Below are 45432 nucleotides of genomic sequence, written 5' to 3' on the forward strand. Positions count from 1 at the left end.
CACTTACCCCCTATATATACCGTAAAAATAAATACTATTTTTAAAAAGCAAAATTTCAAAGAACTTTTTATTATATTTTTCTTATTTTTACACAGTTATGATTAATCCTTAACTAAACGACATTGAAACGACATTGATAAATGTATTGAAATTTTGCTTGTATGTGAGATTTATTATGTTTGAAATGTATAGTTTATTTGTGCTTAGTTTTTCTGCAATTTTATTTACGGTAATATCATTGTTAAGAAATATTTTATCTTCTTCCATTAATTTTAACAGTCCTGTTGAAAGCGTGTGTCTTTGTTCAATTGTAATTAAAGAACTTTCAGATTTTAATTTTTGTTCGGTTTCATTTGTTTTAGAAATATTATCAATTATTGCTTCATGTTCAAACATTGTATCGGTTAACTTTTGCTCGGTCTCCATTAAAGCTAAGTTTTTGTGTACCAAGACTTTATATGCCTGGTTTTGTTTTTGTTTTTGAATAAAAATAATAATTAAAAATAAAAAGATTATAAAAAATCCTCCGCTTAGAATGTAAAGAAGATTTCTTTGTTTTGATATTCTTACCTTATTCAACCTTATTTTCTTATCTTTTTTTTCAGTTTCATAATTAATTTTCAACTGATTAATCATTCTTGTATTTTCTGTGTTGTAAATACTGTCTTTTAGTTCAGTATATTTTTTATAATAAAGAAGTGCATTTTTATGAATTCCTCTTTTTTCATATAATTCTGAAATTTTAAGAAAATCATCTTGTATATGGTCTAAAGAACCGACTTTTTTTGCATGTTTTATACTTTTAAAGAAATAAATTATTGATTTATCGTAATCAGACATTTTTTCAAATATTTCTCCAAGATTATTATAAACCTCAGCTAAGCCGAAATTATCACCGGATTTTATAAATATTTTTTCCGCGGCAAACAAATATAATGAAGCTTCTTTTGTGTTGCCCGTCAATAAATAAGTTTCTCCTATATTACTTTTACAATAAGCTGTTCCCGATTCATATTTAAGCTCTTCAAAATTATTTAAAGATTTAAAATAGTGATTAAAAGCATCTTCAAACTTTTTTTGTTTTTTATAAATGTCGCCTATATTATTTTGAAGTATTGCTATTCCTGTTTTATTTCCTGTTTTTTCATACAAATGCAGAGCATTTTGATAATATTCCAACGCATTTTCATATTCTTTTTCATTGGAATAAATTATGGCAATATTGTTTGCACTTGTTGCTTGTGCTTCAACATATCCTATTTTTTCAGCCAACATAAGCTCTTTTGTAAAGCATTCATGAGCTTTTGGGTAGTTAGATTGTTTGAAATATATCATTCCTAACTTCTCTGTTGTTTTTACAATTTCTAAAGTGTCATTAATTTCTTCAAAAATATTTAAAGATGAGTCCAGTAACGTTATTGCTTCCGAGAAATTTTCTTTAAAATAGTATATATATCCGAGAGAATAAAGGGACTTTGCCGTAAAAAAGTTGTTCTTTATCTTTTTTGAATATTTTAATGCACTTTGCGAATATTTTTTTGCAGAATCATTTTGAAAAGATGTATATGCTTCGGCAATTTTTATCAATGTATTTATATAAGCAGTATCATTTTTGTTTATTAATGATTGCTTTAAACTGTCAATATTATTGTTTTCTTGTGAGTAGGAAAACGTATAAATAACTGTAAATAATATGACTGTAGCTTTTTTCATAAAAAAGTCGGAAAAATAAACTGAACTTTAAAATTATGAAAAAACTGCAAGAAAACATAAAAACTACTTACTTTTTATAAATTTCTTTATAAATTTTCCGTATTCGGTATCAATAAGTAAAAAATAAGTGCCGGCAGGTATATTGTTGATATTAACGTGTATTCTGTTTTTGCCGGTATATATTTTTATATCAGTGAACCGATTAATAAGCCGTCCTTCAACTGAGTAAATCGAATAAGTAATGTTTGAAGTGTTTTTTGCCTGAATAAGAAAGTTTAATTCATTCCTTACCGGGTTGGGAAAAATATTTTTTATTGAAATCTTATCTGTTACAGGAGAAAGTTCGTTAATCTCGGTTGCTTCTCCGAAAGGTAAAATATTGAAATAAATTTCGGTATCTTCTCCGTCAAAATAAGGATAAAAAGCAATTACATTGTTTTTTGTTGCAATTATCTGAAAATATTCTCCTATTCCTACTGAAGATTCAAAGTTGCCGTCGTTATAATTAAATGCATCGTGGGAAACTTTATATTCCTCAAAAGTATTACCTCCGTCATAAGATAAAGCATAATAATAATCATTCATATAAACATCCGGAATTTCATAACCCCTGTTATCATGCCAGCCCATAACAAGAATTCCGTCAGGATTCACATATATTGTAGGTCGATGATGAAATCCGTAATCTCTCGGCAAATCAGTATTTACAATTTCGGGTGTTGACCATGTAGTGCCGTTATCATCGGAATAAGATAAAAGGACATCAACTTTTTTTATGTAATTTGCATCATTTGAGTTCCAACATACATAAATTCTATTTTCATAAGGGCTTGTGCTTGATGTATCTATTGCAATATATGAACTCGGATATAGCCTGTCATACATTCCGGTACTTGTTGGGTTGTCTTGTCCTACACCTTGAAAACGCGTAACATCAATGTCAGAAATAAAATGAGGTGTTGAATATGTTATACCGTTATCAACAGAAACAGAGTGCATCAGTTTTTCAAGAGGCGGTTCGGGAAAAGCCGGATAATAAGGATAAACAGCATGGGTGTTTCCTGTTTTATCAATTGCTAATGCCCCGAGTTGTGCCCAAACAGTTCCGGCAGGCGGAACTAAAACTTTATCTTCAAATAAAGTTGCACCGGAGGTTTTTTTTCTGATACCCCAAGTCTCAATGCCTGTATTGTAATTATCTGTTGTGTTAAATTCTGCAAGTGAACAATAAAGGTCGTTTGTTATCGGGTTTATTGCCATCCACTGTTTATCCGGAAAGTTTCCGGTGTTAATTCCTGTAATTCCCCCTGTAAGTTCATAGTTTAAAACACCGCTTGAAATAAAGTCATCTCCGTTTTCGGGTCTTATCCATGTTGCTCCTTTATCGGTTGACTTTGCATATGTTAAATAAACATCAACATATATTTCATCTGCCGAAATTACTCTTACAATTGTGTATATCCACGATATATAAATGTTGCCGAGGTTATCAAAAACAATAAAAGGATCTCCGCCTCCGCTTAATGCTTCATTAGCCTGAATGTTTCGCGGAATAAAATCAATATTTGCTTCATTCCATGTTTCTCCGAAATCAATTGTATAGAAAAGTTTGAAAATTAAAGGCATTGAAGAATTACCTGCATCAAGGTTCATCCAAGAAATTATAATATTACTTGTATCAACAGGATTTATTGCTGAATGAAGTTCTATGTCGGCAATATTATCATTGGTTAATTGTGTTGAATTTCCTTTAATTGAATTTGTTTGCTTCGCATAAATTAATTCCTTATTATTTAAAATATTATCAATTGTTTTTTGAGAAATATAAATCTTTTTATCAACAATATTATTAATATTCTTTTGAGACCGAACATTATTAAAAAAGAATAATTGAATTATCAGTAATAAACTAATTTTATGCTTCATAGTTTGCTTTATAAAACAAAACCTCCGACAGGATTTTAAATCTCTGCCGGGGTTTATTTATTTAATTATTAACAGTTATTAATATTTATTTCAAAATAATTTTTTCCGTTAAAACTTTGTTATTTTTAATAATATTAATAAAGTATAAACCTTTACTGTTGTTTGACAAATCAATTTCAAATAATCTATTTGGCTGTTTTGACGCATATATTTGTTTCCCTGAAATATCAAATATTGTTATTAACAAAGGTTCGTCAGAATTAACATTTAAAATCCCTGTTGTGGGGTTGGGGTATAGTTTGATGTTATTTTCAGTTAAATTCTCAATTCCTACGGTCATTGCAACATTAACCGGTAAGTTTGCCCCTGCAACCGTAAAAGATCCGGCATAATCAGAATATCCTGTTGCCGTAATATTATAATTATAGTTTCCGTCATATAAATTAATAGTTGCAATACCGCTTGCATTTGTGGTTATCGGAGATTCTCCCGTTACGGTAATTTCAGCACTGCTGACGGGGTTACTTCCTTCAGTAACCGTAAATGTAACAGTATAAGCAGAAAGCTCTGTCATTGTAACATCAACAGGCAGGTTTGCTCCGCTGACGTTGAATGAACTTGAATAATCGGCATAACCTGTTGCCGTAACATCAAAACTATAATTTCCGTCGTATAAATCAATAGTTGCAACACCGCTTGAATTTGTTGTTACGGGAGAATAGCCCGAAACTGTTACCTGTGCTCCGTTTATAGGATTTGTTCCGTCTGTAACGGTAAATGTAACAGTATATGCATTTCCGCAACCACCGCCGGCATTAATATAATTTATTTTTGTAACCGTAACCGGACTGTTACTGAAACTATTATTAGTTGCAATCATTTGTATTGAATAACAACCTGCCTGATAAAAAGTTATTTGAGGATCTTCGTCCGTATTGCTTGTAAAGTTTGTAAAGCCCCAATGAGTGCCGTTAACTCCGGGAGAAACAGCCCAAGTGTATGTTGTTCCGCCGGAGGCATCGGGAACAGTTGAATTTGTGAAGTTTACTGCTCCGCTTAAGTTTGGATTTGTATTATCAGCAGTAAAATCAGCAACTAATTGAGGAGCAGCAGAAATGTCCATATAATCTGTTTTTGTTGCAGATGCTGAATTAGGTGCAAAATTATTATTATTAGTTGTTAAAGTTACCGTATATAAGCCGGGAGTATTAAAGCTAACCTGCGGGTGTGCGGATGTAGCATCAGTTCCGCCTTCAAATGTTACTGTATTAGGCGAAAATTCCCATAAAAAAGTTGACCCTTGATTTAACGGCTCGGATAAATTTGTATATTGAAAAATATCATCGGTATTGCCGGTTTGTGAATTTACGGTAAAATCTGTTGTAATTTGGGTAAGGTTTTCTCTGTACCATTTTGCGTTATAAGATTGATCAGAATTTGTTGTATTATGTATGAAAGTCATAACAGGACCTTTAACACCTTCAACAAACCAAAAATACGAACTTTCATTAATAATTGTTTCGTCAAAGAGCATTCCGAAAGCATAAGTTTTTATAGAAAAACTCTCAGTTAAATGTACCCTTAGAGCATTAGCATAAACTTTATGAGGTAAAAATAATTTTCCGTAACCATCGCATTCAAAGTGATAATTTCCGTTGTCAACACTCAGGCTGTCAACACCGCTACCTTCAGTTGCATTACCGGAAGCAAAGTAAGATAAAGTCATGTTATCCAGGTAAGTAAAAGGATATGGATATTGGCTAAAAGATTGTGGTATCCAATTGTCAACTTCTTTATATATTAACCACATATCAATACTATTATTAGTATCATAAACATACCAACCTGAACGATTCCATTCTGTTCCGCCGTTATTATCAAAATAAAAGTATCCGTTTGTTTGACTATTTAGACGTTCTGCTAAATCTACACTCGGCATTTCTGTTGCATGTGGTAAACCCGCAGGGTCAATATACTCATAAGTTTCTGTTGTCCCGTCTTCTGTAAGTGCTGAGAAATCCCAAGTAATATTTTCTCCTGCCGATCCTACATCAAAAGTTTGATCAACGTCAAATAATTTTTGATATGTGATATTGTCTCCTAAAATATAAACATTATTATCTGTTATCGTAATTTGCGAATTTGCAACTACAACAAATAAACTTGCAAAAAAAAGTAAAGAAAGTTTTTTCATAATTAAATGATTTATTTTGTTAAAATTTGAAAAGTAAAGATAATTGCTTGTACGGTTAAAAGCAATATTTTGTTGTGTAAATTTCGAAATTTACACATGTAAGGGTTTGTATTATTCGGATAGTCAGGATTTTGTCGGTAGCGGTTAAATAAAACATTATCAAAAATGAATAATATAAAACCTTTTTGAAGTTGCAATTTTATTTTGTATCTTTGTAGAGTGTGTAGTCTTTATTAACTGAAATTTCAGATGTATGAAAAAATATATAATAATTGTACTTATATTAATTGCCGGAATTTCTTCTGAAAGTCAGGTTTTGTCGGTTTCAGACGGTGTTTCATTTAGTGTTCAGGGGTCTGTTACATTGACTCTTTCGGACGGAACTGATTTTATTAACGATTCACAAAACACAAGTTTAAACGGTAATATAGAATTTATAGGTTCGGGAGAGCAAATTATTTCGGGAACAGTTCCTTTAAATATTTCTAATATGTATATTGATAACAGTGGTTTGCTGTTAGAAAATGATGTTTTTGTTTCCTCTGAACTTAATATGCAAAACGGAATAATTAACTTACAGTCAAATAACTTAACCGTAGGGAATAGTGCCGTAATTTCAGGGAACTATTCCGATAATTGTATGGTTGTAAGTGATGCTTCCGGAGTTTTTATAAGAAATGTTTCCGGAAACGGGACTTATTTGTTTCCTGTCGGAGATATTTTCGGAACACCGGATTATAGTCCTGCTGAAGTTGATATGTTAAGCGGTAATTATACCGATGCGGATATAAGAGTTTCGGTTTTTAATGAAAAACATTCTCAAAACAACAGTACCGTAAATTATTTGAACAGATATTGGCAAGTTTCGGCAACCGGAATTACAAACCCCGATTTTGACATTACTTTAGATTATGTGCCGGGAGATGTTGCAGGTAATGAAGCCGAAATTTTCGGAGCACTTTACACAACCGACTGGTTATTGTTAAATCAAGTGTCAAACAGTCAAATAACTGCAAATATTAATAAATTTGGTGATTTTACGGGAGGAGAACAGTATGCCTTTTCGGGAATTAACGAACTTTTAAATAATGAAATTACTGTTGTCGGATTAGAAGACGGCTTCAGAATAAATTTAAAACACGGTATTGAAATTTTACAGATGAATGTTTTTAATGTTCTCGGACAAGAAGTTTATCAACAAAAAGAGGTTTCAACAAATATTGTCAGTTTTAACAGAGCAGTAAAAACCGGAATTTACTTTATAAGGCTGTTAACAAATAAGGGGATTGTATCTAAAAAGGTTTTGATTCATTAGAGGTAAGAAATAATATACTTTAGTCGCAGGCAGCTTTTTAGTTGCCCGCTTTTTGCATCATTAATTCTTCAATTTCATTCGGTTCAATCGGCTCGTTTGCAAGCAAATCAACCGGTTCATTGTCCGTAATTAAAATGTCGTTTTCTAAGCGAATTCCGAAACCTTCTTCTTCAATATAAATTCCGGGTTCGCAACTTAAAACCATTCCCGGTTTAAAAATTGTATCTTTTGAGCCGACATCGTGAACGTCTAATCCCATAAAATGAGAAGTTCCGTGCATGAAATATTTCATTCTTACGGTATCTTTCTTATCTTTATTTTTAATGTCTTTTTCGTTTGCTAAATTCAGACTAACTAACTCTTCTTCAATATATTTATTTACAATTTCATTTAGTTTGTTAATTGTTGTTCCTTGAACCATAAGTTTTGTTGCTTTTCTCATTACTCGTAACACAGCCTCATAAACTTCTTGTTGGCGTTTGCTGAATTTTCCGTTAACGGGAACCGTTCTGGTTGTATCAGCCGAATAGTTCGCATATTCAGCACCGAAGTCCATTAAAATCAAATCACCGTCTTTACAAATTTTATCATTTGAAACATAGTGTAAAACACAATTGTTTTTTCCGGAAGCAATTATCGGTTCATAAGCATGCCCGTTTGCACCTTTTTTAATAAATTCTTTTGTAATTTCTGCCTCAATTTCATATTCTTTGATTCCGGGTTTAATCATTTTTAACACTTTAAGAAATGCATTTGAAGTAATATCACATGCCTTTTGCATTAACTCAATTTCTTCGGGTTCTTTTTGAAGTCTTAGTCGGGTTAAAACAGGAGCAAGCCGTTTAAATGAATGTAAGGGGTATTTACTTTTTAATTCTTTTATAAAACGAATATCTTTATACGGTACGGGTGTGTCAAATTTCGAATATTCATTATTATTAAGAAAAATTACATTTATACCGAGCAATAAATCTTTAAGGAAATCTTCAAATTCTGAAATGAATCTCACATTTTTAATTCCTGAAATTTTACCTGCTTCTTTTTTTGTCAATTTATGCCCTTCCCAAATTTCAAGATTCTTACTTGCTTTAATTATAAACAGAACTTCTTTATCTCCTTTCTTTTTTGCGAAAGGATTAATTATTAAAATAGATTTTTCTTGTTCAATACCGGTTAAATAAAAAAAATCGGAATTTTGTCTGTACTTAAAAAACTGGTCTCCGTTTCGAGGCATTTGGTCATTCGAATTAATAATTACAATTCCTTCATCTGTAATTTTATCAATAAGTTTTTTCCTGTTTTTAATAAAAAGCTTATTTGGAATTTGAGAGTATCGCATAATTTAGAATGAATATGAATAATAAAACTAATGTTTTGAAACATAAACAGAAGATGAAAACATCTGTATTTTTGTATGTTTTTACAAAAGTATTCAAATTAAATTTATAAATTATTATTCTATGAGCAATTTTATAAAATCTTCCGTAGGGAAGAAACTAATTTTAAGCTTATCAGGACTGTTTTTAATTATGTTCCTGTTGGTACATTTAACTGCAAATTTATTTTTGCTCGGAGGTTCCGAACCTTTTAATGCCGTTACACATTTTATGGACACAAATCCGATAATTCAAATTATGCAACCTGTACTTGCTCTCGGATTTTTTATTCATATTTTATACAGTGTGATTATACAAATCCAAAACTGGAAAGCAACACCTGTTAAATATAACAAAGTGAATCAAAAAGAAAGCAGCAAATGGTCTTCAAGAAATATGATTTGGTTGGGCTTATTTATTTTTGCTTTTTTGACAATTCATATTTGGAATTACTTTTATGTAATGAAATTTGAGGCAGAAACAATGGCTGTAACTTCAGAAGGAATTCATAATGCATATCAGCTGGTTGCAAATTTATTTACCGATGCTTCTTACGGTTATATTTATTCCGGCATTTATATTATCGGGTTTATTGCTTTAGGACTACATCTGAACCATGCATTTTGGTCAGCTTTTCAAACAATAGGTTGGAGTAATGATATTTGGAGAAAACGGTTAAGTTTTATCGGAAGTTTATATTCGGTATTAATTGCCGTAGGTTTTTCAATAATACCGTTATATTTTCTTTTTATAAAATAATTTTATTCAATACAGAATATTAAATTATCATTATTATGACAAAATTAAATTCAAAAATTCCGGAAGGAAAACTCAAAGATAAATGGAGCAATTATAAAGCTCATCAAAATTTAGTAAATCCTGCAAATAAACGTAATCTTGATATTATTGTCGTAGGAACAGGGCTTGCAGGCGGAGCAGCAGCAGCAAGTTTGGCAGAACTTGGCTTTAAAGTTAAAAATTTCTGTTATCAGGACAGTCCGAGACGTGCACACAGCATTGCAGCACAAGGCGGAATAAATGCGGCAAAAAACTATCCGAATGACGGAGATACAGTTTACAGACTTTTTTACGATACAATTAAAGGCGGTGATTACAGAGCCAGAGAAGCAAATGTATATCGTTTGGCAGAGGTCAGTAACGCAATTATTGACCAAGGTGTAGCACAAGGAATTCCTTTTGCAAGAGAATACGGCGGTCTGTTAGATAACCGTTCTTTCGGAGGGGCATTAGTTTCCAGAACCTTTTATGCAAGAGGGCAAACCGGACAACAATTATTGCTCGGTGCTTACAGTGCATTAAGTCGCCAAATAGGTTTGGGAAATGTTACAATGTACAACAGAACCGAACTTATGGACATTGTTATTGTTGACGGAAAAGCAAGAGGAATTGTAACAAGAAATTTAATAACAGGAAAGATTGAAAGTCACTTCGGACATGCTGTTGTTTTAGCAACAGGAGGATATGGAAATGCTTTCTTTTTATCAACAAATGCGATGGGGTCAAACGGAAGTGCTGTATGGAAAGCATATAAAAAAGGTGCATTCTTTGCAAATGCTTCATTTGTTCAAATTCATCCTACTGCAATTCCGCAACACGGAGACTTTCAATCAAAATTAACATTGATGAGTGAAAGTTTAAGAAATGACGGAAGAATTTGGGTTCCTAAAAAGAAAGAAGATGCAGAAGCAATTCGAGAAGGAAGATTAAAAGCAGAAAATTTACCTGAGGAAGACAGGGATTTCTTTTTGGAAAGACGTTATCCTGCATTCGGAAACTTAGTTCCGCGTGATGTTGCGGCAAGAGCTGCAAAAGAGCGAACAGATAAAGGTTTCGGGATTGAAAATAATACAACAAAAGAAGGTGTTTTCTTGGATTTCAAATATGCAATAAAACGCTTAGGAAAAGACCTTATAGAAGAAAGATACGGAAACTTATTCCAAATGTATGAAAAAATAACGGCAGATAATCCGTACAAAACTCCTATGAAAATATTTCCTGCAATTCACTATACAATGGGCGGTATTTGGGTTGATTATGAACTTCAAACAACTGTTCCCGGATTATTTGTTGCAGGAGAAGCAAACTTCTCGGATCACGGAGCAAACAGACTCGGAGCATCAGCATTAATGCAAGGTTTAGCTGACGGTTATTTTGTTCTTCCCTATACAATACAAAATTATTTGGCTTATGAAATCGGAACAGAAAGAATGGTTCCTTCAGAACATGATGAGTTTAAAAAAGCTGAAAAAGATGTTGAAACATTAATTGACAAATTAATGGATATCAAAGGAACAAAATCTGTTGATTATTTCCATAAAAAACTCGGAAAAGTGATGTGGAATAATGTAGGAATGGAGAGAAACGAAAAAGACTTAAAAGATGCAATCAATAAAATTAAAGAAATTAAAAAAGAATTTTGGTCTGATTTAAAAATTCCGGGAGAGAAAAATGCTTTAAACGTTGAACTTGAAAAAGCAAACAGAGTTGCCGATTTTCTTGAAATAGGAGAATTAATGGCTCGCGATGCTTTAAATCGTGATGAATCAAGCGGCGGTCATTTCCGTTCCGAACATATCACCGAAGACGGTGAAGCAAAAAGAAACGATAAAGATTTTATGTATGTTGCAGCATGGGAGTACAAGGGGGACGATGTTGATCCTGAATTACATAAAGAACCTTTGCATTATGAAGAAATTGAAGTAAAAACGCGTAATTATAAAACTGCATAAATCAGACAATTAAAAATAAAAATTATGGCTTCAAAAAATATAAATATAAACTTAAAAGTTTGGCGTCAAAAAGATGCTAAATCAAAGGGCGGTTTTGAAAAGTACCGACTTGAAAATATATCTGTTGACAGTTCATTTCTTGAAATGATAGATGTTCTTAATGAGAAACTGGTTAATGAGGATAAAGAACCGGTTGCATTTGATCACGATTGCAGAGAGGGAATTTGCGGAATGTGCAGCCTGTTTATTAACGGAAGAGCTCACGGACCGGACAGTTTAATTACAACATGTCAACTTCATATGAGAACCTTTAAAGATAATGAAACAATAATTATTGAACCGTGGAGATCCGGCGGCTTTCCTGTAATCAAAGATTTGATGGTTGACAGAACTGCATTTGAAAAAATAATGCAAGCCGGCGGTTTTATTTCAGTTAATACCGGCGGTGTTCCTGATGCAAATGCAATACCCATTGCTAAAGCTGCCGCAGAAGAAGCAATGGATGCGGCTTCATGTGTAGGTTGCGGAGCATGTGTTGCAACTTGTAAAAATTCGTCTGCAATGCTATTTGTTTCTGCTAAAGTTTCTCAATTAGCATTATTACCGCAAGGCAAAATAGAAGCATCCAAAAGAGCAAAAAATATGGTTGCCGTTATGGATGAAATGGGTTTCGGAAATTGCTCAAATACAGGTGCTTGCGAAATGGAATGTCCGAAAGGAATATCATTGGCACATATTGCAAGATTAAACAGAGAATTTCTTATTGCAAATATTAAAAGTTGATAGGTTATAATTAAAAAAGTTAAGCAGTCATATTTTTTGACTGCTTTTTTGTATCTTTATATTTCATAAAAACTACAAGAAATGAAGAATGTATTTTTTTTAGCAGTTGTTTTGTGCTTGTTCTCATGTTCTGATACATATCGAGATTTTCAATCAATAAAAGATATGAAATGGTACAGAGCAGATAAAAAAACATTTGAAGTTGACATAAAAGAAACCGGAAATTATGATTTATTTTTCGCGATGAGGTATTCAACCGGCTATCCGTTTAAACAAATTAAAATTAAAGTAACACAAAAATCTCCAAACGGAGAAGAGTTTTATAAAAATGCAGAAATTGCCGTTGCAAATGATAAAGATGAGTATATCGGTGATATTACCGGTCAACTGTGGGATATTGAAAAACTAATTTCAAAGAAAACTTTATTAGAAAAAGGGAAATATGTATTTGAAATCAGTCATACAATGAACAGCAATCCCGTAGTTTTAGTAATTGACATAGGACTTATTGTAAGACAAACTAAATGAAAGCATCAAGAAGTACTGTGATATTTCTTCCTGAGGTGTCTGTCAACCTTTTGAAGAAGTTCTTCTTGGGTGTAAGGTTTTGTAATATAGTCATCCATGCCGCAAAAGTAAAAAGTTTTTAATTCGCATAGCATTGCAGTTGCAGTTTGTGCAATAATAGGAACATTTTTCCGAAAATATCTTATTTCTTTGGTTGCGTCTATGCCGCCTTTTCCGGGTAATTTAATATCCATTAAAATTAAATCAATATCAGAATTGTTTTTTGCATAATTAACAGCTTCAAACCCGTTTTTTGCAAATAATATTTTTGCTCCGGTTAACGAAAGATATTCAGACAATAATTTAGAACTGAAAACATCGTCTTCAACAATTAATATTGTTTTATTTCGAAACCGGTCTTTAAACATGGAAATTAAAGAGATTAATATAGTTAAATGCCCTCTAACAATAAATGCAGGTCTATATCAAGACCTTGTGCAATTACAGCAAGAGAAGATATTTTAAAGTCATACTCTCCTCTTTCTGTTCTGCCGATTTTTCCGGGGTCAACATTTAACTTGAATGCTAAATCAGCTTGGGTCATATTTTTTGATTTTCGAACCTTTCTGATGTTTTCTCCGATAGATTTTAATAATTCTTTTTTGCTGCTATCATTTAAACTCATGAATATATTTAGGTTAGAGCTATTATGAATAAAATGAAATAAGTCGCTTCTTTTCTTTATTACAAATATATGTAATTCGAAGGAATAAAAAAAGGGCATGTATGCCTTATATTATTTAGAAGACAGGGAAATACAGTTAGTTGTGAGAAATTTGATATAAAGTATTTGTTTGAAAAATATATGTATTTTTGAATTTATATTTGTTATTTTATTGTTGCTCAACAAATAAATTTTAAATCTTATATTTTAATTCTTTCAAAAGTTAGTCTTATTTATTGTTAAAAGAAGAAAAATAAATTAAATATAAAAAACACTTTTTTTAAAAAAGAAGGCGAATGTCCGACATATTATTGAAATATTATTAAATTTACTGCTAAAAATAATAAAATATGATTAAGGTCTTAATAATAGATGATCACCCTATAACTGTTGACGGAACTAAAATTATATTAACCGGTCATTTCAAAAGTTCAATAACAATAAAAACTGCGGAAACAAAAAGTTCAACCCTAAGTATGCTTAACGAGAAATTTGATTTAGTTATTTCAGATGTAATGATTCCGAATAATGAATTTGAAAAAGCTTATGAGTTTAACGGAATTGATTTAGCATCATATATTAAAAGGACACATCCTGATACTAAGCTTATTATGTTAACAATGCTGAAAGATGAAAGAATGTTGAAAAAACTTATTGATATAGGCGTAAACTCAATAGTTTTAAAATCAATGGATGAAGATATTTTGATTAAAGCAGTTAAGAGTGTTATGAACGGGAATAATTTTTTTGAAAAGCAGCTCCAAAGCTTATTGGTTTCAAAAAAAGCTGAAAAGAAAAATGTACCGCATAATATTATCTTATCTCCTTATGAAGAACAAGTTTTAAAATATACTGCGCATGGTTTAAAAGAAAAAGAAATTGCGTTAAAAATTGGAAAAAGTACACGAACGGTTGAACGGCACATTAAAACTTTAAAGTTGAAATTTGAAGCGAGTAACAAGGAGAACTTGGTGTTTAAAGCTACAAAAATAGGATTATTATAAAGTAGTACTATGATACAAAAGAATAAAATAATTATTTATTTGTTGTGTATATTGTTACTCACTTGTGCTGTATCTTTCGGACAAAATAATATCTCATTTGAAGATGATTATAAATTAAATGTCAAAAAAAAGATTAAGGTTGACGATTTTCAAGCACTTAATGATTATACCTCTGATTTTAAAAATAGGCTTGATAATTTTAATGAACTAAAAAAATATAATGCCTTGTTTTTAGCTCTTTCACAAGTAAATTTGAATCAAATAAATTATGCCGAAAAATCTCTTGATTCTTTATTGCAAGTAACTAATAATGAAAAATATAATAATTTGATTAAAGGTATTTACGGCATTTCAAAATATAGGCAAGGAGATTTTGAAAGTTGTTTAGAATATTTAGGAAAGCCAATTGATTATCTGAGTGTTATTAAAGACAAAAATGATTTTGATAATTACTTTCTTGCTTTATTTTTGAGGTTTTTAGGCAGAACATATTCTGAAACAGGTATTTCCCTGCAGGCTATTTCAATGTTGCAAAAATCAAATCAAATATTTGAAAACTTGGGCTTTATTGAAAATACATATATTAACTACAAGTTCATCGGCAGAGCATATATACAAAGCGATATAAATAACGACAGTTTAAAAGTTTTTGCACTATACAACTATAACTTTGCTTTACAAGGATTTAAGAAATATAATATGAGAGATGAAATCCCATGGATTTACACAATAATAGCCGACTACTATTTGGCGGAAAAAAATTATAAGCAAGCAAAACTTTATCAAGATTCGGCATATAATATGTTAAAAGAAGATGAAATATTGTTGAGAGGCTTATCTCATAATAATTTCGGCAAGATATATGAAATTAAGAATGATTTTGTTAACGCAAAGAAGTATTATTTAAAAGCAATAAAAGATTACGAATTAATTAACAACAACACAAACAGAGCAGTTACATATTATAATTTATCCGGCCTTTTTTTAAAGAAAAAATTATTTAATCAAGCTTCTGCTTATGCAGACTCATCTATACTGTACTCTGTTAAATCTCAAAACCTTGATAAAACCGGCAAGGTATATTTATTAATTTCGGATATCTATAAAGAAAAACTTGATTATAAAAATGCGTATTATTATTTTTATAAATCACATCAATTATCTCATCAACTTTCAGAACAACAAAGCAAGGATATCGCGTTTTCTTACAGAGCAATTTATAAAACAAAGCAAAAGGAAAAAGAAAACTTAAAACTGAAAAGCGAATCAGAATTAAAAGATTTAAAAATGTACAGTTATAGGGTTTATGCTTTAATTTTTATTGCTTTTTTAACACTTTTGTTCGTGTCAATTTTTTTCAGAATAAAGAGAACGAAACAAATAAATGCTGCTATATTCAGGCTAAAGGGACAAGAAGATGAAAAACAAAGGTTATCGCGAGAATTACATGACGGAATAGGCAGCAACTTAAAAGGTATTGCATTAAAGATTAACCATTTGGCTGAAAATAATAATCTAGAAAACAATGTTTCGGAAGTAGTAAAAAATATTACTGACGTAAATGATGAGTTAAGAAGAATTTCGCATGACTTGGCTTTACCGTTCAAACAATCTCTTGATGAAAATATTCGAAGATTGATTAAAAGAATAACAGCACATAATGAAATTTCTGTTTTTTACAACTCGTTTCCTGCAAGCGGCTGGGAAACTGTAGATTACAAAATTTCATTTGAGTTATACAGAATTGTTCAGGAAGCAATAAATAACATTATTGAACATTCTGATTCTGAAAGTGCCGAAATTCAGTTGACAAGAAGCAAAGATGAAATTTTGTTGACAATTTCTGACAACGGAAAAGGTTTTGACATTGAGAAAAAACAAGTTTCAGGAATCGGTATGATTAATATACACTCAAGAGTTAAAGTGTTGAACGGAAAAATTTCAATTACATCTGAACCTGACGGCGGAACTTTTATTGAAATATCAATTCCGAGATAAAAACGAGAGAACTTATTTTTTCTTTTGTGTTTTCTTCTTCTTTGTTACGTTTTTTTTCGGCAATGCCTTAGCCGGTTTTTGGCTTCCGGCTATAGCCAAATACTCTTTTTTTGTTTTTTCAATTGCAGCAAAAATAGGTTTTGCCTTTTCAATCATTACGGGTTTGTTCAACTCTTTGTATAAGTTCTGAATTTTTTCTTCGTATTCCTTAATTTTGCTTAAGATTCTCTTCGGCTCTACGGGAATAATTTGTTCGTATGCCTCTTCAACTCTTATTTGAAAATCACTTAATACATTCATGTAATTAATAAATGCGTCATAAGGCGAACTGAACGGATTGAAATAATCATGCACAATTCCGTCGGAAAGAATTTTTGTACTCATATAGTAAAAGTGGTCACTTGCCTGCAAATATCTCCATGCTTTTTTCAATTCGGGTTTTTTAATAAGCTTCATTTTCTCTGAAAGTGAGTACAATTTGTCAAATGCTTCTTTTTGCATTTCGTTTCCGAGCCATGCGGTTAAATCTCTTTCTTCGTCAGCCCACGAAATTGCATGAGGAACATTCATTGATGCAACCGGTTCATGTTTTTTTACAATTTCTGACGGTGTTGCAAACTTAAATTTTGTTTGTTTAAATATTTCTTGCGGAAAAGTTTGTAAAAAACCGAAAATTCCTGTGTGAGATTTTTGATGTTCTCCGAAAGTTTCATAATCCATAAATAAATTTACAACCTCTTGCTTGTTGTCTAAATCTGCAATCCAAGAAGCATATTTTTCAGCAGTTAAAGGATATTCGTCCCATGATTTATTTGAAAACCTGAAAGCAATATCGTCACTTAATTTATAATTTTTTAATATTAATTTCAATTCGGGTTTAATAACATTATAATACAAAACATTGGGGCTTTTCCAACCTAAAATGTGTTTTGCTCCTTCTGTAATCATTGCCTCAAACCCCATTTCAGAAATTGTTTCGCCTATTAAATTATCGTAGATTAGTTCTGTATTTCTGAATATTTTCGGCATTTGTCCGAAATGCTTTTTAATTGTCTGAATGTGTTCTGTTACTTGCGATTTAAATTCTTCTTTATCAAACATTGAAATTAAAGAATGTGAATATGTTTCTGCCAAAAACTCAACCTGCTTTGTTCTTGCAAGTTCTTTAAAACTTTCTAAAACTTCGGGTGCATATTCTTGAAACTGCTCTAATGCAAGTCCCGTAATCGAAAAACTGACTTTAAATTTGTTTTTATATTTTCTAATTAAATCTAATAGTATCTTGTTGGTATACAGGTAACTGTCATAAGCAATTCTTTGCATATGCGTTTTGTTTTCAAAATCATCAAAATAATGACGGTCTTCTCCGATATTAAAAAAACGGTATCTTTTTAATCTGTATGGTTGGTGAACCTGAAAGTATAAGCAAATGTGTTGCATATTTTAGTTAATTTAGATTTTTTTGTAAGGTGTTAATAATGAGTCATAAATTCCCTTTACTTCTTTTGCCGGTTTATCCCATTTCATCTTTTCAACCTCGTTTTTAGACTGTTTTATGAACATTTTAGATAAACCGTTATATTTTATAAGTCCGTATATTGCATCTGCTAAAGCATCTTCATCCCAATAGTCAATTTTTACGGCATTTTGTATAACTTCCGCAACACCCGATTGTTTAGAAATTATTACGGGAACATTTGACCGCATAGCTTCTAAAGGCGAAATTCCGAATGGTTCCGAAACAGAGGGCATAACATATACATCGCTTATTGCAAACATCTTAGTTACGTCATCGCCTTTCAGGAAGTCGGTAAAATGAAATTTATCTGCAATTCCTTGCTCTGCTACATATTTTATCATTTGTCTGAACATATCACCGTTTCCTGCCATTACAAATCTTACGTTATATGTTTTATCTAATACTTTTTTTGCGGCATTTACAAAATATGCAGGACCTTTTTGATATGTTATTCTTCCTAAGAATGTTACAAGTTTTTCCTTTACATTTTTTTTGTAAGTTATTTTTTCTGCTTCTTGCGGTTCAACGGCATTATAAACAGTTTGAATTTTTTGTTCATCAGCACCGTAATGTTTTATTATTGTGTTTTTAGTTAAGTTGCTGACTGTTATTATTTTGTCGGCATCTTTCATTCCTGCTTGTTCAAGTGCAAAAACTCTGGTATCAATATTTTCTGCTCCGCCTCTGTCGAATTCTGTTGCATGAACATGAATAACAAGCGGTTTTCCCGAAACTTCTTTTGCTGCAATTCCGGCTGCGTTTGCTAACCAATCATGTGCATGAATTATGTCAAAATCGTTTTCTTTTGCAATAACTGCGGCAACACGTGCGTAATTATATACTTCTTGAATAAGGTTTGGTCCGTAGGTTCCCGAAAATGAATATTTTCCGTCTTCATTAATTGATAAAGTTTCTTTGTGAGAAAAGCTAATTTCTTTTATTTCACCGTTTTTTTCATAATATAACACTCCGTCTTCATCAATTTTAATATTTTTGCCGGTCAGTTTTTTTTCTTTAATAAATCTTTCAAATTCTTCCTCCGATAAATAAGGTTGCAGTTTTGATTTTACTTCAATAAAATCGATTGTTTTGAAAGTTGATGATAGTTTTGTTTTTTTATTTTCAATATAATTTTCTTTCTCTGAAAAGGTATATAAATGTTCTTTCCAAGAATCGGTTAGTGTTTTTTTATATTGTTTGACAACAATATTGCTTGCTCCGATAAGGTTTGCAACATCCTCGTCTTCATCTCCGTATAACTTAGGAACAACAAAAATAATTTCAAGATTTTTAATAGCCGATAAACTTTTTGTTAAACCGTAACTTGCAGTTCCCAAACCACCTGAAATATGCGGCGGAAATTCCCATCCGAACATTAATACTTTCATCATTAATATTTTTAGCCGTTTAACTTACATTTATCTGTTAACATTTTGATACGAAGTAAGGCACTTATACTCGGGGCATAAGAAATTGCTCCGTTCGGTTTATGCGGCGGATTTCCGTCGTATAGTTCCGAAATTGTTCCCAACCCGTGCTCATTCATCTCATTTTCAAATTGCTTATAAATTTTTTCAACATAATCTATTCCTTCCCGGTGATATAAATTCATCCAAGCGTTACAATATTCTCCTATAAGCCAGGGATGTACAGTGCCCTGATGCCTTGCATTATTTCTTGTATTTTCACAGCCTTTATACTTACCCTTATATTTCACATTTTTAGGCGAAAGTGTTCTCAAGCCTTTTGCCGTGAGTAAATGTTTCTCAACTTTTTTAAGAACATCTTTTTTTGTTTTGTCCGAAAGAGGAGAGTAGGGCAGTGAAGCTGCAAAAATTTGGTTTGGCCTTATATCATCGTTTTGCTCACTATTATTTACAAAATCATAAAGATACTCAGCCTGTTCATTTATAAAAATGATATTGAAAAAGTGTTTTGCTTTTTGGGGCAGATTCGAAATTTCGTTTTTTAATGTTTTACTGTTATTTAAGTCTGATATTCCGGATAGAAACTGTAGTGTGTTATACCACAGTGCATTAATCTCAACAACAAATCCTGTTCTCGGAGTAACGGGTTTTCCGTCGGAATATTCGTTCATCCAAGTTGAAACGGGGTATTCTTCCGGGATGTACAATAATCCGTTGTCATGTAAAACAGCTTTATATTTACCGTCTTTAACATTTCTAAAAATTAATAATATTTTTTTACCGTATTTTTTCCAAACAGATTCGCAATCATCAGCAAAAGAAATATATTCTTGTAAAGTTCGAATTATTAATAACGGAATATCCGGTGAATACTCTTTTTTATCATATAAGAATTTTTTTAACAAGGAGTCAAATATCCTTGTGAATGTATCAGTATCATTGTTATAAAGAGTTAAACCGGGCAATGCAATCAGTGATTCTCGCATTTTTGCAGAATACCAATGAAATCCGGCAATTATACAATTATCTTTTTTTTCTTTTATTATAAATTGCTGAGCAGAATTTAACAGGTTGTTTTCAAAATTTGTTCTCGGTGTACGTTTGTTAACTTCTGAATTGAATTTTTTATTTAACCCTCTTGTTTTTGCTTCTGTTAAACCTGCAGAGAAAATTATTTCATCTCCTTTTTTTACATTAATATCAAAAAAACCTATAGTAAAAAGGTCTTCTGTGTATTCATATCCCCTTTTTTGCTCTTCTTGATACATAATGTTTTTATTCCAATCAGGTGCTGTAATAAATTTGACGTTTTTGGAAGTTTGCATATATAAAAACGGATATGTATTATACATTCTGTATTTTATTCCGTTTTGTACTTCTGTTGTTTTAATATTTACGCTCATATTTTCCCTGCTCAACTCGTGAATGTGCCTGAAAGCCAATAACGGTTGAAGTCTTAAAATTGTAGGAGAATGTGCATCTTCAATTGTATATTTTATTAATATACGTTCTTCTTCTTGTACAAGCAACAGCTCTTTTTTTAAGATTACTCCTCCGACTCTGTATGTTTTAGCCGGAATAGGTTCTGTTTCAAAAGCTGCCAAATATCTATGACCGTGCGGAAAGAATACATTGTCGGGATATTGATGTATGCTGAGTCTGAACTCTTTACCTCTTTGAACTATTGTTTCGTCTAATGTTGATAATAAAACGTGTTTGTTTCCGTTTTTAATCGGACTTACAAGCAGCCCATGGTATTTTCTTGTATTACAGCCGTTTAGGGTTGTGCTTGCATAAGAGCCGGCCCTGTTTGAACGAATAAGTTCTCTGTTCAAAGCATATTCTAAATTTACAAGTTTATCTTTCTCTATTTTTATGTATGACATCTCCCGGAATTTTGTACAAAGGAAAAAAGGTTATTATTTTTTAAGTATTAAATATAATTTAAATTTATTAAAATAAGAACGACTTATTGATAAATTTTTTTTGAATTTTCTTGTAAAGAAGAAAGACTGTTTCAAAAAAGTACGAAACAGCCTTACCTTTTTTAATATTCAATTTATTGGATAAATATATCTAACCCCCCGAACATTATTGTTTTTGAATCACTGTCGTACATATATTGATATGCTGCCCCGATATTTGCGTAAGCTGCAAATTTAGATTTGCTTAAAATTTTGTATCCGCCTCTTACTGATAGTTCTGAATTGGCAGGTTTTTTAATGCTCCAATCATAAGCCAGCCTGAATTCAGGAGAAATAAGAATTTTTCTGTCCTTAAACCCTAAATCCATCCCTATGTAACTTTCATGGTAGGTTTGATTTGTGTCGTCTAAGATGTACATTATTCCTTGACCTATGCTCATTTTAAAACCTTTTCCCGCAATAATATTAAAATCTGCAAGAGCATCTAAAAAACTTGTTGAACCGTTTTCGTTTGTATAATAGCTGTATCTAACATCCCCGGATAAAGCACCGTAATTTAAACGAACTCTCGGTAATACTGTAATATAGGAATCAGTTGTGCTCGTTGCTGTTCCTCCGTGAAGTAAAATTTCAAAAGAGGTAACGGAAGGGTTCGTTTTACTCGATGAAATTAAATTGCTCTGATATGCTCCGAATAATATTCCGGTAATGCTAAGAGCCGTATTCATACAGGTATTATCTCCTGTGTCAGGGTTTGTGTTTTTATCAGTATTTTTTGGTGTATTGCCGTCATTGTTCCCCCCGGAACTTCCGCCATCATTTGTTTTTTGTGCAAACAGGTTTCCTGTAATAAAAAGTAATATAAGTATTAAGCTTGATAGTTTTTTCATAATAATTAATTTCTGTACAGTTTATTATTCTATTTTTATTCAGCTAAATAATTTTAATTTTGTAAAAATATTAATAAATAGTGAATGAATGAATAAAAAGAAGAAAAAAATCATAATATCAATATTGGCAGGTTTTGTTGCAATAGTCGGAATTGCCGGAATATATGCTTATTCTGTATATCAAGATATTTTCAGAGCAAATGTTTCGAAAGATGTGTATTTGTTTGTCCCTACGGGTACAGATTATAATGAATTAACAGACTCTTTAATTTCAACGGGAGCAATTCAGGATATTGAATCTTTTAAGAAGACCGCATCATTAAAAAAGTATAAAAACAAAATACACCCGGGAAGATATAAATTAAATAAGGGAATGACAAATAACGGGTTAGTAAATTTACTTCGTTCAGGAAAACAATCTCCGGTTAAAGTTACTTTTAATAATGTAAGAACTGTTGAGGAACTTGCCTCAACAGTTTCAAAGCTAATTGAAGCTGACTCTTCCGAAATAACGGAACTTTTATATGATGAATTATTTATTGAAAAGTATAACTTTGATAAACAAAATATTATCGGCTTATTTATACCCAATACTTATGAGTTTTACTGGAATACATCTGCTGAGAAGTTTATTGACAGAATGTATAAAGAATACTCTAAATTTTGGACAGAAGAGAGAACCGTAAAGGCAGCCGGATTAAATTTAAGTAAGCAGGAAGTTTCTGTTTTAGCCTCAATTGTGCAGGCAGAACAAAGAGAGCATAATGATGAAAAGGCAAAAATTGCAGGTTTGTACATTAACCGAATTCGAAGAGGAATGTTGTTACAATCAGACCCGACTTTAATATTTGCATCAGGTGACTTTACAAAGAAAAGAGTATTAAATAAAGATAAAGAAATAGAATCGCCTTATAACACTTATAAATACGCAGGATTGCCTCCCGGGCCTATTAATATGCCCGAGATATCATCTTTGGATGCCGTGTTAAATTATGAAAGTCATAATTATATATTTATGTGTGCAAAGGAAGATTTTTCCGGATATCATAATTTTGCCGTAAATGGAAGACAACACGGAATAAATGCGAGGAAATATCAACAGGCATTAAATAAAAAGAAAATTTGGAAATAAAAAGTATAAAAATGAGCAATCCTAAACTAAAAATACAAATAGAGTCAGAAACGGGAGAATTAGAGGGTGTAATTCTTCATAAACCCGGAAGTGAGGTTGAAAATATGACCCCCGAGAATGCAGAAAGAGCTTTATACAGCGATATTCTTAATTTATCGGTTGCACAAAAAGAATATAGTCAATTAAGCGGAGTGTTGGAGAAAGTTACAAATGTATTTCAAGTAAAAGACCTATTGTCAGATATTTTTGAAAACCCTAATGTTAAAAATATTTTGGTTAACAGAATTACAGACAACTGCAAGGCAGGAGATATTAAAAACATTTTATTAGAGCAAACGCCAAAAAAATTAGCCGGAATTTTAATAGAAGGTGTTCCTATGCAAAAAAACAGCTTAACAAACTATTTAGATAAAAATTATTTTGAGTTAGACCCTTTACATAACTTCTTTTTTGCCAGAGATGCTTCTTCTGCCGTTAACGATTCAGTTTTGATAAATCGAATGGCAAATCCGGTAAGGAAAAGAGAATCAATAATTATGGAAGCAATTTTTGATCATCATCCTAATTTTATTGCAAGAGCTGTAAACCCGGAGCATAGCCGAATATTTAATGATAAAATTACAACTGAAGGCGGAGATATTTTAGTTGCTCGAAATGATGTTTTACTTATCGGAACCGGCGTAAGAACAACTTCGCAAGGAATAGATTATATTGCTCGAAAAGTTGAAAGCAGAGAACACCCCAGACATATTATAGTTCAAGAGTTGCCAATTACACCCGAATCGTTTATTCATTTAGATATGGTTTTTACACTTTTAGATATTGATAAATGCATGGTGTACGAACCTTTAATTCTGAAAACAAACAGATTTTTAACCTTGCACCTTATTGTTGAAAACGGAAAAATAACTTCAATTAATGAAGTTGCAAATATTCCTGCTGCACTAAATAATTTAGGAATGCCGGTTGAACCGATTCTTTGCGGCGGGAAAAACAGGCATAATCAAGAACGAGAACAGTGGCACAGCGGAGCTAATTTTTTTGCATTTGCTCCGGGTAAAATAATAGGATATGAGCGAAACAGTCATACTATTGATGCTTTAAGTGAAAAAGGATTTTCTGTTTTAAGAGCAAAAGACGTAATTTCCGGGAAAGAAAAAATTGACAATCATAAAAAAGTTGTTGTTACAATTCACGGCTCAGAACTTGCAAGAGGCGGAGGCGGAGCAAGGTGCATGACAATGCCTGTAAGAAGAAAAAGGTTATAAAAGAGAAAAGATTGAAAGAATAGTTTCTATTCCTCCAATCTCCCTGTGGTACCACCTGTATCAGATGATATTTTTAAGGATTGACTTTAAAGTCAATAAATTAATTTGCTCATTACATCAGCATAAGTGATACATAAGTGATGCAAAACGTGGAACAAACGTGGTATCATTTTTTGAACCTCTTATGCGAAATTACACTTCAACCGGTTAATATTGATAGCAAATTTACGAAAAAATATTGAAATTGATAGCATTTAAAGAAAAATATATTTCAAAATAAGCCAATTATTAAAAATATTGGCTTATTTTTGTTTTCAAATATGAGCCAATTTTTAAAATTATTGGTTGAATTTAGATTAAAATGTATAAGATTATCGAAAATAAATTGGTCGAAAAATTTAGTAAAAAAGCTTCCTTTTCAAGAGAAGAATTATTTGAATTTTTTAAATCATTTGAGCCGGATTTAAAAGAAGGCACATTTGGTTGGAGAATATATGACCTTAAAAAACGAGATATTTTAAAATCTGTAAAAAAAGGTTACTACGCAATTTCTCAAAAGCAAGAATATAAAGCATGTATTTCAAATGATATATTTAAGTTCTCAAAAAAAATGGCTGAACTATATAAAGATTTAAATTTTTGTATTTGGGAAACATCAATTTTAAATGAATTTTCACAACATCAATCAGGAAAAAATATTATACTGTTTGAAGTTGAAAAAGACTTTGTAGAATCAGTATTTTATGAGTTTAATGATTCTTTTAAAAAACACGATATATTTGTTAATCCGAGTGAGAAAGTTATAAGCCGGTACGTTGCCGGGAGTAATAATGCAGTAATTTTTAAACAGTTGATTACACGATCCCCGGTATATGAGCAAATGCATAAAAAAGTTAAAACTTATTCACCTTATCTGGAAAAAATTCTTGTTGATTTGTATTGTGAAGATAGATTGTTTTATTTTTATATAGGCTCTGAATTGCTGCATATCTATGAAAATGCAATAAAAAAATACTCAATAAATTATTCAAGGATGTTTAACTATGCAAAACGCAGAGGAAGAGAACCGGAGATAAAAGAGTATCTTAAAATAAATTTTAATCATTTAGTTAAAAACTTTATTAATGATTAGTAACAAGTGCTTTACCGAAGATTGGTTGATTTCATTTAAGAAGCAACCGGAACACAAACGAATTGACATAAACATACTTGAAAAAATGATTTATGCACTTCATTTGTTAGAACAACTGAAAATTAACGGACTTTATTTTGTATTTAAGGGAGGAACAAGTTTGTTATTACTGTTGAATAAAGGAAATAGATTTTCCATTGACATAGATATAATCTGCAAAACAGAAAGAAACAAGCTTGAAAAAATACTTGATAAAGTAATAGAAAATTCTCGCTTTAAAGCATATTCGCTCGATGAGCACAGAAGCTATAAAGAAGGAGTTCCGAAAGCTCATTATGCTTTTGAATTTGAATCTGCAACAAACAATAAATATACAGGAAGAATACTTTTGGATATTTTGATTGAAGATTCTATTTATCCGGAACATATCGAAACAGCTATCCGGACAAAATGGGTTGAGACAGAAGGAGAAACAAAAGTTAAGCTTCCTACACTGGATTCAATAACAGGTGATAAACTAACAGCTTTTGCACCGAATACAATAGGCATTCCGTATTTTAAAGGAAAGAACTCTTTTGCAATGGAGATATGTAAACAATTGTTTGATTTAAGCCAATTGTTTGACAATATTGAAAATGTAGAAGTCGTAGCGAAAAGTTTTGAAACCTTTGCAAAACAAGAAATCAAATATCGAAAATCAAACCTTACACCCAAAGATGTATTACAAAACACTATTGATACTTGCTTGATTATTGCCAAAAAAGGAGCAGGTCAAAACACTGATGAAAAAGCAAAATTCAAAGAACTGCAAAAAGGCATAAAAGCATTCGGTAGCGGTTTTCTTATGAACGGAAATTTCAGAATTGACGATGCAGTTACCGCAAGTGCAAAAGTAGCATATCTGACTGCCAAAATTTTGAAAAACGATTTATCCCCGATTGAATATTTCAACAATGAAGATATAAAAAGTTTGCTTATTGAAAATCCGGATTGGAATTTCTTAAATAAATTGAAAAGACAACCGGATAAATCTTCTTTTTATTACTGGTATATGGCAGTTAAGCTATTAACTTAAATAGTTTTTATCATAATCAAAACTTATATATTTTTTGAAGAACTTTTTAGTATAGTCAAATCTTATGTTTTCACCGGCACATTCACACAATTTCAAAAAAATAGCTTCGTTCGTACCTCTCAAAACATATTTTTTCAAAAAAGGCAAATGAGCCTAATCATAACAGCATACTGATAAGTAGTTGCAGATTAGCACAGCACATTTAATTTTAAAATAAAAACCGTTATCACTATATTTTCTTTTAAAATCAAAAGAGCTGTGAAGCACCGTTACTCATGGTCTCTGTTTCAATTGTAGTTCCGAATAAGTCCGATAGTTCCGTGCAGGTCAAAAGGCGTTCCTCAAACCTACGCTCACAACAAAAAAATGTGCCGTCAAGCCCAAGCCCTGCGGGTAATTTTATTTTTTTTGAAATTAAAAAAAACAAATTAGGCTTGTCTTGCACCGGTTGTTTTAGTGCAGAAACTGCACACACAACCTCATTTTTTTGAGTGGCTCCGGTCATCGTCATCAGCAAGCTACTTTTTCCACCCAAACCCTGTTTAAGGTGTGCCTCCGGCACTTCTTATTTTGGGTGTAAACCGCTTGCAGTATTGGCTCGCCTGCGGGTCGCTTCGGCAATGGTTTGTCATGCTTTTTGCGGTTTTTATTTGATAATAACTTTTAAAGGTCTGCAAAAAGACACGCCAAACCATCCGGCAGGGCAAACTACTATCGTAGTTCCTTTGCCCTGTGCCTTGCTCCGCTCGCAACGGCAAGCCTAATAACCCCACCCAACCCACCCTTTTTATAATGACGAGAAAACAAAACCACAGGAAATAAACATTGAAGAAGTCCGAGAATTCAAAAAATAAAAAATAAAGCAAAGATAGGCGATACGCACATACAACCGCACAAGAGCGTCAAGGTCAAGCCCTGCGGGTTTTGAATATTTTTTTTATGATTATCTGTTTATTATTTCAAAAGCATAAAATAAATATCCAAAAACCTTGACACCCTTCTACACCGCCTTGATAGATTGCTTTCTTTTCTCTTTTTTTTCTCCTTTTTTTTCTTTCTTCTTTTAAAAATATATATCAAAAGCAGGGTAAATCTATATGGTAGCTAAATAGTTCCATCTCTACAAAACTGATAGCGTAATACTCTTAATTTCAGATGATAATAATAAAAATATGCTTCAATTTTGTAATAATTATTAACCGCATAAATTTTAATCATATGAATGAAGTAACTCCAATCATTGAAAACCCCGGAATGAATGAAATCATTGTCGGCATTTTATCCCTTGTATCAATATACATAGGATATGCCGTGAAAAATGCAAAGATTAACTTGCGTTCAAGGAAAATCAAATTGTACGACCACAGAATTTTTGCAAATCTGCGTCTGACAATTAAAGAAGTGGAAGCATGGGAAGTTCCCGAGAACAAAGTTGTTTTCAAAGATGCCTTACTTATCAAGTTAAGAACATGGCTTAATTCAGGACTTGATTTTGCAAAAGAATTGCAAGCAAAAAAATTAAGAACCTTGGATTTAGAACGTGAATTTATGGTCTGGTATGAATTTTCAGTAAATAAATACAATGCAGAATGGAAAGCTTTAAACATTCCGCAAAACGTCATTATTTTTATGAATGATGAGTTGCAAGCCAAGCTTGACAACTTCACATCTAAAATTTACAGCATTTCAAAAAGTGAACAGTTTATAAATAACTATATCCGTGCAAACGTGATTTTTGAAACGCTTGACACTTTACTTGCAGAAACAAAAGCAGACTTTTTAACAATAGCTTTTTTAAAAGACCTAAACGGCAGATTCATAAAAGACACTTATAAAGGCGTGTCTGTTTCTGATGTGCAAGTTGCGTAACCTCAAACTGTATTCTTAATTAAAAGAAACTATGCTAAATGAAGGATAGCTTGGTTAATATAGAAACAGGATGCCAGCCCTTCGAGTTCAAGCCGATTTCATAGATTCATGAACAGATATGCTAAAAATTAACATTTGACAACTATTAATGTATTACAAAATTCAATAAGGCTTAACCCTTTTTTATTAACCTTTTAAATAAAATTCAGATGTCTGAAAACAAAACAAAACCAACGGTTTTAAATGCAGAATTCTACAAGAATGAAGCGAACCGTTTCAAAAAGATTTTTCAAATTCAAAGATTACAAACCGATGAAGCACCCATGAAACAGGCTGTAAACCCTTTTTTATGTTTATCCTGCATATGGGTAGAAAGTTGCAACGGAATTTGTATCGGAGGATGCGAAGAATATGAAAAACGAATGTCAGCAATTGAGTAATTTTTTTTCCGGGATGTTTTCAAAAAATTCAAAGGTCAAGGCTTTCAAATTTTTCAAAGGATGAGTTTACAATCGTAAATGAGTTTTTTGAAAAATTTGGATAACGCAGAGATTTGGATTTTTGGGAAATATCTAAACCAATGTCGAATCAAATTCGATGATTGTTCGAATGACCCGAAACAGCGGTTTCGGACAAACTTAAACCCAATTTATTAACCCTAACCTGAATTAATGCCTTATGAACAAAGAGAAGTGCCGAGATATTGAGAGTAAAAAGTTTAGAAAAAAAGTGAGAATACTTACTGTATTTGCATCTTTTTTTATGAACCTTTTTAGCTCGATAGATTGGTGCTAATCGAAGTTTATAAGGGATTATTTCAGGTTCAAACCTTTTAAACAAAATGGCAATACTAACAGGAGGCTTACTAGGTAAGTCAAGAAAAGCGATAGGTGATTTAGTCACCTACGTTTCAGGCGGTCAGCAAATCGCTAGAATGAAAGCATCTAATTACAAAGATGCAAATACGGATGAACAAAAGCTTCAACGAAATGCTTTTGTATTAATTCTGGCATTGTTCAGAATTATGATGGCATCCGTTAAAGTCGGATTTCCGGAAAGACAATCCAAGCACAGTGCATACAATGCATTTATGATGTACAACACGCCCGAAGCTGTATCCGGTGTATTGGGAAGTCAAGTAATTGATTTTTCAAAAATCATAACCGGCAAAGGATCTCTTTTGAGAGCATCCGGTTCTTTGGTTGACAGCACAATCACCGACCGCGTTGATGTATCTTGGATTGATAACAGCAATGCAACAACCGGTTTCACAACCGATAAAGCTGTAATTGCAGTTTATAATCCGGTTAAAGATGAAATTGCAACTTCTTTGTTTGACGTAACCCGTCAAACCGAAGTAAGAAATATCACGGTTCCCTCTGCATGGCAAGGCGACACTGTTCATGCTTGGTTATCATTTGTCAGCAATGATAACAGCAAAGCATCTGACAGTGTTTACATCGGCAGCGTAACTGTATCAGCATAAGTTCTTTTTCTCGTTTCACTCAAAAAGCTGCACTCTATCCGGTGCAGCTTTTATTCTTTTTGAATAAGCTAAAATAATGCAGATAACCGAACTGACCTTTTGAAAATTGCGTTAAGAAATCAAGGTCAGTTTGTGTTAAAAAAGAAAATATGTTTGAGCAGTCCGGCAAGGACTGTGAGTTTATTTTCTTTTAGCAAAATGAGATTGATTTTAGCAAATTTTCAAGAAGTCTTGATTTTTGGTTACTTTTTTATCAAGAAAAAAGTAAGAGAGAAATAAAAAAACCATCAAATATATTTTTTGAATTAGGCGTATATATAATACAAGAAAAATCATTATATTAGCGGAATAAAATATTTATATATGGAACAAAGGTTTAAGAGTCTTACTATTTTTGAATTTCAGAGCAGGTTTCCCGATGCTGATAGTTGCTATACTTATCTGTCAGAGCTGAAATGGAAAGATGGATTTGTCTGTCCAAAGTGCGGACATACAAAACATTGTAACGGAGCCAAAAAACATTCAAGGCAGTGTACACGTTGCAAACATACCGTTTCACCAACAAGCGGAACGCTTTTTCACAAAGTCAAGTTTCCCATACTGAAAGCATTTTACATAGTTTATTATGTAAGTACAAACCGCAAAGGTATCAGTAGTACAGAATTGAGCAGAAAGTTGGGTTTACGACAAAAAACATGTTGGTTGTTTAAACGCAAAGTAATGAAAGCAATGGAAAGTAGCGGTAATCATAAAATCACTAAAAAAGCAGAAGTAGACGAAACAGTTGTCGGAGGGCAAGAAGAAGGTGTAGTCGGCAGAAAAAATAATAAAAAGAAACTTGTTGTTACAGCAATAGAGAAAAAAGGCAGGGGAGTAAGTCGCATGTACGGGAAAGTAATCCCAAACAGCAGTTCAAAAGAATTAGGACTGTTTATGAGACAAAACATAAGTTTGGAAGCACATATTAAAACAGACCTATGGAATGGATACGTTCCGTTAAAAAAGGATTTTGAGAACCTTGTGCAAGTTCCTTCCGGCAAAAAAGGTAATAATTTTCCGGAAATTCACAGAACCATTATGGGTTTCAAAGGATGGTTAAGAGGAGTACATCACAGAGTAGAGCATTTGCAGGCATATATAGATGAATATTGTTATAGGTTTAACAGAAGCAACATGAAAGACGGGCTATTTGAAAACCTTATGAACAGGATGATGATAGCAGCACCATTGCCTTACAAACAAATAGTTCTCACTTAAATGCCTAATTCAATTAATTTAAATGTATCAATTTTAATTTTCTTAGAACTATTAATTATATAATTTGAAAAATCTGTTGTTCTTTTTTTAATTAAAGATTTATTTTCCACTGCTTTTAAAAGTGAATGATATGGGAAATCTATAAAAACAATATTGCATTGTTTATCTCTTAATTTGTTTATACCAATTTTATATAAATTCTGTTTTTCAGATAAGTAGGAAGGAATTTTAGCATAAATTTTCTCAAATAATTCAATTGGTTCTTTTAAAACTATTGTATCATTATATTTATACATACTTGTGTTTTCGAGAAGAATTTTTGTAGGTCTTTTATTTTTCTTTACTATTATTTCTAAATCTTCAAATGAATAACCATTTTCATAAAGGTTAATTAAAGCACTAATTGAAATACCCGACATATTTCTATCTGATTTTTTACTTCGTAATTGGACAGGTTTTGAAACGCCTAAAATAATTGTCGAATAGTTAGGAACACGTTCTGAAAAAAGCAAAAAATCATAAACTCCAGCTCCGTGTTTTGCATATGTATATATCTGTTTATTGGTATGATTTCTAATTACTTGTAAGTTTATTCCTTGATATGTTTGAGAATCGCCCCATATGAAAATTGCATTTTTATTGTTCTTGGAATTATAAAAATAGTCTATGCTTATATACAATAGTAAATACAATAACGGTATGCTAACGATAAACAGGAATATTTTTTTAATGAATTTTTTCATTTGAACCTTAAAATTGAAAATAAATAAATTGCTGTTTTTCTCCCATAAACCAAAATATAGCAAGGATAATAGAATAGTACATTACATATCTTATCGGTCTTTTCCATTCAAAGCCTAATTTTGCAATTGCATATTCTTCATTTTTGCCAAACCATTCAACAATAATAAATATGAAAATTAAAATCAGTGTAGTTAAAGCCGTTCTCATTCCAACAAAATGGGGGATTGTGAATAATGATTTTGAAAATATTGTAGACAAATATGCCCAAGCGTGCCCAATATTTTCTGCTCTAAAAAATATCCAAGCCAAAACAGTTAAACTAAATGTAATTCCGATTTGATAAAACTCTTTAAAAGTTGGTAAATATTTTCCTTGTGCAACGGTATTAGTATTTACTCTATTCTTGTTAAGTAAAAGTAACGGTAGGAAGTACAAAGCATTCAATGCCCCCCAAACTATAAAAGTCCAATTTGCACCGTGCCAAAATCCACTGACTATAAATATTGCAAAAGTATTTCTAACTTTCATCCAAGTTCCACCACGACTTCCGCCTAATGGTATATATAAATAATCTCGAAACCAAGTTGATAAGGAAATATGCCAACGTCTCCAAAATTCCGCAATGTCTCGTGAAAAATATGGAAAAGCAAAATTTTGTTTTAGATTAAACCCAAATAATCTTGAAGTGCCAATTGCAATATCAGAATAACCTGAAAAGTCTCCATATATTTGGAAAGTAAAAAATAATGCTCCTAAAACTAATGTACTTCCTGAATAGTCAGCCGAATTATTAAATATTTCATTGGCTATTTGTGCTGAATTGTCTGCTATTACAATTTTCTTAAAAAGTCCCCATAATATTTGTCTTAATCCATCTACTGCTTTATGATATTCAAAAGTTCGTTTTTTATAGAATTGAGGTAATAAATTTGTTGCTCTTTCAATCGGTCCTGCAACTAATTGCGGAAAGAAACTTACAAATGCTGAAAATGCAATAAAGTCTTTTGTTGGTTCAAGTTTTCTTTTATAAACATCAATAGTATAACTCAATGTTTGAAATGTGTAAAAACTAATTCCAACTGGTAAAATAATATTTAATCCTTGTGTATTTATTGATGTTCCAAAAAACGAAAAGGCTGTAACAAAATTATCAAGGAAGAAATTGTAATATTTAAAAAATCCCAAAAATCCAAGATTTACCAAAATACTTATCCAAAGTAATATCTTTCTTTTTGAAATATTTTTTTCTTTTGATAATCTAATTCCGACAGAGTAATCTATCAATGTGCTGAATAAAATTAACGATAAAAATCGCCAATCCCACCAACCGTAGAATAAGTAACTCGCAACAACTATTAATAAGTTTTGCAGTTTTAAATTCTTATTTGCAACAAACCAGTATAATAAAAATACTATTGGTAAAAATATTGCAAAATCTATTGAGTTAAAAAGCATTTATTTTTCTATTCCTTTAATGTTAGCAATTTCGTTTTTATGTATGACGCACAACGTTGGTATAGGAAAAGTAAGGGATAAAATATCTATACTTTTCAAGTTATAAAAGTAGCAAAATTTTTGGGTTTTTGACCTTTTAAATTATTTACAAAAGCAAAATCGCAAAAGATTTTGCGGTGCTTATTATTTGTTGCTACGTTTCAGTTTTGTAATTCGCCCTTATTTTTTTTATACAGTGTTAAGGCAAGTTTATCAGTCTATTATGATGTTATCACTTTTTCTCATATTCTCCTTTCTTGTTAAAGGTTGCAAATTACTTTCCTCTGTTTTTCCCCCTTTGCTAAAAGGTTTTATATGGTCAATTTGATATTTAGATCTTTCTTTTTTTGGAATGTTATGTTTTTCAAAAATCTTATCTCGCATTTCCTGTTGATATGGTTGTGGCCATTTATATAATTCAATATCAGGTAATATTTCAGCATAGTTTTCAATTTCCGGCAGTTCTATTTCTTGCTTAAATTTTTCTGGATAAAGGATTTTGTTCATTTCAACGTGTAATTCGTTCTCAAAATATTCAAATTTGTCAAAAAACACTTTCCATATTGTCTTTTCGGTTTCTTGTCCCCAAGTTTTATTAATAAGTTCCTTTTCATCAGAACGTCGCAAGTCTTTTTCAATTATTTCTCTTGCTAATTTTGAAATATCAATCTTGTCTCGCTCTGTAAAAGTAAAATATGGAGGTGTTTGTTTCTTTTGGTCATAATATTCAATGAAAAGTTTAAGGTCGCTATCTTTAATTTGGGGAATATTTTGAGTAATATTATCAAAATATTTTTCATTTATTTTACCTAACATAAATTTTCTTTCATGGTTGTCTAATTTACGGTTTTTATCAACATCAACTATTGTGTATAAATCTTGCATATCTTTTTCAAGTTCTTGAAATGAAGCAAATTGATTTCCATATACCATTATTTTTCTATTTATACTTTCTGTTTCGTCATTGTTAATATGTCTTTCAATATCAACCACATACCAGCCAACAGGTATTCTTTGGATTGCAGGTAAAGATTTTAAATCTGATGTGTTTATCGAAGTATCTAATAATTGTGCAAATTGTTGTATTAATTGAATACTAATATATTCAAGTCTTTGAAATTCATGTTCAGAAGTTTGAAAGAAAATTTCATTTTCATCTGAAAGTAATTCTTTTGGACTTATCCAACTAACTAAACCGTCCCACTCGTCAATAAAACTAATTATATTTGCTGTTTCTGTTCCTCCTGCTTTTGGTCCGCGTAAAACTCTGCCTATCATTTGTGTAAGCATAATTTTTGAATTTGTAGGACGTGTCAAAAAGACACTCTCTGCTTGTGGTAAGTCTGTCCCCTCGGTTAGAATGTTTACATTTATTAGTATATCAAGTTCACTTTTTCTAAATTTTTCAATTGCTAATTTATTGTTTTTACTTGTGTTAATTCCTAATTCACTAACAGTTCCTGAAATAATAAATTCAGATTTATAACCGCTGTTATTAAACAACTCTTTTAATGTAATTGCATGGTTTCTATTTAATGCAAAAATAATTGTTTTTCCGTGTTTATTTTTATCGTAAGTTTCTACAATTTTTCGATTTCGATGGGGTCTTGTTGCAATGTCTGCTTTAATGTTTTCAGGCAAATTAAATTGTTGTAAAATATGATTTAAGTCTCTTTGTGTAAAATCTTTATCTTTTTGTAAATGTTCGCCTGTTTCGACTTGTTCTATTATTGGTTTTGCAAGTATTTTTTGGATAATTAAGTTATTCAAATCATCGGAATAAATTATATCATCTGTAAAAACCTTTGATAAAAATGATTTTTCTTTTTCTGCTGTTCTAAACGGTGTTGCTGTTAATCCTAACAATTTGAAATTATCAGATTTTTGTTCAATCTCGTTGATTAGATTAACATACGTTTCTGCTACTGCATGGTGTGCTTCATCAATAACAAGAAAAACATCTTTGTTTTTGCTTAAAAAGTTATCATTCAAGTATTTTTTACCAATTCGCAAACTATCTTTACTTGCGATAATTATATCATCATTTTCGTTTATTTTTAAAGATTTGTTATGAGTTTCATCGCCAGAAATTATGTTAATGACTATTTCTTTTCGATTTGGCAAATACTGTTTGTAACAATTTTTTATAAAGGTTTCTTTGGCTTGATTTAATAATTCATGCCTGTGAGCTAACCAAATAAGTTTTCTGTTTTTATCAATTACATTTCTTAATAACCATTGAACTGCAACCATCGTTTTACCTGCTCCTGTGGGTAAAACTAAAATCCCTTTTGTCTTTTTATTTGTAGTGTAAAATTTGTCAAGAGCATACAATGCGTTTCTTTGATGTGGATAAGGCTGTATTCCGTTTGTCCCGTCTGCTATTTTTATAGTTTGTCTTGCTGTTGTTTCAACTGTAACTGAATTTCTGGAATGTGATAAATTTTCATCAAACATGAATATTACTTTTCTGTCAATATCATCAGTTGACCAATTAAAATATTCATTTCCTACAAAATATTTTATTTTTATTTTATACTTTTCAAATAAATCATTTAATTCTTGACGTTTGTGTTGTGTAAGTCTATGAATTTGTAGATTGTCACGTAAAAACTGTCTTAAAAAAACGCCTTTTCTTGTTTTTTTAGTTTCAAACCCTGCTATTTTCTCTGAAAATTGTTTGACTTTATTTTCCATGTGTGTTTTCTTATTTCTTATTTGCCTTAACGGTGGCAATATGAAAATGTTGGGCATTTGAAACACCAAACTTTCAATTTGCTACACCTTTTATTTATTGCTAATTAGTTCATATTTACCACTTTCTGCCCAATTTTTTATATTGCGTGTTGTACCCTGTGCTTTATTCACTCCGCTGTTTTTCTGTGCGTTGGCAAGACATACTCTTTTGCAATTTATGGTCAAGCGTTGGCTCGTGTGAATTGCAAATGTGTATGGCTTCTGCGTTTGCTACACAATTATCATATTAAAAAGGTAGCCCCCAAAATGAGGACTACCCACTCACATTAATAACTTGAATAATGAGAGCTATGGGAACTGTGAGAACTATGTGAGCTGTGAGAGCTATGAGATGAATGTGAAGTATGTCCATTAATAGACATATCACTATCACCAAATAATTCGTTAGCGTGTTTCAAAACAAAACCATTGTCATTGTCTTGACTTACACTCACGTCAGATACTCTCAATAGGCTCGAAGCCTTGGTAGAAACAGATGTTCCCATTAAAACTAATGCTGCTGCTACCGTCATTAATAATTTCCTCATAATAAAGTATTTTAAATTAATAAATGAGAAAACTTCAAACGCTCGTCGCTTGAAGGTCTTTAATAGCTGTAATTGCACGACTATAATTCTCTTTTGATGATGCAAAAAATCCAGGACATTTTTCTTTCATTGTACATTCTTCACATTCATCTATATAAATATTTTTCCAATCAGATATTGACTGAACTGCAAACTTTTTAATACTATCTGGTAGAATACAGAGTTGACTATTATAAATCGAAACATTAATATCTCGATAATGTAAATTCAATACTGCTTTTTCTAATTCTATATTATAATCAAAAGGGTCAACCCATAAATCCTCAAAATTATCTTTTGCATAACCCATTGGTTCCATTTGCATAAAAGCAACGTGAAAAACAAAAGGAAAGTTAGAGTAAATATATTCTGACAATTCAGGCAATCTTTCATAATTCATTTTATGAACCACAATACGAATGCCTATTTTTAAATTAAACTTAGCAAGATTATATATTCCATTTATTGTTCGATAAAAAGTATTAGTTCTTACAATGCTATTATGTATAGTATCAATATCCGAATACAAAGGAATATCAATTACAATATTTTGTTTTACTGATTGAGCAAACTTCTTGGCATATTCAAAATTTTCAAATTTAATCCCATTTGATAATAAACTAATCGACGCTTTTGGTATTTTATTGTGAATATTGGATAAAATATCAAATAGTTTTTCACCAATTAATGTTGGCTCACCACCTGTAATACCTATCATTTTAGTATTCTTATCTAATAATGAAATATATCGCAAGTTCAAATCAAATTTATCATCTTCCTGTTTTACAGGTGGCTGTGGACACATAATGCAATTTGAGTTACATTTTTCTGTAATAAACAATGCGTTATGTTGAGAGTTAATATCATAAACAACGTTAATCGTACCATCTGCTTCAATTGTAACAATATCATTTTCATTTAAATCATCTGTACTGGTTACATTTTTAACAAAAAGTTGGTCATTTCCTTTTTTAACTATACTATTTGATGTTATTACCGCTAAATAGTTATTCGGAATTTTATCAAAATCTGTAACATAGACTTTATCTTTCTTATCACCGAACACATTATTTTTAAATGTTATTTTTCCGATAATTATTCTATCAATATTATGAGCTTCCCCAAATAGTTGTTTCATTCTTCAATCGTTTTACGGGTTATCCAACTCCAAAAAACTCTATTTATATCTGTATCATTTTTTTGTAAAAGCGATAAAAGATACTTAATAATGCTTTTGTTTTTTAAGCAAATTTCACTTTTGGTTCTGTTTCCAACAACATCACCTTGTTCATTATAATTCCTTACTGGGTCAGCTCCACAATAACTTAAATAAGCACAAGTTGCACATTCTGGCAAACTTTCTGCTACTGAATTGTTTATTAATTCGTGTAAATATTCACTATTAAAAATTTCTTGGTAAGTATTTGTTTCTACATTTCCCATTCTAAATTGTTTGTCTCCAACAGCAGCTAACATACGCCCTTCGTCTGAAACATAAACATCTCCATCATAGTCATAAATAACGCCTGCAATTGCTGTTCCTGCTGGTGATTGCAAATCGACAAATCCTGTGCTAAAAGGTGTCAAAATTCTTGTTAATAAAATAGTAGCAAAACCCTCTGCAAAGAATTTCCCTTTTTTATTAATTTCGATTATGTAATCCAACCCCTTTTTATAATTATCAATAAATTCTTCCATTGGATAAGCCAATTTATGCTTATCTCTTTTGGCAAAGCCATATGGGTTTAGAGACCTTAAAAAAATGTTGTCAAAATCTAATTCCACATATTTATCTATTATTTCTTTGAAATGATTTATTGTAAAAGATGTTGTTGTCATTAATGCTGAAACACTATCTTTTCCTAAATATTTCCTACAAAGTTCAATGTTTTCTGTTACTAAATCATAACTATTTTCAATATCAAGTAGTGGTCTGTTAATATTGTGTAATTCTTTTGGACCATCTATTGATGTTGATATATATACTTTATGTCCTTTGAGCCATTTTAACATTTTAACATCCAACAAAGTCAGGTTTGTGCATATAACAAATTCCAGCTTTTTCTTTTTAAAGATGTTCGTCCATTCAGCTTTTTCAATAATATATTTAATTATATCAAAGTTTATCATTGCTTCACCGCCTTGAAACTCGATTTTAATTGAGTTGCTCGGTGTTTCAAATATCTTTTCAATAACTTTTTTCGCTATTTTTTTTGTCATATCAAAACTGAAATCAGTTTTTTCTTTTTTTGACACTTGACAATAACTGCAATTTGAATTACACCGTAGAGAAACAACAATCATATGTAATGAAGTAAATTCAGCTAAAAAATTTTTCTTTGTTCTAAATTTAGTAGCAAGCATATTTACTACATCATCAATATTTTTGTCCGCAATTATTTGTTTGCTTTTTAGATTATTATAGACTTGCGAACTCAAATCTAATTTATGATTTACAAATTCGTCAAATTGTTTATTTGACAAATATAAATGCTCTCCAACCTCATTAGAAAGGAATACAGTTTCATCTATTCTCTCAAAGCGATATGGTAGAATTTGATAGTCCATAGGTTACTTACTTATTGAATTGAAAGCTTTCTTAACTAATTCTTCTCTAATGACTTTGTATTCTCTGCCTGTATTAAGTCTTATTTGTTGGTCAATTAGTTCATTGCCAAATTCCAATGCAATTTCTTTTAAAATATTATTATCTTCCTTTGCTTGAAATAGAACTTCTATTACATTTTCAATCACTTCAATATTTATATAGCATTTATTAGTGAATTTATATGAAGCTTTTAATGTTGCTTCTTTTTCATAAATATCTATTGGGATTTTTAATAATAATTTATCCCCCTCGATTTCTTTTAAAATATCTTTCATTCTTCTCGGTTTAGTGCGTTGGCAAAAAAATAGCTCTTTTGGTTTTTTTAGGTTGGCATTTTGCGTGTCGGTAAAAACCAAATGTACTATTTGTGCGTTGGCTTTTCATTTTTTATTTTCTTTCTGTTTCATTCATTGCTGTATCGTCTCTTTGCATTGGGTACAACGTTAGTATAAGAAAAGTAAGGGATAAATCCGCATACATTTTCAAATTATAAAAGTAGCAAAATTTTTGTGTTTTTGACCTCTTAAATTATTTATAACAGCAAAATCGCAAAGATTTTGCGATGCTTGTTACTTATTGCTACCATTCATTTTTGAAAATTGCCCTTATTTTTTTTATATATTTGTTGTGTGCCGTGTTTCTTTATATCAATGATGCTTTAATCCATTCCGATTTGAATATGTCATAGAGTTTTTGTGCTTCTTCTTCTTTATACTGGACGATGGAACAAATTTTTTCACCAGCATTTTTCAATGATGGACCTAAAACCCATCGTTCATTATCAAAAAGTAAAAATCTGTCATGACTATTCTTCGATGATTTCGCTTCAATAGATATTTCTGGATATTGAGTTTTAAATTTTTTTATTGCCAATTTCAAATCTGAAATATATCTTTTTGTTCGGTTATTATCATTACATAAAATTCGTATTTCTGTGATATTTGACAAACTTGAATGTGCATCTAAATATATTAATAGTTCACTATCAGCATAATTATCCCAGAACCAAACATAGTTTTTTGTCCGACTTATAATTGTTCTAAATTCATTGTAAAAATCAAATGTTTTATTCTTCTCAAAAACAAATTGAGATTTTGCTGGTATTTTAAATTCTTTTTTAAGTTCGCTTAAAATTGACTCTGCTATTCCATTAATATTGTTGTTATCCGAAACAGCAAATTTCTCAATTATTTTAAATCTTTCTGAAACTATATATCTTGATTTTTCATTTTTTGATATTATGTAGAAAAGTGCAAATAGTATAGACCTTTTTGCTTTTGGTCCAGTTCTTTCCAAACAGTGCAATAAAATTTCCGTGAATGTATTTCCAATAATATATTCCCTTCCAAAATTTCCTTTGATTGACAAAAAGATAGATAGTTCTTGTGCAGATAGAGTTTTCAAAAAATCATTAACGTGCATTAAATCATCCGTTAAGTTTGTAGTCCTAATATATTCGCCTCTAAAATATCTTTCAAAATCTCTCTTCAAATAATCAGGTATTAAATCAATTGCTTCTGGATAATCATCCCAGTTAATAATATTAGACATAATTTTTATTTTTTATATGGCACACAACGTTGGGCTAAAAAGCGTTCGGCATTTTAACCTGAAATTTTCAGTTTGCAATATAGCAAAATTTTGCCGTTTCGGGTAATTTAAGGCTTAAAATTTTTGCGGAGTTTATTACTTGCTCATATTTTCGGGTTGCTGCTCCCGTATGCTTTTTAGCTTTTGTTACAGTTAGTTTATCTTTAATACAATTTTGCAGATACGAATTATCCGGAAGTTTGCCGGACTTGCAAACACTTATAATTTTGACTGTTTTATAAGAAAATCAATAAAATGTTGAATGAAAAATTGAAGCAGCGAGTTTTTTGCATAGGTAAAATCGTTTTTCAAATCGTAATGAGAGGCTTGCAGCCAAGCTTTAACTTGAATAAGAAACCTGTGTATTTTTTCATTTGCAGATACGTTTTCACTTGCATAATGAAGTCTTGCCGAGGCTTTGCTTTTGCAACCCTAAGCATCGCTTGCAAATATCTGCGAAAAGTTGATTACAGAGAAAAAAAGGTCTTGATATAATCGTTTTAAACAACTCAGAAGAGAGGCTTGCAGCCAATCTGCAAATTGAATAAGAAACCTGTGTATTTTTTCATTTGCAGATACGTTTTTACTTGCACAATGAAGTCTTGCCGAGGCTTTGTGTTTTGCTTTAAATTCGCAAATTATAAACAATATTTAAAGAACTTTTAACCTCGCAAATTTTAAGAAATTTTCATTTTTTATTAACTGTAACGTTGGGCTAAAAAGCGTGCAGGATTTGAAACTGCAACTTTTCAATTTGCTTGTTAGCAAAATTTTTGGGTTTTTGACCTCTTAAATTATTTATAAAAGCAAAATCGCAAAAGATTTTGCGGTGCTAATTTCTTATTTATGTTTTCAATTTATGACTTTGCCTGCATGATTTTTTAGCTGGTGTTATAGGGCGTTTTCCTTATTAATTTTGTATAGAAACTTTTTAGGCATTAAATCTTGTCCTATATTCTTACATTGAATTTAGTATCAAATTTATCTAGCAGGAATGCTTCAACTGCTCTTGCCATATAATTTTGTTCTTCAATTGTTACTATCAAAATTTTGTCATTCTTTCTAAGGGTTTCATTAATCTCAATTTCTTTATCACTTTTTGGATTTAAAAGCCAACTATTAAGTCGATTTCCTACGTTTACTGAACTTTCTCCTATATACAATATTTTATCTGTTTTTCTACTGATAAAACAGTAAATCCCAGCTTTTTTTTCAAACAAAGACCATTTATTATCACGTTTTTTATCTTCCCCCTCACACCATAATTCTATTCCTTCAAAAATATTAATCTTCATATCAATATTGTGCTTCGTTGAAATATTATCTATTTCCGTTAATATTTTATTTACTGAATTCATAATTTTTGTTTTAATAGCTTTTTTAAAATAACATCTTTCTATCTCTTAATAATCAACTAATCTTGAATACAACGAACAGAAAAACCTGTGCTTGGGTGACAACCTCCAATCTGAGCATTCTCTTCTTCTGTGTCGTCGTCATGAATAATAACATCCAAATCCCATATGAGTTCCTCATGATATGCGGTAGAAGACCAAAAACGACCAACTTCACCAATATAAATAGATTTATCTTTACTCCAACCTCCCCAACCTCCTAATAGAGCATGAAAACCACTTTCTCCATTTAGAACAAGAGAATGATATGCTTTTGAACCAGCCCCTCCTACATTATTTAATAAAGTATCAAATTCTTTTTTTGAGGGTAAATGCCATCCTTGTGGGCAAACGTTTTTTGATGTTTCCCAATCATATAAGTATCCGTAAGTGTTTACATTATTATTGTCATTATTATATGCCCAACAACCACTTCCTGCATTATAAGCAAGATTTTCAGACATCCAAATTTGATTTTCAATTTGGACAATTTTATAAGTTTTTTTATCTCTTTTATCTATGAAAGTTTTTATATTGGAAATTTCCAAAGAGTTTTTTAAACTATCAACTTTACCTTTGTACAATGATAAGTTTTTGCTTATAATAGAAATATTCCTGACTAATTTATCAACATCTTCTTTATTATTTCTCAAAGTGTTTTTTAATTCTATTTGAGAACTATTAAGTTGATTAATTGTAATAACCTGTTTAGAAATTATTATTTCTAAACTATCAACACGTTTATTTAAATTTGCTATTTGTTCCTTTTTACTTTGTCCTATAATAAATGAACTAAAAAAAAACAAGTAAGATATTGTCAAAATTATATTTTTCATGATTTAAAAGTTTATTTATATGCATAATTTCCATCTGGTTTTACAAAAGCAATGGCAACTTTTTCTGCTTCGTCATGTAAGGTCAAGTCGTTATATAACCAAGACCAAGTTTGTTTTATTAGTCTGTATGTGCCACGACCACCAGCATATTCTGTTCCATAACTTGTTAAAAAATCATTTCTGTTTAAATGGTCTGCAAGTTCTTCACCTGACATTGTCATTTCATGTTGAGCAAGGAATTCTGCTAACTTCCATATATAAAGTTTCTTTTCATTCATTTTCTTTCTTTTTATTTAATGACATAATTATAAAAGGAATAAAAAATCCAATAATAACTGCACTAATAACATGTCCGAGAATTAAACCTTTTCTTGCAGGACTAAAAGGTTGTCCTAATTTTTCAATAAAACTTCCGAAGACAGGATAATATTGGCTCAAAAAAAATCCTATAATCCCAAAAATAATACTTACAACTAAACTAACAGTGATATTTTTTTTCATTTTACTTTTTTTAATATAAGCCTACTTCAATTTATGGTCTTGTTCAGCTTATTCCGACCGTCATAGTTCATTTCTTATGCCCTATAACGTTTGGCTAAAAAGCGTGCAGGGTTTAAGACTGCGTTTTTTTAATTTGCTCAATAGCCAAATTTTTAATTTACCTTTAAAATTATTCACAAAATCAAATTAAAAGATTTTGCGGTGTTTGTTTCTTATTCTTATTCTCAATTTGCGACTTTGCCTGCATGATTTTTTAGCTGGTGTTAGCAACATGCCTTTATTTTATGTATTGACAAGCATCAATTAAGGCATCACTCAATGTATTACCCCATGTCCTTAATTGTTCAATATTAAAATCATCTTTGTATTTATCAACAATCTCTTTTACAAAACCTAGTGCAGGATGATTTGAATCAAGTTTTTTATAAAGTATTAAATATGCTTTTCTTCTGTTTGATTCAAAGTCCTCATGCAATGTTCTTAAATAATAATTTTTCCAAGAATCTATTCGTAATTCTTCAATAATATCTCTTATCTCCCCTGTTTTTTTAAGATGAATAAATTTTTTAGGTACTACTGGTTTTGTTATTTTCTCACCTTCTTTGTAATAATTAAAATATTCATTCTGATATGTTTTTAAAATATCTTCAATTTTATCACTTTCATTTCTTTCTCTTAATTCCATAATCAAATACAATGCTGTACTAGATATATTCCTGTCTGCCTTTGGAATTCCAAGTTTTGCAGATTGTGTATATTGCCCATCAAGAGTTTCCCAAGTTCTTTTGTAACTTTTATGATAATGAGTGCCATGTTTCCAACCTTCATTATAGTCAAAATAGTTAGCAACAATTGACCAAGAAGAATTTTTATTAAATTCAATGTCTTGTATAACTATATAGCCACGTGGAAGTCGACCAATTATAACATCGTGTGAAAAAGAAATTACTTCTTTTAAATCAGTATTTGATTCTACTTTTGAGATAACGGAGGATTCATTATTTATTAGAGATTTAATCCCATTAATTATATTTAAATAACCATCATCAATATTATCCCATTTTGAAAGAGGTTTCGCATCTTTGGGAAGACCTTGAATTTTACCAAAAGGTAAATCTTTCCAATCGCAAGGTCTTACAACAACAGGTATAACAATTGCATCACCTTGTTCATGTCTTTCCATTGCTTTTTTTATTTCAACATCATAACAATAATTTGATGCTATGAAGTCTGAACTTATCAATAAAATAATTATATCTGCATCAATTAATTCTTGTTTTACTATTCCATCCCATTCTTGACCAGGGTTTATCATTCTATCATGCCATTCCTTTATTAATCCAAGTCTTTTTAAGGATGCTAAATGTACAATAAGTTGTTCTTTAAACTTTTCGTCTTTGTGAGTGTAAGAAATGAATATTTTATACTGTTTCATAATTTTTGGTTGTTGCTAACGTTGGGCTAAAAAGCGTTCGGCATTTTAACCAAAAATTTTTCAGTTTGCAATATAGCAAAATTTTGCCGTTTCGGGTAATTTAAGGCTTAAAATTTTTGCGGAGTTTATTACTTGCTCATATTTTCGGGTTGCTGCTCCCGTATGCTTTTTAGCTTTTGTTATGTGCTTTTTCATTACGTCCTCCTTTATGTTGCATTGCAAAGGGCTGTGATGCAG

The 45432-nt window shown here is 31.0% G+C and carries 38 protein-coding genes; 15 read left to right on the forward strand and 23 right to left on the reverse strand.

Features of this window, described 5'->3' with window-relative positions:
• Positions 1–108: 108 nt before the first annotated feature.
• From L3J35_10200 to L3J35_10210, 3 genes are all read right to left on the reverse strand, one after another.
• The gene (locus L3J35_10200; GenBank protein MCF6366559.1) at positions 109–1713 is read right to left on the reverse strand and encodes a tetratricopeptide repeat protein; all 1605 of its coding nucleotides are present in this window, start codon (positions 1711–1713) and stop codon (positions 109–111) included.
• 63 nt (positions 1714–1776) lie between these two features.
• Positions 1777–3639 (reverse strand): T9SS type A sorting domain-containing protein, encoded by a 1863-nt coding sequence (locus tag L3J35_10205; protein ID MCF6366560.1) that lies wholly within the window; start codon positions 3637–3639, stop codon positions 1777–1779.
• A gap of 85 nt (positions 3640–3724) precedes the next feature.
• Positions 3725–5833 (reverse strand): T9SS type A sorting domain-containing protein, encoded by a 2109-nt coding sequence (locus L3J35_10210; GenBank protein ID MCF6366561.1) that lies wholly within the window; start codon positions 5831–5833, stop codon positions 3725–3727.
• A gap of 253 nt (positions 5834–6086) precedes the next feature.
• On the opposite strand from L3J35_10210, the gene L3J35_10215 reads away from it, so the two are divergent.
• Complete coding sequence (locus L3J35_10215; GenBank protein ID MCF6366562.1) at positions 6087–7148, forward strand: T9SS type A sorting domain-containing protein; 1062 nt, start codon at positions 6087–6089, stop codon at positions 7146–7148.
• 37 nt (positions 7149–7185) lie between these two features.
• On the opposite strand, the gene L3J35_10220 is transcribed toward L3J35_10215, so the two are convergent.
• Positions 7186–8487: an aminopeptidase P N-terminal domain-containing protein gene (locus L3J35_10220; GenBank protein ID MCF6366563.1), complete on the reverse strand. Its 1302-nt coding sequence runs from the start codon at positions 8485–8487 to the stop codon at positions 7186–7188.
• 121 nt (positions 8488–8608) lie between these two features.
• Between L3J35_10220 and L3J35_10225 the strand changes: the two genes are divergently transcribed.
• The 4 genes from L3J35_10225 (at position 8609) to L3J35_10240 (ending at position 12585) form a co-directional block, all read left to right on the forward strand.
• Positions 8609–9283 (forward strand): succinate dehydrogenase cytochrome b subunit, encoded by a 675-nt coding sequence (locus L3J35_10225; protein ID MCF6366564.1) that lies wholly within the window; start codon positions 8609–8611, stop codon positions 9281–9283.
• 35 nt (positions 9284–9318) lie between these two features.
• Entirely contained in the window at positions 9319–11274 is a 1956-nt protein-coding gene (locus tag L3J35_10230; GenBank protein ID MCF6366565.1) for a fumarate reductase/succinate dehydrogenase flavoprotein subunit, read from the forward strand.
• 24 nt (positions 11275–11298) lie between these two features.
• Positions 11299–12057: a succinate dehydrogenase/fumarate reductase iron-sulfur subunit gene (locus L3J35_10235; protein MCF6366566.1), complete on the forward strand. Its 759-nt coding sequence runs from the start codon at positions 11299–11301 to the stop codon at positions 12055–12057.
• An 81-nt stretch (positions 12058–12138) separates the two neighbouring features.
• A complete protein-coding gene (locus tag L3J35_10240; protein MCF6366567.1) occupies positions 12139–12585 on the forward strand; it encodes a gliding motility lipoprotein GldH in 447 nt (148 codons plus the stop codon).
• A 5-nt stretch (positions 12586–12590) separates the two neighbouring features.
• Here the strand turns inward: L3J35_10240 and L3J35_10245 are convergent, their stop codons facing one another.
• Positions 12591–12992 (reverse strand): response regulator, encoded by a 402-nt coding sequence (locus tag L3J35_10245; protein MCF6366568.1) that lies wholly within the window; start codon positions 12990–12992, stop codon positions 12591–12593.
• A gap of 23 nt (positions 12993–13015) precedes the next feature.
• A complete protein-coding gene (locus tag L3J35_10250) occupies positions 13016–13249 on the reverse strand; it encodes a helix-turn-helix domain-containing protein (GenBank protein MCF6366569.1) in 234 nt (77 codons plus the stop codon).
• A 389-nt stretch (positions 13250–13638) separates the two neighbouring features.
• On the opposite strand from L3J35_10250, the gene L3J35_10255 reads away from it, so the two are divergent.
• Entirely contained in the window at positions 13639–14292 is a 654-nt protein-coding gene (locus L3J35_10255) for a response regulator transcription factor (GenBank protein ID MCF6366570.1), read from the forward strand.
• A 9-nt stretch (positions 14293–14301) separates the two neighbouring features.
• Positions 14302–16290 carry a sensor histidine kinase gene (locus L3J35_10260; GenBank protein MCF6366571.1) on the forward strand — a complete coding sequence of 663 codons (1989 nt, stop codon included), beginning with the start codon at positions 14302–14304 and terminating at the stop codon, positions 16288–16290.
• A 12-nt stretch (positions 16291–16302) separates the two neighbouring features.
• Here L3J35_10260 and L3J35_10265 read toward each other — a convergent pair whose 3' ends face one another.
• The 4 genes from L3J35_10265 to L3J35_10280 all read right to left on the reverse strand — a co-directional run bounded on the left by L3J35_10265 (position 16303) and on the right by L3J35_10280 (position 22051).
• Positions 16303–17730 (reverse strand): glycoside hydrolase family 57 protein, encoded by a 1428-nt coding sequence (locus L3J35_10265; GenBank protein ID MCF6366572.1) that lies wholly within the window; start codon positions 17728–17730, stop codon positions 16303–16305.
• Positions 17731–17742: 12 nt separating this feature from the next.
• Complete coding sequence (locus L3J35_10270; protein ID MCF6366573.1) at positions 17743–19197, reverse strand: glycosyltransferase; 1455 nt, start codon at positions 19195–19197, stop codon at positions 17743–17745.
• 11 nt (positions 19198–19208) lie between these two features.
• Entirely contained in the window at positions 19209–21122 is a 1914-nt protein-coding gene (locus L3J35_10275; protein ID MCF6366574.1) for a glycogen debranching enzyme N-terminal domain-containing protein, read from the reverse strand.
• A gap of 173 nt (positions 21123–21295) precedes the next feature.
• Complete coding sequence (locus L3J35_10280; protein ID MCF6366575.1) at positions 21296–22051, reverse strand: hypothetical protein; 756 nt, start codon at positions 22049–22051, stop codon at positions 21296–21298.
• A gap of 88 nt (positions 22052–22139) precedes the next feature.
• On the opposite strand from L3J35_10280, the gene mltG reads away from it, so the two are divergent.
• The 4 genes from mltG (at position 22140) to L3J35_10300 (ending at position 26658) form a co-directional block, all read left to right on the forward strand.
• On the forward strand, positions 22140–23183 hold the full coding sequence (gene mltG, locus L3J35_10285; GenBank protein MCF6366576.1) for an endolytic transglycosylase MltG: 1044 nt from the start codon (positions 22140–22142) through the stop codon (positions 23181–23183).
• Between the two features lie 11 nt (positions 23184–23194).
• On the forward strand, positions 23195–24451 hold the full coding sequence (locus L3J35_10290; GenBank protein MCF6366577.1) for an arginine deiminase family protein: 1257 nt from the start codon (positions 23195–23197) through the stop codon (positions 24449–24451).
• Between the two features lie 361 nt (positions 24452–24812).
• The gene (locus L3J35_10295; protein ID MCF6366578.1) at positions 24813–25583 is read left to right on the forward strand and encodes a hypothetical protein; all 771 of its coding nucleotides are present in this window, start codon (positions 24813–24815) and stop codon (positions 25581–25583) included.
• Complete coding sequence (locus L3J35_10300) at positions 25576–26658, forward strand: nucleotidyl transferase AbiEii/AbiGii toxin family protein (protein MCF6366579.1); 1083 nt, start codon at positions 25576–25578, stop codon at positions 26656–26658. The genes L3J35_10295 and L3J35_10300 overlap by 8 nt, the downstream gene beginning before the upstream one ends.
• 247 nt (positions 26659–26905) lie before the next feature.
• On the opposite strand, the gene L3J35_10305 is transcribed toward L3J35_10300, so the two are convergent.
• Entirely contained in the window at positions 26906–27193 is a 288-nt protein-coding gene (locus L3J35_10305; protein MCF6366580.1) for a hypothetical protein, read from the reverse strand.
• Between the two features lie 683 nt (positions 27194–27876).
• Between L3J35_10305 and L3J35_10310 the strand changes: the two genes are divergently transcribed.
• From L3J35_10310 to L3J35_10325, 4 genes are all read left to right on the forward strand, one after another.
• Positions 27877–28527, forward strand: a complete 651-nt coding sequence (locus L3J35_10310) for a hypothetical protein (protein MCF6366581.1) — start codon at positions 27877–27879, stop codon at positions 28525–28527.
• A gap of 209 nt (positions 28528–28736) precedes the next feature.
• The gene (locus tag L3J35_10315) at positions 28737–28967 is read left to right on the forward strand and encodes a hypothetical protein (protein MCF6366582.1); all 231 of its coding nucleotides are present in this window, start codon (positions 28737–28739) and stop codon (positions 28965–28967) included.
• A 401-nt stretch (positions 28968–29368) separates the two neighbouring features.
• Positions 29369–30013 carry a DUF6266 family protein gene (locus L3J35_10320; GenBank protein MCF6366583.1) on the forward strand — a complete coding sequence of 215 codons (645 nt, stop codon included), beginning with the start codon at positions 29369–29371 and terminating at the stop codon, positions 30011–30013.
• Between the two features lie 363 nt (positions 30014–30376).
• On the forward strand, positions 30377–31270 hold the full coding sequence (locus tag L3J35_10325; protein ID MCF6366584.1) for an IS1595 family transposase: 894 nt from the start codon (positions 30377–30379) through the stop codon (positions 31268–31270).
• On the opposite strand, the gene L3J35_10330 is transcribed toward L3J35_10325, so the two are convergent.
• The 12 genes from L3J35_10330 to L3J35_10385 form a co-directional block, all read right to left on the reverse strand.
• Positions 31267–32013: a hypothetical protein gene (locus L3J35_10330; protein MCF6366585.1), complete on the reverse strand. Its 747-nt coding sequence runs from the start codon at positions 32011–32013 to the stop codon at positions 31267–31269. The two genes, L3J35_10325 and L3J35_10330, sit on opposite strands and share 4 nt — an antisense overlap.
• Positions 32014–32020: 7 nt before the next feature.
• Positions 32021–33469 carry an MBOAT family protein gene (locus L3J35_10335; protein ID MCF6366586.1) on the reverse strand — a complete coding sequence of 483 codons (1449 nt, stop codon included), beginning with the start codon at positions 33467–33469 and terminating at the stop codon, positions 32021–32023.
• Between the two features lie 252 nt (positions 33470–33721).
• Entirely contained in the window at positions 33722–36205 is a 2484-nt protein-coding gene (locus L3J35_10340) for a DEAD/DEAH box helicase family protein (GenBank protein ID MCF6366587.1), read from the reverse strand.
• A 621-nt stretch (positions 36206–36826) separates the two neighbouring features.
• Positions 36827–37969 (reverse strand): His-Xaa-Ser system radical SAM maturase HxsC, encoded by a 1143-nt coding sequence (gene hxsC / locus L3J35_10345; GenBank protein ID MCF6366588.1) that lies wholly within the window; start codon positions 37967–37969, stop codon positions 36827–36829.
• Positions 37966–39399, reverse strand: a complete 1434-nt coding sequence (hxsB, locus tag L3J35_10350) for a His-Xaa-Ser system radical SAM maturase HxsB (protein ID MCF6366589.1) — start codon at positions 39397–39399, stop codon at positions 37966–37968. Before hxsB ends, hxsC begins: the two co-directional genes overlap by 4 nt.
• A gap of 3 nt (positions 39400–39402) precedes the next feature.
• The gene (gene hxsD, locus L3J35_10355; GenBank protein ID MCF6366590.1) at positions 39403–39714 is read right to left on the reverse strand and encodes a His-Xaa-Ser system protein HxsD; all 312 of its coding nucleotides are present in this window, start codon (positions 39712–39714) and stop codon (positions 39403–39405) included.
• A 367-nt stretch (positions 39715–40081) separates the two neighbouring features.
• Entirely contained in the window at positions 40082–40990 is a 909-nt protein-coding gene (locus L3J35_10360) for a hypothetical protein (protein ID MCF6366591.1), read from the reverse strand.
• 989 nt (positions 40991–41979) lie between these two features.
• Positions 41980–42387, reverse strand: a complete 408-nt coding sequence (locus L3J35_10365; protein ID MCF6366592.1) for a GIY-YIG nuclease family protein — start codon at positions 42385–42387, stop codon at positions 41980–41982.
• 56 nt (positions 42388–42443) lie between these two features.
• Positions 42444–43259 (reverse strand): hypothetical protein, encoded by an 816-nt coding sequence (locus L3J35_10370; protein ID MCF6366593.1) that lies wholly within the window; start codon positions 43257–43259, stop codon positions 42444–42446.
• 11 nt (positions 43260–43270) lie between these two features.
• Complete coding sequence (locus tag L3J35_10375) at positions 43271–43537, reverse strand: hypothetical protein (GenBank protein MCF6366594.1); 267 nt, start codon at positions 43535–43537, stop codon at positions 43271–43273.
• A complete protein-coding gene (locus L3J35_10380; protein MCF6366595.1) occupies positions 43530–43760 on the reverse strand; it encodes a hypothetical protein in 231 nt (76 codons plus the stop codon). The genes L3J35_10375 and L3J35_10380 overlap by 8 nt, the downstream gene beginning before the upstream one ends.
• A 277-nt stretch (positions 43761–44037) precedes the next feature.
• Complete coding sequence (locus L3J35_10385; protein MCF6366596.1) at positions 44038–45195, reverse strand: toll/interleukin-1 receptor domain-containing protein; 1158 nt, start codon at positions 45193–45195, stop codon at positions 44038–44040.
• Positions 45196–45432: the final 237 nt, after the last annotated feature.

The sequence above is a fragment of the Bacteroidales bacterium genome (assembly GCA_021648725.1).
In the GTDB taxonomy this organism is placed as follows: Bacteria; Bacteroidota; Bacteroidia; order Bacteroidales; family JAADGE01; genus JAADGE01.

Coding starts and splice junctions, on each gene's coding strand:
- L3J35_10200 (MCF6366559.1), bottom strand. CDS start 1,713: ATGAAAAAAGCTACAGTCATATTATTTACAGTTATTTATACGTTTTCC.
- L3J35_10205 (MCF6366560.1), bottom strand. CDS start 3,639: ATGAAGCATAAAATTAGTTTATTACTGATAATTCAATTATTCTTTTTT.
- L3J35_10210 (MCF6366561.1), bottom strand. CDS start 5,833: ATGAAAAAACTTTCTTTACTTTTTTTTGCAAGTTTATTTGTTGTAGTT.
- L3J35_10215 (MCF6366562.1), top strand. CDS start 6,087: ATGAAAAAATATATAATAATTGTACTTATATTAATTGCCGGAATTTCT.
- L3J35_10220 (MCF6366563.1), bottom strand. CDS start 8,487: ATGCGATACTCTCAAATTCCAAATAAGCTTTTTATTAAAAACAGGAAA.
- L3J35_10225 (MCF6366564.1), top strand. CDS start 8,609: ATGAGCAATTTTATAAAATCTTCCGTAGGGAAGAAACTAATTTTAAGC.
- L3J35_10230 (MCF6366565.1), top strand. CDS start 9,319: ATGACAAAATTAAATTCAAAAATTCCGGAAGGAAAACTCAAAGATAAA.
- L3J35_10235 (MCF6366566.1), top strand. CDS start 11,299: ATGGCTTCAAAAAATATAAATATAAACTTAAAAGTTTGGCGTCAAAAA.
- L3J35_10240 (MCF6366567.1), top strand. CDS start 12,139: ATGAAGAATGTATTTTTTTTAGCAGTTGTTTTGTGCTTGTTCTCATGT.
- L3J35_10245 (MCF6366568.1), bottom strand. CDS start 12,992: ATGTTTAAAGACCGGTTTCGAAATAAAACAATATTAATTGTTGAAGAC.
- L3J35_10250 (MCF6366569.1), bottom strand. CDS start 13,249: ATGAGTTTAAATGATAGCAGCAAAAAAGAATTATTAAAATCTATCGGA.
- L3J35_10255 (MCF6366570.1), top strand. CDS start 13,639: ATGATTAAGGTCTTAATAATAGATGATCACCCTATAACTGTTGACGGA.
- L3J35_10260 (MCF6366571.1), top strand. CDS start 14,302: ATGATACAAAAGAATAAAATAATTATTTATTTGTTGTGTATATTGTTA.
- L3J35_10265 (MCF6366572.1), bottom strand. CDS start 17,730: ATGCAACACATTTGCTTATACTTTCAGGTTCACCAACCATACAGATTA.
- L3J35_10270 (MCF6366573.1), bottom strand. CDS start 19,197: ATGAAAGTATTAATGTTCGGATGGGAATTTCCGCCGCATATTTCAGGT.
- L3J35_10275 (MCF6366574.1), bottom strand. CDS start 21,122: ATGTCATACATAAAAATAGAGAAAGATAAACTTGTAAATTTAGAATAT.
- L3J35_10280 (MCF6366575.1), bottom strand. CDS start 22,051: ATGAAAAAACTATCAAGCTTAATACTTATATTACTTTTTATTACAGGA.
- mltG (MCF6366576.1), top strand. CDS start 22,140: ATGAATAAAAAGAAGAAAAAAATCATAATATCAATATTGGCAGGTTTT.
- L3J35_10290 (MCF6366577.1), top strand. CDS start 23,195: ATGAGCAATCCTAAACTAAAAATACAAATAGAGTCAGAAACGGGAGAA.
- L3J35_10295 (MCF6366578.1), top strand. CDS start 24,813: ATGTATAAGATTATCGAAAATAAATTGGTCGAAAAATTTAGTAAAAAA.
- L3J35_10300 (MCF6366579.1), top strand. CDS start 25,576: ATGATTAGTAACAAGTGCTTTACCGAAGATTGGTTGATTTCATTTAAG.
- L3J35_10310 (MCF6366581.1), top strand. CDS start 27,877: ATGAATGAAGTAACTCCAATCATTGAAAACCCCGGAATGAATGAAATC.
- L3J35_10315 (MCF6366582.1), top strand. CDS start 28,737: ATGTCTGAAAACAAAACAAAACCAACGGTTTTAAATGCAGAATTCTAC.
- L3J35_10320 (MCF6366583.1), top strand. CDS start 29,369: ATGGCAATACTAACAGGAGGCTTACTAGGTAAGTCAAGAAAAGCGATA.
- L3J35_10325 (MCF6366584.1), top strand. CDS start 30,377: ATGGAACAAAGGTTTAAGAGTCTTACTATTTTTGAATTTCAGAGCAGG.
- L3J35_10330 (MCF6366585.1), bottom strand. CDS start 32,013: ATGAAAAAATTCATTAAAAAAATATTCCTGTTTATCGTTAGCATACCG.
- L3J35_10335 (MCF6366586.1), bottom strand. CDS start 33,469: ATGCTTTTTAACTCAATAGATTTTGCAATATTTTTACCAATAGTATTT.
- L3J35_10340 (MCF6366587.1), bottom strand. CDS start 36,205: ATGGAAAATAAAGTCAAACAATTTTCAGAGAAAATAGCAGGGTTTGAA.
- hxsC (MCF6366588.1), bottom strand. CDS start 37,969: ATGAAACAACTATTTGGGGAAGCTCATAATATTGATAGAATAATTATC.
- hxsB (MCF6366589.1), bottom strand. CDS start 39,399: ATGGACTATCAAATTCTACCATATCGCTTTGAGAGAATAGATGAAACT.
- hxsD (MCF6366590.1), bottom strand. CDS start 39,714: ATGAAAGATATTTTAAAAGAAATCGAGGGGGATAAATTATTATTAAAA.
- L3J35_10360 (MCF6366591.1), bottom strand. CDS start 40,990: ATGTCTAATATTATTAACTGGGATGATTATCCAGAAGCAATTGATTTA.
- L3J35_10365 (MCF6366592.1), bottom strand. CDS start 42,387: ATGAATTCAGTAAATAAAATATTAACGGAAATAGATAATATTTCAACG.
- L3J35_10370 (MCF6366593.1), bottom strand. CDS start 43,259: ATGAAAAATATAATTTTGACAATATCTTACTTGTTTTTTTTTAGTTCA.
- L3J35_10375 (MCF6366594.1), bottom strand. CDS start 43,537: ATGAATGAAAAGAAACTTTATATATGGAAGTTAGCAGAATTCCTTGCT.
- L3J35_10380 (MCF6366595.1), bottom strand. CDS start 43,760: ATGAAAAAAAATATCACTGTTAGTTTAGTTGTAAGTATTATTTTTGGG.
- L3J35_10385 (MCF6366596.1), bottom strand. CDS start 45,195: ATGAAACAGTATAAAATATTCATTTCTTACACTCACAAAGACGAAAAG.